The sequence below is a fragment of the Flavobacterium sp. genome (assembly GCF_041911335.1).
Taxonomy (GTDB): domain Bacteria; phylum Bacteroidota; class Bacteroidia; order Flavobacteriales; family Flavobacteriaceae; genus Flavobacterium.
Genome location: NZ_JAYRPD010000029.1, coordinates 1 through 57671, shown reverse-complemented (window position 1 = coordinate 57671; position 57671 = coordinate 1). Strand labels below are relative to the sequence as shown.

Annotated in this window: 45 protein-coding genes and 4 tRNA genes (1 of these 49 running past the window's edge); 9 read left to right on the top strand and 40 right to left on the bottom strand. The window is 34.0% G+C overall.

Annotated elements, in window-relative coordinates; genetic code table 11:
• From ACE3PD_RS03590 to ACE3PD_RS03430, 33 genes are all read right to left on the bottom strand, one after another.
• On the bottom strand, window positions 1-399 hold the beginning of the coding sequence (locus tag ACE3PD_RS03590; RefSeq protein ID WP_374399594.1) for a hypothetical protein. 510 nt of this gene lie to the left of the window's left edge; only the first 399 of its 909 coding nucleotides appear in the window; its start codon is at window positions 397-399; its stop codon lies off the left edge, out of view.
• 1 nt (window position 400) lies between these two features.
• On the bottom strand, window positions 401-1864 hold the full coding sequence (locus ACE3PD_RS03585; protein ID WP_374399593.1) for a TlpA family protein disulfide reductase: 1464 nt from the start codon (window positions 1862-1864) through the stop codon (window positions 401-403).
• A gap of 120 nt (window positions 1865-1984) precedes the next feature.
• The gene (locus ACE3PD_RS03580; RefSeq protein WP_374399591.1) at window positions 1985-2443 is read right to left on the bottom strand and encodes a hypothetical protein; all 459 of its coding nucleotides are present in this window, start codon (window positions 2441-2443) and stop codon (window positions 1985-1987) included.
• Window positions 2444-2484: 41 nt separating this feature from the next.
• On the bottom strand, window positions 2485-2982 hold the full coding sequence (locus tag ACE3PD_RS03575; protein WP_374399589.1) for a GNAT family N-acetyltransferase: 498 nt from the start codon (window positions 2980-2982) through the stop codon (window positions 2485-2487).
• A 46-nt stretch (window positions 2983-3028) separates the two neighbouring features.
• A complete protein-coding gene (locus tag ACE3PD_RS03570) occupies window positions 3029-3337 on the bottom strand; it encodes a DUF3467 domain-containing protein (protein ID WP_073580526.1) in 309 nt (102 codons plus the stop codon).
• 105 nt (window positions 3338-3442) lie between these two features.
• Window positions 3443-7750, bottom strand: a complete 4308-nt coding sequence (gene rpoC / locus ACE3PD_RS03565) for a DNA-directed RNA polymerase subunit beta' (RefSeq protein WP_374399586.1) — start codon at window positions 7748-7750, stop codon at window positions 3443-3445.
• A gap of 270 nt (window positions 7751-8020) precedes the next feature.
• A complete protein-coding gene (gene rpoB / locus ACE3PD_RS03560) occupies window positions 8021-11833 on the bottom strand; it encodes a DNA-directed RNA polymerase subunit beta (RefSeq protein ID WP_374399584.1) in 3813 nt (1270 codons plus the stop codon).
• A gap of 242 nt (window positions 11834-12075) precedes the next feature.
• Window positions 12076-12447 carry a 50S ribosomal protein L7/L12 gene (rplL, locus tag ACE3PD_RS03555; RefSeq protein WP_026724869.1) on the bottom strand — a complete coding sequence of 124 codons (372 nt, stop codon included), beginning with the start codon at window positions 12445-12447 and terminating at the stop codon, window positions 12076-12078.
• A 55-nt stretch (window positions 12448-12502) separates the two neighbouring features.
• Window positions 12503-13000, bottom strand: coding sequence for a 50S ribosomal protein L10 (rplJ, locus tag ACE3PD_RS03550; protein WP_374399582.1), 498 nt, complete (start codon window positions 12998-13000; stop codon window positions 12503-12505).
• Between the two features lie 22 nt (window positions 13001-13022).
• Complete coding sequence (rplA, locus tag ACE3PD_RS03545) at window positions 13023-13712, bottom strand: 50S ribosomal protein L1 (protein ID WP_194093113.1); 690 nt, start codon at window positions 13710-13712, stop codon at window positions 13023-13025.
• A 21-nt stretch (window positions 13713-13733) separates the two neighbouring features.
• A complete protein-coding gene (gene rplK / locus ACE3PD_RS03540) occupies window positions 13734-14171 on the bottom strand; it encodes a 50S ribosomal protein L11 (protein WP_026724872.1) in 438 nt (145 codons plus the stop codon).
• 66 nt (window positions 14172-14237) lie between these two features.
• On the bottom strand, window positions 14238-14789 hold the full coding sequence (gene nusG / locus ACE3PD_RS03535; protein WP_333810328.1) for a transcription termination/antitermination protein NusG: 552 nt from the start codon (window positions 14787-14789) through the stop codon (window positions 14238-14240).
• A 10-nt stretch (window positions 14790-14799) separates the two neighbouring features.
• Window positions 14800-14994 carry a preprotein translocase subunit SecE gene (gene secE / locus ACE3PD_RS03530; protein WP_374399579.1) on the bottom strand — a complete coding sequence of 65 codons (195 nt, stop codon included), beginning with the start codon at window positions 14992-14994 and terminating at the stop codon, window positions 14800-14802.
• Window positions 14995-15009: 15 nt separating this feature from the next.
• Window positions 15010-15081, bottom strand: a tRNA-Trp gene (locus ACE3PD_RS03525).
• A 52-nt stretch (window positions 15082-15133) separates the two neighbouring features.
• Window positions 15134-16321: an elongation factor Tu gene (gene tuf / locus ACE3PD_RS03520; RefSeq protein WP_194093116.1), complete on the bottom strand. Its 1188-nt coding sequence runs from the start codon at window positions 16319-16321 to the stop codon at window positions 15134-15136.
• Between the two features lie 57 nt (window positions 16322-16378).
• A tRNA-Thr gene (locus ACE3PD_RS03515) sits at window positions 16379-16450 on the bottom strand.
• A gap of 70 nt (window positions 16451-16520) precedes the next feature.
• A tRNA-Tyr gene (locus ACE3PD_RS03510) sits at window positions 16521-16602 on the bottom strand.
• Window positions 16603-16634: 32 nt separating this feature from the next.
• Window positions 16635-16708, bottom strand: a tRNA-Thr gene (locus ACE3PD_RS03505).
• Window positions 16709-16800: 92 nt separating this feature from the next.
• Window positions 16801-17103 carry a ribosome hibernation-promoting factor, HPF/YfiA family gene (gene hpf / locus ACE3PD_RS03500; RefSeq protein ID WP_111567657.1) on the bottom strand — a complete coding sequence of 101 codons (303 nt, stop codon included), beginning with the start codon at window positions 17101-17103 and terminating at the stop codon, window positions 16801-16803.
• 33 nt (window positions 17104-17136) lie between these two features.
• Window positions 17137-18027 (bottom strand): tyrosine-type recombinase/integrase, encoded by an 891-nt coding sequence (locus ACE3PD_RS03495; protein ID WP_374399576.1) that lies wholly within the window; start codon window positions 18025-18027, stop codon window positions 17137-17139.
• A 65-nt stretch (window positions 18028-18092) separates the two neighbouring features.
• The gene (gene rpsU, locus ACE3PD_RS03490) at window positions 18093-18287 is read right to left on the bottom strand and encodes a 30S ribosomal protein S21 (protein WP_026724878.1); all 195 of its coding nucleotides are present in this window, start codon (window positions 18285-18287) and stop codon (window positions 18093-18095) included.
• A gap of 148 nt (window positions 18288-18435) precedes the next feature.
• Window positions 18436-19605 carry an acyl-CoA dehydrogenase family protein gene (locus ACE3PD_RS03485; RefSeq protein WP_374399574.1) on the bottom strand — a complete coding sequence of 390 codons (1170 nt, stop codon included), beginning with the start codon at window positions 19603-19605 and terminating at the stop codon, window positions 18436-18438.
• Between the two features lie 38 nt (window positions 19606-19643).
• Window positions 19644-20522, bottom strand: coding sequence for a ComEA family DNA-binding protein (locus ACE3PD_RS03480; protein WP_374399572.1), 879 nt, complete (start codon window positions 20520-20522; stop codon window positions 19644-19646).
• A 10-nt stretch (window positions 20523-20532) separates the two neighbouring features.
• Window positions 20533-20688: a hypothetical protein gene (locus ACE3PD_RS03475; RefSeq protein WP_374399570.1), complete on the bottom strand. Its 156-nt coding sequence runs from the start codon at window positions 20686-20688 to the stop codon at window positions 20533-20535.
• A complete protein-coding gene (locus ACE3PD_RS03470; RefSeq protein WP_374399568.1) occupies window positions 20685-22505 on the bottom strand; it encodes a sodium-dependent transporter in 1821 nt (606 codons plus the stop codon). Before ACE3PD_RS03470 ends, ACE3PD_RS03475 begins: the two co-directional genes overlap by 4 nt.
• A 78-nt stretch (window positions 22506-22583) precedes the next feature.
• Window positions 22584-22805 carry a PspC domain-containing protein gene (locus tag ACE3PD_RS03465; protein ID WP_111567651.1) on the bottom strand — a complete coding sequence of 74 codons (222 nt, stop codon included), beginning with the start codon at window positions 22803-22805 and terminating at the stop codon, window positions 22584-22586.
• A gap of 26 nt (window positions 22806-22831) precedes the next feature.
• Entirely contained in the window at window positions 22832-24100 is a 1269-nt protein-coding gene (locus ACE3PD_RS03460) for a DUF2851 family protein (protein WP_374399565.1), read from the bottom strand.
• A gap of 96 nt (window positions 24101-24196) precedes the next feature.
• On the bottom strand, window positions 24197-25558 hold the full coding sequence (locus ACE3PD_RS03455) for a pyridoxal-phosphate dependent enzyme (RefSeq protein ID WP_374399563.1): 1362 nt from the start codon (window positions 25556-25558) through the stop codon (window positions 24197-24199).
• Window positions 25559-25644: 86 nt separating this feature from the next.
• A complete protein-coding gene (locus ACE3PD_RS03450) occupies window positions 25645-27540 on the bottom strand; it encodes a putative porin (RefSeq protein WP_374399561.1) in 1896 nt (631 codons plus the stop codon).
• A gap of 84 nt (window positions 27541-27624) precedes the next feature.
• Window positions 27625-28623: a hypothetical protein gene (locus ACE3PD_RS03445; protein ID WP_374399559.1), complete on the bottom strand. Its 999-nt coding sequence runs from the start codon at window positions 28621-28623 to the stop codon at window positions 27625-27627.
• A gap of 66 nt (window positions 28624-28689) precedes the next feature.
• Window positions 28690-29601, bottom strand: coding sequence for a hypothetical protein (locus tag ACE3PD_RS03440; RefSeq protein WP_374399557.1), 912 nt, complete (start codon window positions 29599-29601; stop codon window positions 28690-28692).
• 13 nt (window positions 29602-29614) lie between these two features.
• The gene (locus tag ACE3PD_RS03435) at window positions 29615-31033 is read right to left on the bottom strand and encodes a SusD/RagB family nutrient-binding outer membrane lipoprotein (protein WP_374399556.1); all 1419 of its coding nucleotides are present in this window, start codon (window positions 31031-31033) and stop codon (window positions 29615-29617) included.
• Between the two features lie 11 nt (window positions 31034-31044).
• Window positions 31045-34188 carry a SusC/RagA family TonB-linked outer membrane protein gene (locus ACE3PD_RS03430; protein WP_374399554.1) on the bottom strand — a complete coding sequence of 1048 codons (3144 nt, stop codon included), beginning with the start codon at window positions 34186-34188 and terminating at the stop codon, window positions 31045-31047.
• A gap of 198 nt (window positions 34189-34386) precedes the next feature.
• Here ACE3PD_RS03430 and ACE3PD_RS03425 point away from each other — a divergent pair, with 198 nt between their 5' ends.
• Window positions 34387-35046 (top strand): ribonuclease HII, encoded by a 660-nt coding sequence (locus ACE3PD_RS03425; protein WP_374399620.1) that lies wholly within the window; start codon window positions 34387-34389, stop codon window positions 35044-35046.
• Window positions 35047-35297: 251 nt separating this feature from the next.
• On the opposite strand, the gene lipB is transcribed toward ACE3PD_RS03425, so the two are convergent.
• Complete coding sequence (gene lipB, locus ACE3PD_RS03420) at window positions 35298-35993, bottom strand: lipoyl(octanoyl) transferase LipB (protein WP_374399552.1); 696 nt, start codon at window positions 35991-35993, stop codon at window positions 35298-35300.
• A gap of 232 nt (window positions 35994-36225) precedes the next feature.
• Here lipB and lysS point away from each other — a divergent pair, with 232 nt between their 5' ends.
• The 3 genes from lysS (at window position 36226) to ACE3PD_RS03405 (ending at window position 38884) form a co-directional block, all read left to right on the top strand.
• Window positions 36226-37923 (top strand): lysine--tRNA ligase, encoded by a 1698-nt coding sequence (gene lysS / locus ACE3PD_RS03415; protein WP_374399550.1) that lies wholly within the window; start codon window positions 36226-36228, stop codon window positions 37921-37923.
• Window positions 37924-38043: 120 nt separating this feature from the next.
• On the top strand, window positions 38044-38475 hold the full coding sequence (locus ACE3PD_RS03410) for a hypothetical protein (protein ID WP_374399548.1): 432 nt from the start codon (window positions 38044-38046) through the stop codon (window positions 38473-38475).
• Between the two features lie 82 nt (window positions 38476-38557).
• Window positions 38558-38884, top strand: coding sequence for a hypothetical protein (locus ACE3PD_RS03405; RefSeq protein ID WP_374399546.1), 327 nt, complete (start codon window positions 38558-38560; stop codon window positions 38882-38884).
• 29 nt (window positions 38885-38913) lie between these two features.
• On the opposite strand, the gene hemL is transcribed toward ACE3PD_RS03405, so the two are convergent.
• Genes hemL through ACE3PD_RS03385 form a run of 4 tightly spaced genes read right to left on the bottom strand, consistent with a single transcriptional unit; the run spans window position 38914 to window position 43924 of the window.
• Window positions 38914-40200, bottom strand: a complete 1287-nt coding sequence (hemL, locus tag ACE3PD_RS03400) for a glutamate-1-semialdehyde 2,1-aminomutase (RefSeq protein WP_374399544.1) — start codon at window positions 40198-40200, stop codon at window positions 38914-38916.
• The gene (locus tag ACE3PD_RS03395; protein ID WP_374399542.1) at window positions 40200-41087 is read right to left on the bottom strand and encodes a glucosaminidase domain-containing protein; all 888 of its coding nucleotides are present in this window, start codon (window positions 41085-41087) and stop codon (window positions 40200-40202) included. The genes hemL and ACE3PD_RS03395 overlap by 1 nt, the downstream gene beginning before the upstream one ends.
• Window positions 41074-41988 carry a 1-aminocyclopropane-1-carboxylate deaminase/D-cysteine desulfhydrase gene (locus ACE3PD_RS03390; protein WP_374399540.1) on the bottom strand — a complete coding sequence of 305 codons (915 nt, stop codon included), beginning with the start codon at window positions 41986-41988 and terminating at the stop codon, window positions 41074-41076. Before ACE3PD_RS03390 ends, ACE3PD_RS03395 begins: the two co-directional genes overlap by 14 nt.
• A 49-nt stretch (window positions 41989-42037) precedes the next feature.
• Window positions 42038-43924: a T9SS sorting signal type C domain-containing protein gene (locus ACE3PD_RS03385; RefSeq protein WP_374399538.1), complete on the bottom strand. Its 1887-nt coding sequence runs from the start codon at window positions 43922-43924 to the stop codon at window positions 42038-42040.
• 461 nt (window positions 43925-44385) lie between these two features.
• On the opposite strand from ACE3PD_RS03385, the gene ACE3PD_RS03380 reads away from it, so the two are divergent.
• A complete protein-coding gene (locus tag ACE3PD_RS03380; protein WP_374399536.1) occupies window positions 44386-50898 on the top strand; it encodes a GEVED domain-containing protein in 6513 nt (2170 codons plus the stop codon).
• Here the strand turns inward: ACE3PD_RS03380 and ACE3PD_RS03375 are convergent, their stop codons facing one another.
• Entirely contained in the window at window positions 50899-51225 is a 327-nt protein-coding gene (locus ACE3PD_RS03375) for a hypothetical protein (protein WP_374399534.1), read from the bottom strand.
• Window positions 51226-51537: 312 nt separating this feature from the next.
• Here ACE3PD_RS03375 and ACE3PD_RS03370 point away from each other — a divergent pair, with 312 nt between their 5' ends.
• The 4 genes from ACE3PD_RS03370 to ACE3PD_RS03355 all read left to right on the top strand — a co-directional run bounded on the left by ACE3PD_RS03370 (window position 51538) and on the right by ACE3PD_RS03355 (window position 57515).
• Window positions 51538-51717, top strand: coding sequence for a DUF5522 domain-containing protein (locus tag ACE3PD_RS03370; RefSeq protein ID WP_374399532.1), 180 nt, complete (start codon window positions 51538-51540; stop codon window positions 51715-51717).
• 298 nt (window positions 51718-52015) lie between these two features.
• Complete coding sequence (locus ACE3PD_RS03365) at window positions 52016-54001, top strand: urocanate hydratase (protein WP_374399530.1); 1986 nt, start codon at window positions 52016-52018, stop codon at window positions 53999-54001.
• Between the two features lie 63 nt (window positions 54002-54064).
• Window positions 54065-54583 (top strand): DUF4136 domain-containing protein, encoded by a 519-nt coding sequence (locus ACE3PD_RS03360; RefSeq protein ID WP_374399528.1) that lies wholly within the window; start codon window positions 54065-54067, stop codon window positions 54581-54583.
• Window positions 54584-54704: 121 nt separating this feature from the next.
• Entirely contained in the window at window positions 54705-57515 is a 2811-nt protein-coding gene (locus tag ACE3PD_RS03355) for a T9SS type B sorting domain-containing protein (protein WP_374399526.1), read from the top strand.
• A 52-nt stretch (window positions 57516-57567) separates the two neighbouring features.
• Here the strand turns inward: ACE3PD_RS03355 and ACE3PD_RS03350 are convergent, their stop codons facing one another.
• Window positions 57568-57666, bottom strand: a complete 99-nt coding sequence (locus tag ACE3PD_RS03350) for an IS3 family transposase (RefSeq protein WP_374398722.1) — start codon at window positions 57664-57666, stop codon at window positions 57568-57570.
• Between the last annotated feature and the right edge of the window lie 5 nt (window positions 57667-57671).

The following is a 57671-nucleotide window of genomic DNA, read 5'->3' as shown; positions in this document are numbered from 1 at the left end:
ATTTTCAACCCAAATTAAATGATTTTTTAAATACATTTTTTTAAACCAATTTGATAATTTTCCATTTATCAAATCATTATAATAATTTTCATTGGTTGTTAAATAATCAATCTTAAAACCATAATCTTTTACTAGAACCAATAAATCTTTTTTAAAATTATCTAAGTCATTATGAAAATAAGAAAATTCCAAAATTTTAAGATGAATATCTTTTTCATAACCAAATTCCGAATCCATTTTCTTCAATAAGTCATACGTTTTATGATAAATTTTCTTATTTGTTACCTGCTTATAATTAATCGGTTTTATTATTGAATCCCGTAAAAAAATATCTCTTTTAGTTTGAGACATAACTAACAAGCTAAATAATAAAAATGCAAATGATAGATTTATTTTCATCTTATTTCAAAGCACTTAAAATTTCATCATACAAAGCTTGACCTTCAGAGGGCTTTTTTGTTGATGGCAAAACTAATTCACCTTTTGAATTAAATAATAAATATCGTGGAATATATATACCGTCAGGCTCATTTAAAAGCTTCTGAAGTGATTCTTGAATTTTATCAGAAGTAAAAATATGATTCCCTTCTAAATAATTATTCTTAATATTAGGAAGCCATTTGGTAATTTCCTTGTCTTTATCTATTGCTAAATACAACATTTCGATGTTATTTGTTTTCAAAAAAGCAAATAGCTTTTGAGAATGAGAAAACTCTTGAAAACAAGGTGCACAATATGAAGCCCATAAATCAACAAAAATAGCTTTCCCACTAAAGTTATCTTTTATAATAGAAGTTATATCAATACTATTTACTTGTTTATTATACTCAAATTTTCCGTTTAGAAAGTAACCAAAAGCATAAGGTTTATAATCTGGAAGCTTTTTATTCTTTAAATATTTTTCTAAATATTTAGTATAAGGACTTTTGGGGAAGACTTTTTTAAATTGTTTCAAATCATTTTCATTTAACACATCATTTATAAAAAAGAAAGCAAATAAATGTTCCTGATAATGAATTGGGATATAATTGTAGTTATATTTTAACTTCTTATTTACAAAAAGACCTTTATTGTATTGCTTTTCATCAAGACCACTTTCAGCAATAAATCTCGATGATGATTGAATATTGTCTATAAAAGCATAAGTGGTAAAATTTTTAAATTTATCATCAAAAGGATTAAATTCTGACATCAAATTATTTAATAAATCTAAAAATTCACTTTTAGGTAATTTTGTTTTAGTGTACTCCTCCTCAATTCTAAAAACATCTTCAATAATGCTTTTCGAATTATTTACAAGAGTTGATTCTAGATATAGTTTTGAGATTTCATAAATATCTTTTGAGATTTCACCATTTTCATAAAAAGTTTTCAATCTTTCAGATTCTAATTTATATTCTCTTTTTATAATATTTAAAATTTCAGAACCTTTACTTGCGTTAAAAATAATAGGTCTTAATTTTTGAGAAAATTTTTGATATTTATAAATGGTATCAACATTTATAGCCAAGGAAATTGAACTATTTCTACCTTCATAATGAATATGATACTTATTATCTGGATTCTTAGAAATATTTAATACAATCGTTTCGTTTGGCTCATATAAAACATTAATACCTGGATTTGCTTTTGAAAAGGAAAAATAAACATAACCAGGATTACTAGCGTCGAATTTTAATTCGGCTTTATTATTTTTTGTAAAGATTGTATCTGAATGATATAAAAAATAGGCTGCATTATCATTTATCGATTTACTAACAACTATAGGAATAGAATCAGAAACATTTTGAAATTTTAATTGAATTGAAACATTTTGAGAATACGAAATTTGAAGAAAAAGGAAGGCTACTAAAATATATTTCATTTCTATAGGATAATTATACGGTGTTATTTTAGTATAACGATAATAATAAAATCTTATTGCGAAATTTTAAGAAAAATAACGAGCATAAGTAAAATTTAATCATTGTTATAAACGGTTATTTTAATTTTTCCAATTTGAAGCTTCTTTATATCCTTTGTCAAATTTTTCATAAAGCGATCTCAAGGTTTTGTAATTATTTTCATAATATGAAGAATGATTTGCTTCAAGTTTTACCATATTTTTTTTCAATTCATCTTTGTCTCTCTGAAAAAAAGCTAAAGTACCGTAATAATACAACCAAAATTGCTCATCACTCTCAGGGTTTAAATCCTCGGCACATTTTTTCCAATAAAAAATTGCTTTTTCATAATCATTTAAATAACCATAAGCTCTAGCAATATGTAAATAGTCCGCATGTTTATTTCTTGTAGAATCAGATTGAAGTTTAAAAAGTAAATAGCTTGCTACTTCTAAATATTGCCCATTTCTTTCCATTTCCCACCATATAGGTTCTTCTTTAGTTTGAGAAAATGAACCAAGTGAAAAAGTAAATAGTAAAATGTATAGTATAGTTTTCATAAAATTATTCTTAATTTTAATATAACGATAATTATAAAATCTTATTGTAAAATATCTACCTCCATCACATAATCATCCATTACGTAACCATTTCCAATATCAATTACTTCGTCTTTTACTTTTGTAAAACCTAGTTTTGTATAAAAATGTATGGCGTTATTGTATTTGTTTACGTTTAAAAAAATGGCGCATTGGTGGTTTTCAATGGCTTTTTCTTTTACCAATTCAAAAAACAGTCGCCCCAAACCAGTGCCTTGTGTTTGAGGTAATACGTAAATTTTGTGGATTTTTGTTTTATTGGGTTCAGAGTTGATTTCATAGGAAAGAAAACCCACGTACTTTTCCATATCATCTTGCGCTAAATAAAAAATGTGTCCTTTCTGCATCAATTCGTACAAAGCTGTTTCGTTATAAAACTTATCAATCATGAAATCTAATTGTGCTTTGGATAAAATTTCTCCATAGGCAACAGGCCAAATTTTCTTGGTCAGGTCGATAATTACAGGAATATGTTCGGAATTTGCTTTTACTAATTTCATAAGTAATCAACTAAAAAAGTCCCGCAATATACGAGACTTTTGGTTATTATGCTTGCCCTGTTGGCCCAAAATTTAAAGGAATTGGAGGTTGTTCTCCTTCTTCAATTTTTCCGTGAGCACTTTCAAATCGATGAATATTTTCTCCTAATGCTTTCAACAAACGTTTTGCGTGTTGAGGCGTTAAAATAATTCTTGACTTTACTTTTGCTTTTGGTACTCCAGGCATAATCGTTACAAAATCTACTACAAACTCAGAATTAGAATGATTGATAATAGCTAAATTGGAATAAATCCCTTCTGCTGTTTGCTCGTCTAATTCGATGTTAATTTGTCCTTGTTGGTTATTATTTTCCATGATATTTAAAATTGCTATTTTGTTATACAAGAATAAGTATAATTTGGGTAAAAAAAAAGCCTAACAGAAAATCTGTTAGGCTTTGTATTGAAATAATGAAGCTAATTAGTAGTTAAACTCTTCTTTAGCAGCCATTAATTCATTGTATTCTTCTTTAGAACCTACAATAATATTATCGTAATCTCTCATACCAGTACCAGCTGGAATTCTGTGTCCTACAATAACATTTTCTTTCAATCCTTCTAAAGTATCTACTTTACCTGCTACTGCAGCTTCATTTAATACTTTAGTTGTTTCCTGGAACGATGCCGCAGAAATGAATGATTTCGTTTGTAACGATGCTCTTGTAATACCTTGTAATACTGGAGTAGCTGTTGCTGTAATAACATCACGAGCCACAACTAAGTTCTTATCATTACGTTTTAATAACGAATTTTCATCTCTTAATTGACGTGGAGAAACAATTTGACCTGGTTTTAAATTCTCAGAATCACCTGCATCTTCCACTACTTTCATTCCGTATAATTTATCGTTTTCAACGATGAAATCACTTGTATGAGCCAATTGATCTTCTAAGAATAAAGTATCTCCTGGATCCACGATTCTTACTTTACGCATCATCTGACGGATAACTACCTCAAAGTGTTTATCGTTGATTTTTACCCCTTGTAAACGGTACACCTCTTGAATTTCGTTAACCAAGTACTGTTGAACAGCAGATGGTCCTTGAATTCTTAAGATATCCTCTGGAGTAATTGCACCATCAGAAAGTGGAGTTCCCGCTTTTACGAAGTCGTTTTCTTGAACTAAGATTTGGTTCGAAAGTTTTACTAAGTATTTCTTCACTTCACCAAATTTAGACTCGATAGCGATTTCTCGGTTACCTCTCTTAATTTTTCCAAATGTTACAACACCATCAATTTCAGAAACTACTGCAGGGTTTGAAGGATTACGAGCTTCTAACAACTCTGTAATTCTTGGTAAACCTCCTGTAATATCACCTGCTTTAGAAGAACGACGCGGAATTTTAACTAAAATCTTACCTGCTTTAATTTTTTCTCCATCGTTAACCATAAGGTGAGCTCCTACTGGTAAGTTGTATGAACGAATTAACTCGCCATCTTTACCGTAGATGTGTAACGTAGGGATTAATTTTTTATTTCTACCTTCAGAAATTACTTTCTCTTGGAAACCAGTTTGCTCGTCGATTTCAACAATGAACGATTGTCCTTGTTCTAAATCTTCATAACCTACTTTACCTGTAAATTCAGAAATAATCACCCCGTTATATGGATCCCATTTACAGATTGTAGTGCCTTTTTCAACAATGTCACCATCATTTACAAAAATACTTGATCCGTAAGGAATATAGTGTGTATTTAATACAATACCTGTTTTTGGCTCAACTAATTTTAACTCAGTAGAACGAGAAATTACGATATCAACAGCATTTCCTTCAGCATCTTCACCTTTAACTGTTTTTAAATCTTCAATTTCTAATCTACCTGCAAAACGAGTTACAATGCTAGACTCTTCAGAAATTCCTCCAGCAACCCCTCCAACGTGGAACGTACGAAGTGTTAACTGTGTACCTGGCTCACCAATTGATTGCGCTGCAATAACTCCAACTGCTTCACCTTTCTGTGTCATCTTACCTGTTGCCAAGTTTCTACCGTAACATTTAGCACAAATTCCTTTTGTTGCCTCACATGTTAATGGAGAACGAACCTCTACTCTTTCTACTGGAGAAACTTCGATTTTCTTAACAATAGCTTCTGTAATTTCCTCACCAGCATGAACTAAAATTTCATTATCTAATGGGTTAATTACATTTTGTAAAGCCACACGTCCTAAGATTCTTTCCCCTAAAGTTTCAACGATTTCTTCGTTTTTCTTTAAAGCAGAAACTTCAATACCTCTTAATGTACCACAATCTACAGAGTTTACGATAACATCTTGAGATACGTCATGTAAACGACGTGTTAAGTAACCCGCATCGGCTGTTTTAAGAGCGGTATCCGCAAGACCTTTACGAGCACCGTGAGTAGAAATAAAGTACTCAAGGATAGAAAGACCCTCTTTAAAGTTCGATAAAATTGGGTTTTCGATAATTTCACCACCACCAGCAGTTGATTTTTTAGGCTTAGCCATCAAACCACGCATACCAGTTAACTGACGAATCTGCTCTTTAGAACCCCTCGCTCCAGAATCAAGCATCATGTATACCGAGTTGAAACCTTGTTGGTCTTCACGGATATTTTTCATTGCTAACTCTGTTAATTGCGCATTAGCTGAAGTCCAGATATCAATAACTTGGTTGTAACGCTCGTTATTGGTAATAAGACCCATGCTATAGTTCATCGAAATTGCTTCTACTTGCTCACGAGCATCAGCGATTAATTTCTCTTTTTGTTCTGGAATTCTAATATCACCTAATGAGAATGATAAACCTCCACGGAATGCGAACTTATACCCCATATCTTTCATGTTATCTAAGAAAGCTGCAGTTGTAGGAACGTCAGTTACCGCTAAGATTTTACCAATAATATCACGTAATGATTTCTTAGTTAATACCTCATTGATATATCCAGCTGCTTCAGGTACTACTTCGTTAAATAATACTCTACCAGCAGTTGTTTGAATAATTTTATAAACTAATTCACCGTTTTCATTAAAGTCTTTTGCTCTAATTTTCACTCTAGCATTCAACTCTAATTTTCCTTCATTTAAAGCGATATTTACCTCTTCAGCAGAATAGAAAGTTAAACCTTCACCTAAAATTTTATGTTCAGGAGTTGATAAACGCTCTTTAGTCATGTAGTAAAGACCAAGAACCATGTCCTGAGAAGGAACTGTGATAGGCGCACCATTTGCAGGGTTTAAGATATTGTGAGAAGCTAACATTAATAATTGTGCTTCTAAAATAGCCTCTGGCCCTAATGGTAAGTGAACCGCCATCTGGTCACCATCGAAATCGGCATTAAACGCCGTACATGTCAATGGGTGTAACTGAATCGCTTTTCCTTCAATTAATTTAGGTTGGAATGCCTGAATACCTAAACGGTGTAACGTAGGAGCACGGTTAAGTAATACTGGGTGACCTTTGATTACATTTTCAAGGATATCCCACACTACAGGCTCTTTTTTGTCGATAATTTTCTTAGCCGACTTAACTGTTTTTACAATTCCTCTTTCGATTAACTTACGAATAACGAATGGTTTGTAAAGCTCAGCCGCCATATCTTTTGGTAAACCACACTCGTACATTTTCATTTCTGGTCCAACGACAATTACCGAACGAGCAGAATAATCCACACGTTTACCTAATAAGTTTTGACGGAAGCGCCCTTGTTTACCTTTTAATGAATCTGATAACGATTTTAATGGCCTGTTAGATTCTGTTTTAACTGCAGAAGCTTTACGTGTGTTATCAAATAATGAATCTACAGATTCTTGTAACATACGTTTTTCGTTTCTTAAGATTACTTCAGGAGCTTTGATCTCCATTAATCTTTTTAAACGGTTGTTACGGATGATTACTCTTCTGTATAAATCATTTAAATCTGAAGTTGCAAAACGACCTCCATCAAGTGGTACTAACGGACGTAATTCTGGTGGAATAACTGGAATTACTTTTAAAATCATCCACTCAGGACGGTTTTCTCTGTTTAAGTTAGACTCACGGAATGATTCTACAACATTTAAACGTTTTAAGGCTTCTGTCTTACGTTGTTTAGATGTTTCGTTATTAGCAGCGTGACGTAATTCGTATGATAATTCATCTAAATTAGTACGAGCTAATAAATCCATAATACATTCAGCACCCATTTTAGCGATGAATTTATTTGGATCATTATCATCTAAATATTGATTTTCCATTGGAAGTGTATCTAAAATATTTAAATACTCTTCTTCAGTAAGGAAATCTAATTTTTGTAAAGATTCGCCATCAGCATTTTTAGCAATACCTGGTTGAATTACTACATATCTTTCGTAGTAAATAATCATATCTAATTTCTTAGATGGTAATCCTAAAATATATCCGATTTTGTTTGGTAACGAACGGAAATACCAAATGTGAGCTATTGGCACAACAAGGTTGATGTGTCCAACTCTATCTCTACGAACTTTTTTCTCCGTTACTTCTACACCACATCGGTCACAAACGATTCCTTTGTAGCGGATTCTTTTATACTTACCACAAGCACACTCATAATCTTTAACTGGACCGAAAATTCGCTCACAGAAAAGACCATCTCTTTCTGGTTTGTGGGTACGATAGTTGATAGTTTCTGGTTTTAAAACCTCACCTCTTGATTCTGCCAAAATAGATTCTGGAGAAGCTAATCCTATCGTGATTTTGTTAAACCTTTTGATTTGGTTTTTATCTTTATTATTTCTATTATTCATCATAGTTTTTACTATTGATTTATTATTAAAATTTAGATTTATGATTTTCGGCTTGAAAAAAGACTAAATCATTCAGCTACTACCTCGAATTACTTCTCAAAACCTCAAGTCTCTTTCACCTTGAAGTGCTAGTTATACAATTTAGCATCGCATAAAAAATCGGAACGGTTTACGGGTATAAATCTTTAAAAACTTTATTTTGAAAAAGTATTCAGTTTTCAGTCGCAGTTTTCAGATTGAACTGCATACTGCGACTGTAACTGTTTACTATAATTATTCTTCTAATCTGATGTCTAATCCAAGACCTTTCAATTCATGCATTAACACATTGAATGATTCTGGTAATCCTGGTTCTGGCATAGCTTCACCTTTTACGATAGCTTCGTAAGTTTTAGCTCTACCAATTACGTCATCCGATTTAACAGTCAAGATTTCTCTTAGTGTACTTGATGCACCGTATGCTTCAAGTGCCCAAACCTCCATCTCTCCAAAACGCTGACCTCCAAATTGAGCCTTACCTCCTAATGGTTGTTGCGTAATTAACGAGTATGGACCAATAGAACGAGCGTGCATTTTATCATCTACCATGTGTCCTAATTTCAACATGTAAATTACACCTACAGTAGCACGTTGGTGGAAACGCTCTCCAGTTCCTCCATCATACAAGTAAGTATGACCGAATCTTGGAATTCCTGCTTCGTCTGTTAATTCATTAATTTGATCTAAAGTAGCACCATCAAAAATTGGAGTAGCAAACTTCTTACCTAATTTTTGTCCAGCCCAACCAAGAACCGTTTCATAAATCTGACCGATGTTCATACGAGATGGTACCCCAAGTGGATTCAATACGATATCTACTGGCGTTCCGTCTTCTAAGAATGGCATATCTTCATGACGAACGATTTTAGCAACAATACCTTTGTTACCGTGACGTCCTGCCATTTTATCCCCTACTTTTAATTTACGTTTCTTAGCGATGTAAACTTTAGCAAGTTTTAAAATTCCAGAAGGTAATTCATCTCCAACAGTAATTGTAAATTTCTCTCTTCTTAACCAACCTTGTAAATCGTTTAATTTGATTTTGTAGTTGTGAATTAAGTCGTTCACCATTGCATTAGTATGCTCATCTGTTGTCCACTGACCTTTAGTTAAGTGAGCAAAATCTTCCACACCTTGTAACATCTTTTTAGTGAATTTTTTACCTTTTGGTAATACTTCTTCACCTAAATCGTTCATTACACCTTGAGAAGTTTTACCATCGATGATAACAAATAATTTTTCAATTAATTTGTCTTTCAAGTCGTTGTACTTAACTTCGAATTCAGTTTCTAATTTATCAACGTCTTCTTTGTCTTTAGAACGTTTTCTCTTATCTTTTACTGCTTTCGCAAATAATTTTTTATCTAAAACCACACCGTGTAAAGATGGAGACGCTTTTAACGAAGCATCTTTCACATCACCTGCTTTATCACCGAAGATAGCTCTTAAAAGTTTTTCTTCTGGAGTAGGATCTGATTCTCCTTTTGGTGTAATTTTTCCGATTAGAATGTCGCCAGGTTTCACCTCTGCACCAATTCTAATCATACCGTTTTCATCTAAATCTTTAGTAGCTTCTTCAGAAACGTTTGGAATATCATTAGTTAATTCTTCGTTACCTAATTTAGTATCACGAACTTCTAATGTATAATCATCAATATGTAATGATGTAAAAATATCATCACGTACTACTTTTTCAGAAATTACGATTGCATCCTCGAAGTTGTACCCTTTCCATGGCATGAACGCCACTTTTAAGTTTCTTCCGATTGCTAATTCTCCGTTTTGAGTAGCATAACCTTCACATAATACTTGTCCTTTAGCAACTCTATCCCCTTTTCTTACGATAGGTTTAAGGTTAATACAAGTACTTTGGTTGGTTTTTCTATATTTGATTAATTGATATGTTTTCTCATCTGAATCAAAGCTTACCATACGTTCTTCTTCAGTTCTGTCGTATTTGATGGTAATCATGTTAGCATCAACATACTCAACAGTTCCGTTTCCTTCCGCATTGATTAATACTCTTGAATCAGAAGCAACTTGTCTTTCTAAACCAGTACCTACGATTGGAGCTTCAGGACGTAATAATGGAACGGCCTGACGCATCATGTTAGATCCCATCAACGCACGGTTCGCATCATCATGTTCTAAGAAAGGAATCAATGAAGCTGAAATCGAAGCAATCTGATTTGGAGCAACGTCTGTGTAATGAACAGCAGTTGGAGCAACCACAGGGAAATCTCCTTCTTCACGTGCAATAACATTAGTAGCGGTAATTTTACCTTTAGCATCCATTTCAATGTTTGCTTGTGCAATCATTTTACCTTCTTCCTCTTCAGCGCTTAAATAAACTGGAGTAGATTCTAAATCAACCACACCATCCGTTACTTTACGGTAAGGCGTTTCGATGAATCCCATTCCATTTACTTTAGCATAAACCCCTAAAGATGAAATAAGTCCAATGTTTGGTCCCTCAGGAGTTTCAATTGGACAAAGTCTTCCGTAGTGTGTATAGTGAACGTCACGCACCTCAAAACCAGCTCTTTCTCTAGATAAACCTCCAGGTCCAAGTGCAGATAAACGACGTTTGTGCGTAATCTCTGCTAATGGATTTGTTTGATCCATGAACTGAGATAACTGGTTTGTTCCAAAGAATGAGTTAATTACCGATGATAATGTTTTAGCATTGATCAAATCGATAGGTGTAAACACCTCGTTATCACGAACGTTCATTCTCTCACGGATAGTTCTAGCCATACGAGCTAAACCTACTCCGAACTGAGCTGATAATTGCTCACCAACAGTTCTTACACGACGGTTTGATAAGTGGTCGATATCATCAATCTCTGCTTTAGAGTTGATTAATTCGATCAAATATTTAACGATTGTAATAATATCTTCTTTAGTTAAAACTTGTTTTTCCATTGGAATATCAAGATTTAACTTTTTGTTCATTCTGTAACGACCTACTTCACCTAAGTTATAACGTTGGTCAGAGAAGAATAATTTATCTATAATACCGCGAGCCGTTTCCTCATCAGGCGGTTCCGCGTTACGTAATTGTCTGTAAATGTGTTCAACAGCCTCTTTTTCAGAGTTTGTTGGGTCTTTTTGTAACGTATTGTGAATAATTGTATAATCAGCCGCATTATTATCCTCTTTATGTAAAAGGATAGTTTTTACGTCTGCTTCAATTATTTCTTCGATATTATCTTTATCAAGAATCGTATCACGATCTAAGATAATTTCGTTACGCTCAATAGAAACCACTTCACCAGTATCCTCATCCACGAAGTCTTCATGCCATGTATTCAATACACGTGCAGCAAGTCTTCTTCCCGCATATTTCTTGATTCCTGTTTTAGATACTTTAATTTCTTCTGCCAAGTCGAAAATTTCTAAGATATCCTTATCTCTTTCAAATCCGATTGCTCTAAATAAAGTAGTTACAGGTAATTTTTTCTTTCTATCGATATAAGCATACATTACGTTATTGATATCGGTAGCGAATTCAATCCAAGAACCTTTAAAAGGAATAATTCTGGCAGAATATAATTTAGTTCCATTTGCATGGAAAGACTGACCAAAGAATACACCTGGAGATCTGTGTAATTGCGATACAACTACACGCTCAGCACCATTAATTACAAATGTACCACTAGGCGTCATATATGGTATTGTTCCTAAATACACATCTTGAACGATTGTTTCAAAATCCTCGTGTTCAGGGTCAGTACAATATAATTTTAATCTAGCTTTTAGAGGCACACTATAAGTCAAGCCTCTATCAATACACTCTTCGATGGTATATCTAGGTGGATCAATAAAATAATCTAGGAATTCTAATACGAATTGATTTCTCGTATCCGTAATTGGAAAATTTTCCATGAAGGTATTATACAGCCCTTCGTTGCCTCTTTCGTCAGATTTAGTTTCTAATTGAAAAAAATCTTTAAACGATTTCACTTGAATATCTAGAAAATCTGGATATTGTGGAATGTTTTTTGTTGAAGCAAAATTTAATCTTTCAGTCTGATTAGCAATCATCAATGGATAAAATTTTGATTTAAAAAAAGTAATTTTTGTGTAAAAACACTGTTCTAATAATACTTCCTTTTATTTAGTAGCCGATACATCTTTAAAAACAAATCAGGAAAATACTTGTTTTTTTTCTTCGTTATTGGATACTTTTTAGCGCATAAAAATTACAATAATTCAATATACGCAAAATGGTTTAGGTCTTTGAGAACACTCTCAAGACCTAAACCTAGCTTATTTATGAGTATAAATTATTTTAACTCAACTACAGCTCCTGCTTCTTCTAAAGCTTTCTTAAGACCTTCAGCCTCATCTTTAGAAACTCCTTCTTTAACATTTGTTGGAGCAGCATCAACTAAATCTTTAGCTTCTTTAAGACCTAAACCTGTTAATTCTTTAACAGCTTTAACGACTCCTAATTTAGAAGCACCAGCGTCTTTTAATACTACTGTAAATTCTGTTTGCTCAGCAGCAGCACCAGCATCTCCTCCACCTGCAGCAACTACTACAGCTGCAGCAGCAGGCTCGATACCATACTCATCTTTTAATATTGTTGCTAATTCGTTAACTTCTTTAACTGTTAAGTTAACTAATTGTTCTGCGAATTGTTTCAAATCTGCCATTTTTTCTATCGTTTAAAATGTTTTGTAAAAAATATAATTTATTTGTGCGTACTTATTATTCTGCTCCTTCTTCCTTGTTAGGTTGATTTTGAAGAGCTGCAATAACTCTTTGAGCAGGAGATTGTAATAATCCAATAATTTCTGCGATAACTTCATCTTTAGATTTGATAGCTACTAAGCTGTCTAATAAGTTGTCACCGATGTAAATTTCTTGGTTAATATAAGCTCCTTTAAAAATTGGTTTTTCACCTTTCTTACGGAATTCTTTAATGATTTTTGCTGGCCCATTAGCTGTATCAGCAATAAACATAGAAGTATTTCCTTTAAGAACTGATGATAAATCACCAAAGTCGTTATCAGAAGCTTCCATTGCTTTTTCTAACAATGTGTTCTTAACAACTTCTAATTTAATACCAGCTTTAAAACAAGCTCTTCTTAAGTTTGAAGTAGTATCTGCATCTAGTCCTGAAATGTCTGCTAAATAAACAACATTTACATCCGCTAACTGTGCAGTTAAATCTTCAATAGCGATTGATTTTTCTTCTCTAGTCATACTAAAAATTTTTAACTACCAATTATACTGCTTTAGGATCTAAAGCAATAGCAGGACTTTGTGTACTTGATATATGAATAGACTTAATATAAGTACCTTTAGCTGCAGTTGGTTTTAATTTGATTAATGTTTGAACGATTTCGTGTGCATTGTCATAGATTTTATCAGCATCAAAAGATACTCTTCCTATTCCAGCGTGAACGATACCAGTTTTGTCAACTTTGAAGTCGATTTTACCAGCTTTCACTTCTTGCACCGCCTTAGCAACATCCATAGTTACAGTTCCTGTTTTAGGGTTTGGCATTAAACCTCTTGGACCTAAAACACGTCCTAATGGACCTAATTTACCCATAACAGCTGGCATAGTGATGATAACATCAACGTCTGTCCAACCATCTTTGATTTTTTGTAAATAGTCATCTAAACCTACGTGGTCTGCACCAGCAGCTTTAGCTTCAGCTTCTTTATCTGGAGTAACTAATGCTAATACTCTTACATCTTTACCAGTTCCGTGAGGTAATGTTACAACCCCTCTTACCATTTGATTCGCTTTTCTAGGATCTACACCTAACTTAACTGCGATATCAACAGACTCATCAAATTTTGCAGAAGCAACTTCTTTAATTAATGCAGAAGCATCTCTTAAAGTGTAAAGTTTATTCTTCTCAATTTTTGCTGCAGCCTCTTTTTGCTTTTTTGTCAATTTTGCCATTGTCTAATTTCTTTTTAGAGATTAAAAAGGAGCATTTCCTGTTACTGTTATACCCATAGATCTAGCTGTTCCAGCAATCATACTCATCGCTTTTTCAATTTCGAAAGCGTTTAAGTCTGCCATTTTGTCTTCAGCAATAGTTCTAATTTGATCCCAAGTAACATTTGCTACTTTTTTACGGTTAGGTTGCCCTGAACCAGACTTTAATTTTGCTGCTTCTAATAATTGAATTGCAGCAGGTGGCGTTTTAACAACAAAGTCAAAAGACTTGTCTTTATACACAGTAATTTGTACTGGTAAAACTTTGCCAGGTTTATCTTGTGTTCTAGCATTAAATTGCTTACAGAACTCCATGATGTTAACCCCAGCAGCCCCCAAAGCAGGTCCAACCGGTGGCGATGGATTCGCAGCACCTCCCTTAACTTGTAGTTTAACTACTTTACTAACTTCTTTTGCCATTTTTAAAAAAATTTAGCACATCTATCAATTGGAAGCGATTGATGTGATTTATATATGTAACGAAAATTATACTTTTTCAACTTGCATAAAACTCAACTCTAACGGTGTTTTTCTTCCAAAAATCTTCACCATTACTTCAAGTTTACGCTTTTCTTCATTTACTTTTTCAATAGTTCCATTGAAACCATTGAATGGACCATCTACCACTTTTACTGTTTCACCAACAGCATAAGGAATAGCAACATTATCTACTTTTACAGATAACTCATCTACTTTACCTAACATTCTGTTTACTTCAGATTGTCTTAATGGCACAGCATCTCCTCCTTTTGTTTCACCTAAGAAACCAATAACACCAGGAATCGATTTAATAATATGAGGAATCTCTCCTGTTAAGTTAGCTTCAATCATAATATAACCAGGAAAATAAACTTTATCCTTAGCTATTTTTTTTCCATCTCTAACTTGTACCACTTTTTCAGTAGGGACAAGAACTTGAGAAATGTAATCAGCCATACCTAAACGAGCCGCTTCTGTCTCGATGTAAGCCTTAACTTTATTTTCTTGACCACTTACAGCTCTTACTACATACCACTTATTAACATTATTATCAGCCATACTATAAGTATTATTTTAAAATATTAAAAAAACCTTCAAGTGCTTTTACAAATAATTCATCAACACCCCAAGTTAATAGAGCGAAAACAATTGAAAATACAGCTACAATAATTGTCAAACGTTGTACTTCAGACCAAACTGGCCAAGTAACATTCGTTTTCAATTCATGAAATGCTTCAGATATGTAATTAACTACTTTTGTCATTTTAATCTTTATTTGCACGGGCGGAGGGATTCGAACCCCCATCAATGGTTTTGGAGACCACTATACTAGCCCTTGTACTACGCCCGTTTGTTAAAAAACCAGCAGCGAACTGCTGGTTTAGTTATTATTTGACTTATAATTAGTCTAAAATTTCAGTAACCTGACCAGCACCTACTGTTCTACCACCCTCACGGATAGCGAAACGTAAACCTACTGATAAAGCGATAGGGCTTAATAATTGGACATCAATTGTTAAGTTATCACCAGGCATAACCATCTCTACACCAGCTGGTAAAGAAATAGTACCAGTAACGTCAGTTGTACGTACGTAGAACTGTGGACGGTAGTTATTGTGGAATGGAGTGTGACGTCCACCTTCTTCTTTTTTCAAGATATATACCTCAGCTTTGAAGTGAGCGTGTGGTTTAACAGATCCTGGCTTAATGATAACCATTCCTCTTTTGATATCTTCTTTAGCGATACCTCTTAATAATAAACCTACGTTATCTCCAGCCTCACCTCTATCAAGGATTTTACGGAACATCTCAACTCCTGTAATAGTAGAAGTTAATTTATCAGCTCCCATACCGATGATTTCAACTGCATCCCCTGTATTAGCAACTCCTGTTTCGATGCGACCTGTAGCAACAGTTCCACGACCAGTAATTGTAAATACGTCCTCAACTGGCATCAAGAATGGCTTATCAACATCACGAGCCGGTAATTCAATCCAGTTATCAACAGCTTCCATTAAAGCTAAAACTGTATCAACCCATTTTGGCTCACCATTTAAAGCTCCTAAAGCAGAACCTTGAACAACAGGACCATTATCACCATCATACTGATAGAAAGATAATAAATCTCTGATTTCCATTTCTACTAATTCTAATAATTCAGCATCATCAACCATATCCACTTTATTCATGAATACAACCATTCTAGGCACACCTACTTGACGACCTAAAAGGATGTGCTCTCTTGTTTGTGGCATAGGACCATCTGTAGCAGCAACTACTAAGATAGCACCGTCCATCTGAGCAGCACCTGTAACCATGTTCTTAACGTAATCCGCGTGACCTGGACAGTCAACGTGAGCGTAGTGACGGTTAGCTGTAGAATATTCTACGTGAGATGTATTAATAGTAATACCTCTTTCTTTTTCTTCTGGAGCATTATCAATTTGATCAAATGATTTTGCTTCTGATAAACCAGCATCAGCTAATACTTTAGTAATTGCAGCTGTTAATGTAGTTTTACCGTGGTCAACGTGTCCGATAGTTCCAATATTTAAATGGGGCTTCGAACGATCAAAGGTTTCTTTTGCCATGATTTAATAATTTAATCTTAGTTATATATTAGTGTTCAAAAAATAAACTTTTTTAAGAGCCAATGACGGGAATTGAACCCGTGACCTCTTCCTTACCAAGGAAGCACTCTACCCCTGAGCTACACCGGCTTTTGTGTATTCAGAAGTTAGCCATCAGAATTCAGAAAACCAAACTCTTCTCTCTAAATTCAAAATCTCGTGGGGAGAGCAGGATTCGAACCTGCGAAGACGTAGTCAGCGGATTTACAGTCCGCCCTCGTTGGCCGCTTGAGTATCTCCCCAAACCTTTTATATTAAGTCGCTTACAACTTTGAGCCGATGGAGGGACTCGAACCCACGACCTGCTGATTACAAATCAGCTGCTCTAGCCAGCTGAGCTACACCGGCAACTTAAATATAAAAAGTCCGCTATTTCTAACGGACTGCAAATGTATATAATTTATTTTTGAATCAAAACATTTTTTATGTTTTTTTTCTTTTTATGAATGCGCTCTTAATTTTTCTTTTCTTTTTAAGATTACTCGCTCTAGAGAATCAACTGATAAATCCACCCCTTCCTCAAAACTTTTTGCCGTTTTTTTAACTACAAAATCGTCTCCAGGAACATTAATTTTTATCTCTACTGTTTTATTTTCTTTATCACTTGTATTTTCAAGCCTCAAAAAAACTTCAGCCGAAACTATTTTATCATAATACTTTTCCAACTTATCCATTCTCTCTTGAATGAAATCTACCAATTTTCTGTCTACATTAAAATTTACTGCTTGCACATTAACTTTCATAATTCTGTTAATTAAAATGGTTATACAATCGAATTATTTTTTACTTCTTGGATGCGCCTGTTGATATACTTTTTTTAATTCAGCCAAACTACTGTGTGTGTATATCTGAGTGGACGACAAACTAGCGTGACCTAATAACTCTTTTACGGAATTTAAATCGGCTCCATTATTCAACAAATGCGTTGCAAATGAATGCCTAAGAACGTGTGGACTCTTTTTTTCTTTTTTTGAGACAGTACTAAAGTAATCATTTATTAATCGATACACAAACGATTCACTCACTTTATTTCCGGTTTTAGATAAAATTAACATCTCTTTATCCTTAATTACCTCTAAATGATTTCGTTGTTCTTTGTAGTGTTTAAGCAAATTTAAAGTGCAATCCAACATTGGAATAATCCGCTCTTTGTTTCTTTTCCCAACAACACGAATTGTTTTTTGAATTTCGTTTACGCTATTCAACTTTAAATTTATCAACTCAGCCCTACGAATTCCCGTTGTATAAAAAAGCTCAATCACCAATCGATTTCGAATTCCCTCAAAATCATTCGAATAATCATTATCTGAAAAAACATCTTGCAATTCTTTCTCAGAAAACGGAATTTGAACTTTTTTAGCAGTTTTCAATGATTTATGTTTTAGAAGCGGATTGACCGAAATCTGCTTAACTTTTAATAAAAATTTATAAAAGGATTTTAATGCAGAAATTTTTCTGTTTACTGAAGTTGTTGATATATTTTGTTCTATCAAAACTACTATCCAACTTCTGATATTAGAATAAACAACTTCTTCTAAAGAAATTGATTGTTGATTTAAATAATCTTGAAAAGAATTAATATCATCTAGATAAGCACGAACAGTTAAAGGAGAATAGTTTTTCTCTTTAACCAAATAATCCTCATATGCTTGTAGATTTGTAGCCATAAAAAAACCGCTAACAACAAAGTTACACTTTATTTATTAGCGGTTGATATAGTTTATTCAAAAAATTAACTCTCTAATGCGTCTCTTAATCCTTGAATGTAAGATGCTTTTTGGATCTTAGCTCTGTTTACAACAGAAGGTTTAATGAAAGCTTGACGTGCACGTAACTGACGAACAGTTCCTGTTTTATCAAATTTTCTTTTATAGCGCTTTAATGCTCTATCGATATTTTCTCCGTCTTTAATTGGTATAATTAACATAATTTAGACACCTCCTCTCGTTAAGGGTGCAAATGTAGAAATTATTTTTCAATTACAAAACAACTATTTGTCAATCTTTTAAAGAAAAAACTTTATAAAACAAGAACTCCTATCTATTTAGACAGGAGTTCAACGTTATTTGCTTAATTTATTTAACCGCAGGTTTGTAATTCTGATTATCAATTATCATTTTTGATAAAATTTCTTTTAAAATTTCAGAAGTTCCTCCACCAATTGGACCTAAACGACTATCTCTCAACAAACGCGCTAACGGATACTCTTCCATATAGCCATAACCTCCTAACATTTGTAAGCAATCATAAATTGCTTGATCTGCCACTTTTGTTGATTTTAATTTGGCCATTGTAGCTTCCTTAACTACATATTCCCCTTTATTTAATCTTGCTACCGCTGCATAATTGAAGATTTTACAATGCTCAACTTCTGTAGCATGTTCTACCATTGTATGTCTTAGTGCTTGGAATTTATTAATTTGACTTCCAAAAGCCTCACGTTGCGACATATATTCCAAAGTGTAATCAATTGCATACTCAGCTCTTGCGTGAGCATTGATTGCCATAATTAAACGTTCTAAAGCAAAATGTTGCATGATATACGGAAAACCTTTCCCTTCTTCACCCATTAAGTTTTCTAATGGAATCTCCACGTTATCAAATGCAAGCTCTGCCGTATCTGATGCCCTCCAACCCAATTTATCTAATTTAGTTGCTGAAATACCTGCTGTTTTTGCATCAACTAAAAATATACTAATTCCTTTATTACCTAATTCTGGACTAGTTTTAGCAGCTACCACATAATAGTCTGCATAAACTCCATTTGTAATGAAGGTTTTAGAACCATTAATTACAAATTTATCTCCATTTCTTACTGCATTAGTTCGCATTCCCGCAACATCACTTCCTCCGAAAGGCTCCGTAATACACAAAGCACCGATTTTTTTACCAGCAATACTTGGCGCTAAATACTCTTGTTTAATTCTTTCATCACCTTCTGCATTTAAATGTGTCATTGCTAAATAAGCATGCGCCCACATGGCAGCGGCAAAACCAGAAGATTTAATTTTTTGAAGCTCTTCTAAAAAAATAACAGTGTAAAACAAATCTAAATTCATTCCACCATAAGCTTCAGGATAATTCAATCCAAAAAAGCCCATTTCTCCAAATTTTTCCCAAATAAAACGCTCGATAGTTCCTGTTTTTTCCCATTTTTCAATGTGAGGTACTACTTCTTTATGTAAAAAATCTCTAAAACTCTGTCTGAATAATTCGTGCTCTTCTGTAAAATACATTGAATTCATAAATCTATAATTGTGTAGGTTGTTTTTTGATAATATTTTTAAAAATCCAAATATAAGGCGATTATATTTATTTTTTCGTTAGGCATTCCCTTAATTTTTGTTAAATCATCAATATTTTTGATTCCATTATTCATCGTTCTATAAATAACAATTTCTTTTGCCAGAGCATAATTGAAATACGGAAATTTTGCCAATTCTTTTTGAGACAATTCATTTATGGCGATTTTCTTAATTCCGTTTTGAGTCTTAATAGAGAATCGTTTCTCTAAATCCTCTAAAGCTTCTGGGCTAATTCCCCACATAAATTGAAATTGTTCCATACTAACAAAGCATCCAAATTTCTCTTTTTCTTGCAAGATTTTGTCCGCTAATTTTTCACCAATACCATATACCGCAATTAAATCTTCTCGCGATGCCGTATTAATGTCTTTTTGAACAATCTTTTCTTTTTCCTTTGGTAAAAACTTATGAAACTTCTCCGAAGTAACATTCGTTTTATTTTTAACCCAATCTGGAAATTTGAAGTAAGGTCTAATCTTAGAAAGAAATGCATTTGAAACTTGAGTAACCTGTTGAAACTCTTCAGGAGAATTCACAAACTTTCCTTTTTTCCGATAAGCATGTAGACGATCTATTTCCTGAATCGACATCCCTAACTTATACCCTATATAATCGGTGATATAATTTGGATTGAAGGGATAAATGGTGTCTTTTTTTGTAGCCTGAATATTTTTTAAACTATCAATTTCATTTTGCACTAACAACCAAGCTTTATCTTCTGCAGTAGTAGTTTTTGAAATAAAACTATCTTTTAGAAAAAAATAACCTAATTGAACTACAATAATGATAGCAAATAACAAAAAAATCCCACTTCTGTGTTCTCTTGAAAACAGGAAGTAGGATTTTAGTTTATTCATTTTGAAAAAATTAATCGTTTTTTCTTACTGACTCTTCGTCATTTTCTGTAAAAGAATCTGGCTCATTAGCAGGCGGAGTTGTTAAGACCTTATAAAAAAAGAAACCTGTTAAACAAATCACAATTCCTTGTGCCAAAACCATAGTTATTAATGCTGCTGAATTCATAATGTAGCCCTCCCTTCTTTAACACGTTTCTTATAAGCAACGTAAACAATTACTGAAATAAACACAAAAAGCGTTAACAATAACATTCTTCCTATAAACTTATACAAAGTATTGTTTGTGAAATCACCTTTAGCAATTGCATCGCCAGGCTTAATAACATCTCCTACTTTTACAATAGCTTCTTGATTTAGACTTGCATCAAATTTATATTCTTTTGTATCGTTGAATTTTTCAACAAGAACTTGATTTGACACTTTATCGAATTTTTTTCTTTCGTTTTCAAATTCAAATTTTACATAATCAGATTTCACATCAACAACTTTTCCAGAGACAGTCCCCGACCCTTCAAAATTCTCTGCAAAATAATTCTCTGCAAACCACTCTTTATTATGTGTATCATTATTTTGAACTTGATTAACCCAATCAGGAATACTTGAGACCAAAACTGCACCTAATAATAAAGGCGTAATAATTAAAATTACATATTTATAAAATTGAGGCAACTTAATGTCAGCTCCTTTATTGATTTCTTCCCAACCTCTATTGATTCCAAAAACATATGAAAACAACACAGTTTCTAAGAAAGCAAATACAACTAAACTGACGGTTCCAGCCCAATAATCATATTGATCAAAAACTCCTTGATTGTAGAAAATAACCGTAGGTAATCCCATAATCAAAGCTAATGCTCCAAACGACCAAGCTCCTTTATTTTTAGACCAACCAAATTCATCTGACATAAAGCCCATCCATGGAGTTCCCATAGCTAATGAAGATGTGATTCCTGCAAAGAATAAAAGTCCAAACCAAAATACTCCTGCCAAAATAGCTATCACACCACCCCATTGTTGGAATAAATAAGGCATTGTTTGGAAAGCCATACCAAAACCAGCATTTTGAATAACCCAATCTAATCCTAAGTATCCAGCAGCAATCGGAATAACAATTAAAGAACCTAAGACTACTTCAACGAATTCATTCATAAATCCTGCAGAAACAGCATTTAAAGCTACATCATCTCTTTCTTTTAGGTAAGCTGCATAACAGTGAATAGTTCCCATACCAACAGAAAGCGTGAAGAAAATTTGACCTGCCGCAGCTAACCAAACTTTAGGATTAGCTAAAGAGTCAAATTGTGGTGTCCACAAGAAATTTAATCCATCCCAAGCATTTGCATTTGGAAAAATATCCGATGCTCCACTTGTTCCTAAAGTAACACCTCTAACAGCTAAAATAACACCAAATAAAATTAATAATGGCATTCCAATTTTAGCTACTTTTTCAATTCCGCCTAATCCTTTTGATAATATCCAAGTATTTAATAGCAAACAAATAATGTAAAAAATAACTGCTTCATAAGGGATTCCAGTAGTTGAATGAGCAATGTCTACATATGAATTAAAAAACCCAGCAACATCAGCCTGACTCATTCCATCAAATGTACCAACAATCGAATGATACACATAAGACATTGTCCAAGATTCAATGTAACAATAATAAGCCGCAACAGCGATATTGGTAAAAATTCCAAATACTCCAATATATTTCCAAATACGGCCTTTAGCCATTGTATCTAAAATATAAGGTGTACTGTGATTACCAAATTTTCCACCAAAACGACCTGTTGACCATTCAATCAATAATAATGGAATACCCATTAATAAAAAACAAACTAAATAAGGAATAATAAAAGCTCCCCCGCCATTTTGAACTGCCTGTACTGGAAATCTTAAAAAGTTTCCAAGTCCAACAGCGTTTCCAGCCATAGCCAAGATAAGCCCTACGCGTGAACCCCACGATTCTACTTTTGCTGTCATATAATTTTATTGGTTGTTAAAGCCTCAAAGATAAGAAAAGTATCTAAAATTCAAATAAAACTTACACTTAATGAAATTTTACAAGTCAAAAACTGAACTTCTTTTAGTTTTTATCATGTCTTTTAACTTTAAAAGAAAAGCTAAAGTAAGATACAATCCAAAACCTAAACCTACCGTTATAAAAGAAATGTAGATAAAAAACAAACGCACATTTGTTGCCCTCATACCTAATCTATCAGCGAGACGTGTAGCAACAAAAAAACCATGTTTTTCAAAAAAATGTAATAGGTTTTGAACCATTTCTAATATTTTTTTCAAAAATACGATTAATTTTTTAGAATGAAATGTCCGAGGGCACAATCTAAGCACTTTTTATAATCGCAATAATTCTTTTTTAACTGCAATAAAGCTTGAGATTCATAGACATTTTTAGAACGTATTCCAAAAGCTTCAAACTTTTCAATAATCACATTTTGTTCTGAAGGAATGGAAATTGCTAAATCAATTAATTCCTGTGTAATTTCTTTTTGCTGGCTTCTGGCATAAGCAAATCGAAGCGGAATAATTGTATTTATTACCAATAAATCGATAAATGATTTAGAAAGTTTTTTCATCTTTTTCGAACTTTCTTTATCGAAATTATAATGTGTTTCCCAATATTCACTGACACCCACATTAAAAACCTGATACAACTCGTTTATAGAAGTACCATTAGTAACCAAAGAAAAAAGATTCTTTCGATAAAAATACAAACTAGCAAATTGCGCCAATCGAATCGTAGGAAAATTATCAGGACGATGCTTGAAAAACTCAACCGAGCCAGTTACTTTTTCATGTAATTGATATTTTTGAACTAAGTAATTATAGGATTTTTGCAACTCTTTGGCATAATTATCTTGAAAATCTCGTGAAAGCAAATTCGCTTGACCTAACAACAAAGATTCTAATGATTCCAAAGAATAAGATTCTTTTCGAACAATAGAAAACAGAATCGATTTAGCAATTTTATAAAACAATTCCCCATTCGAATTTAAACCAAAATTTTTAGCTAAAAGACAAAACAAAACCGCTTCCCAATCTTGATTAGAAGTTTCCGCTAATTCAAAAACCAATTGAGATTTTCTTTCTAAACGCTCAAAAAATAAACGCTCTTGCCAATTTTTAAAGATAAATTCATCTACATTTTGAATTTCATTTTCACAATAAATCCAAGACTTTTGACTGATTAAAGATTGATATTTATGCAAATCCGAAAGGGCAACATATTCCTTAAGTTCTAACGTTGGTATTTCAGAATTGTCTTTTCTAAAAATAGGCATATCGTATTCCCAAACGACATGTAAAATCACCGAATCATAATTCGAATCTTTCTCATGATTGTGTACATACCAATCTGATGACTTGAGATGAATTTCAACATTTCCAGCCCATTTTTGATTTCCGATAATTAGTTGTGCATTGAAAAAATCAGGTCCGGCAAGTTGCAAATATTGACCTGAATTGAGAATCTGAATCGACTCTCCTTTTGTAGTTTTTAAATTGGCAATATCAAATTTCTTGAATTGCCACACATGGTGCAAAAAATCTTCTTTCATTCTGAATGGCATATATAATTGAAAAACAAAAGTATAAAAAAACAAAAAACCTGCAAAATTATTTTTACAGGTTTAAATTCTTCAAAATGAAAACTATTATTTTATTGAACCAATAATATCATATTTCGTAATAATGTGATGTTTTCCATTTCCTAAATCAATTAAAACCGCTTGGTTTTCTTTATTGATTAATTTAGAAACTTCTTCAACTGGCGTTCCAATTTTTACAATTGGAAATGGTTTCCCCATCACTTCTCGGATTGGTCGTTCCGCAGTGTTTTTATCGGTGATATAACTTTGGAATAAATCCGATTCATCAACTGAACCTACAAATCCATTAACATCAACTACTGGAATTTGAGAGATTTTGTATTTTCTCATTCTTTCGATTGCGTGTGAAACTAATTCTTCAGTACGAACAATTACTAATGGTTTATCGATATGTTCTTTGATTAAATCTTCTGCTTTTGTAATTTCTTCTTCTAAGAAACCTCTTTCGCGCATCCAATCATCGTTAAACATCTTTCCAACATAACGGCTTCCAGAATCGTGAAATAAGACCACAACTACATCTTCTGGACCAAAGTGCTCTTTTAACTGCAATAAACCCTTTACAGCGGCTCCAGCAGAGTTTCCAACAAAAATTCCTTCTTCTAAAGCTATTTTTCTTGTATAAACAGCTGCATCTTTATCAGTAACTTTCGTAAATCCGTCGATTAATGAAAAGTCAACATTCTTTGGTAAAATATCTTCTCCAATTCCTTCAGTAATGTAAGAGTAGATTTCGTTTTCGTCAAAAATTCCTGTTTCATGGTATTTTTTGAAAACCGAACCATAGGTATCAATTCCCCAAATTTTGATGTTTGGATTTTTTTCTTTTAAATATTTTGCAGTTCCAGAAATCGTTCCACCTGTTCCAACACCTACTACGAAATGAGTAATTTTCCCTTCAGTTTGTTCCCAAATTTCTGGACCCGTTTGTTCGTAATGTGCGATAGCGTTGCTTGGATTATCGTATTGATTTACGTACCAAGAATTAGGAATTTCTTCACCCAATCTTTTGGAAACTGAATAATATGAACGAGGATCTGTTGGTTCTACATCCGTTGGACAAACGATTACTTTTGCACCAACAGCACGAAGAATGTCAGATTTTTCTTTTGACTGTTTGTCAGAAATCACAAAAATACATTTGTAACCTTTCACGATTGCAGCTAGAGCTAAACCCATTCCCGTATTACCTGAAGTTCCTTCGATGATAGTTCCTCCTGGTTTTAATCTTCCATCTGCTTCTGCATCTTCAATCATCTTTACTGCCATTCTATCCTTCACAGAATTTCCTGGATTGAAAGTTTCTACTTTAGCCAATACTAATGCATCCACTTCAGCAGTTACTTTATTTAATTTCACTAATGGTGTGTTACCAATAGTTTCTAATATATTTTTTGCGTACTTCATTTGTGATATTTGTAATATTTTGCAAAGATAGTGTGAATTTTACAAATAAAGCAAACACACTAAAAATGGGAAATTTAAATAAAATTCTATTTAAAGAAATTCCATTCTAAACCAAATCGAACCATAAAATCACGATACGGATAATTTGGCGCCGAATAGAAATTATATCCTGTCATTGCCGAATTAAAATGTTCCGCTTTTAAGTAAATACGGGCTTGTTTAATTCTTGCATTTACAAAGAAATCAAACATTGGAAAATTTCCTATTTTCTTCTCGTTTTGCACATAAAACTCACCAATTAGAGGATTATAATCGTTTGCAAAATATTCAGTAAAATATTGAAAAGTAACTCCAGTTTGTAAAAGCATCGCCTTTTTGAAAACATGATCAGAGAAATATAATGTACTTCTAGTAGTCAATTCAGGTACATTTACAATTTCTGAAGATTGATCAACTTTCTGATATAAAAGAGTAACATCTAAACCAAACTTCCAAAACTTAACCTCTTTATTAGCGTTTATAGACAAATAATTAATTGTTTTATCGTATTGAACAGGTTTAACAGTAAGTTTTGTTATATCATTTGTAGTATTATCAAAATATAAATGATCGTTCAACACTTTGTATTGAACTGATGCATTTAACCATTTTGTCAAAGCAGAAAAAGAAAACTGATTAAGTTTTTCATTCTTGAAATTGTTAGCCCAATTGTAATCTACATAACCACTTTGATACAAATAGAAATTCAAATTTGGTAAACTGTTCAGTTTTTGATACTGAAATTCAAATTTATAATCGGAGTTAATAGTGTATTTTGCTGTAGCTTCAATATTTGAAATGGATTGATTTGTAATTGCTTGGGATATTTCTAATTTGGCAATCAATTTCTTTGCAAAATACGTGTAATTTCCTCCAACCATATTAATTCGGTCCGAAATGGAATTTGGCACAAGAATATTTCCCGAATTATCATACACAACACTATTGTAATAATAGTTATAATTAGTGTCATCAATAAAAAATTCTAAATCACCAAATTTTTTTGTTTTATAACCAACACCTACTTTATTATACATATTGTTATAACGCGTCTTATTATTTATATTATTTGAAAAAGACGCTCCAAAACGATTGCTAATTGTGGGCTGAGTAAACTCGAAAAACTTGTATTGATAATTAAATTGATGGGTGAAAATTAAACTATTGGGATTGTTTTTATTCAATTTAAAAGAATGGTCAAGAAAGATACGATTCCCCTTTAATAGAGAAGTTGCATCTTTAAAATAAACATCTAAACGATCACGCTCATTATAAGGATCTTCACTTGATTCAAACAAATCAGTATTAATAATACCACCATTTTCTTGATTCGAAATATCTTGAGCGGTGAAATGAGCATTTAAAAAATACCGCTTATCTTTTGTAAAATAACTAGTCGTAAATCTAAAATTTCCAGTACTCGAGATATTGTTTATGTATTTACCATTAGAACGCAATCCTTTGTAAGCAATTGAAAAATTGAGATTAGGTTTAGTATTAATAGTTAAAAAAGCATCTAAAGACTGTCCCTGCTCCATAACAGTTTTATAGTATAATTCTGTAAAAGGCGTTGGAACAGAATAATATTTAATATCACGTGCTTCTAAAAAATTAAAATGTTTAGCCGTAAAACCAAAAGATGGTAAAATACTTTTATGCACTAAACCGAAATTAAGAGTATTATAAGTATGTCCTTCATTGGCAAAAGGCAACAACCCAAAAATATCTTTTCTTAAGTAATTGTATTTATACTCATTCTTTAAAGACATTGAAGTGTCAGCAAAAGTAGTATCTTTCTCTAAGGTATAAATTTTATAGAGTTTAATAGAAGGCTTTATTTCTTTGCCTTGTTGTAGTCCCTTTTCTAAATCACCCTCATCAACAACTTGTGAAAAAACAAAAGAAGAAAGAAACAAAAATAAAATGGATAAATAAATTTTCATTACAATAAAATATTAGCAAATGTAATGAGAAAAAGGGGAATAAAAAAAGCCCCATAAAGGGGCTTTTAAAACAAATATTATTTATTAGTTAAAAAAATTACGTGTTTGAATATTTTTAACTGGCTTAGTAATATTTACTCTTGGAGCAGCTGCTCTACCAGAAGCAACAAACTGACCGTTTTTAGAGAAAGTAAAAATTCCATTTTCTACAGTTAATGTAGCAACATAAATAAACTCTTGATCATAGTTTGGAGTATTTCCAAAATCAGAATCTACAGCATCAGCAGCATCTTGAACAAAAGTTCCAGCAAAAGGTGAGTTGTATCTAGAGTAATTAATAGTCATTGGAATATTAAAAGTTGGGATACCAACTGAAGCTAGTGTTGCGTCGTCATATACATTCATATATATAGTATAAACACCATCTTCAACATCTCCTAAACTTACAGTAAACTCTTCTGGGCAAGCACTTGTTGCAGCAGCATATCCTGTAATATCATCACCGTTTTCGTCTAATACATAAACGTCAACATCGTAACCTATATCACATAATCCAAAAGGATAACCCGGAATATTTCTGTCCCAAGCAAACTCTAAAGTTAAATCACCATAGTCAGTGATATTGAAAGACAAGTTAGTATTAGCAACTTTGATGTTAGCATCAAATTCACTACCAACTTTTAATACAAAAGTTTCAGTAGCTTCATCTTCGCTATCTCCAATGATTTTAACAGTACCAATTCCAGAAGAACTCCAAGCTGGAATATAAACTTGGTGGTCATATTCAAAATCTACATCTTCTGTAGCAGTACCAGAAACTAAAGAAACTGTTACATAAGTATCAACTGGTTGCGGAGTAACTAAATTAACAGCAAATTCAATGGTTTTATCATATCCTCCCTCGTTGAAAGTACTCACAGAGTTAACATTCAAATATGGAGATACTGCTGATACAGATGCACTTCCATCATTTACTTCAATAACAGAATCATCTGTTGCATCATCATTACTACATGAAGTAAAAAAAGTACTTCCAGCAAATAATGCGATTAAAGCAAAAATATTTAATTTATTTTTTTTCATAAAAAATCTGTATTAACTCAATTAAACAAATTTTAATTTGTTTAATTGAGTAGTTAAATAATTAGATTATAGTGGCGTTAAAGTTGTTACAAAAGGTCTTTCAACTGTATTACCCGAAAAGAAAATTGAATAATGAACAGTAATAACACCAGTAACAGGGTTTACATTACTCAATGCTTTTTGAGCTGCACTTTGTCTTACTTCATTAGTAAAAGCGCTAGCTAAATTTTGAGTATCTAAACCAATAACGTTACAAACATCACTAAAAGTATAACCAGCTCTAGTACCTGCAGGTAATTGAATAGTATTTGCAGATCCAGGTGCTTGACCAGCACAATAGTAAGGTCCTACATATGAAGAAACATATAAACCATCAGCAATTTGAGTTACTAAATCATTAGCAAAAGTATAAACAGCTCCTGTTTCAGTTCTAACAGTTCTGTTAGAGTAATTACCCGCTAAGAAAGAACCACATGAAACATTTACTTTTGTAGACTTAACATTTAAATGCTCAGTTCTACCGTCAGTTAATTTTGCAACGTACGTTAATAACCAGTAATCACCAATTTCTAATGTAGCATCATCAGCAGGTAATGGCTGTCCTTCAAAAACAACTCCTGATATTAATTCATTATAGTTAAAACTGAAAGTTAAAGATTCATGTTGATTTTCAACAGGAAAATTAACAGATTTAAGCAATACATTGTTTGACTTTAATAAAGTACTACCATCTAAACGAAAATATTGTTTATAAACATCAACAGTTTCGACTTTTTCTCTACCTTGAAACACAGACAAACTTGCTGATAAAGCATCAGTAGGAGCACTACCCTGAGCATAAGTAATTGCAAGTGTCTCAACACTTAACAAACCTCCTACATTTTTATCTCCTGTAAGAGTATCATTGTCATCATCAACACATGAAAACATTCCAAGTGCTAAAAATGAAAATAAAGATAATTTTAATATTTTTTTCATAATCATTTTTTTTTTAGTTCATCCACCAAACATCTGACAACATAGTATCTCCATTACTTAATGTAGCACTAGCAGCTGCATAGTTTACTTGATTGTAATTTTGAGAGTCTGTTGAAAAATAGAATCTACTAGGAATTTGAGCAATTGCAGCATTAGCAACTGGAGATAAAGCTGGATATCCAGTACGTCTCCATTCTGTCCAAGCTTCAATACCTTGACCATATAATGCTATCCACATTTGAGTACCAATTTTTTCTCTAGCCTCAGATTGAGTTGAAAAATCAACACTAGCATTAGAAGTATAAACTGAAGCTGAACCTAAACCATTGAACTGGAAGTTAGCCTCAATAGCGTTTACATAATGTACTTTAGCTTGAGTAACACCACCTGGTATAATACCTTCATTAGCAGCTTCAGCCAAATATAATTGAACTTGAGCATAAGATAAGAAAACTCCAGGTAAAGTTGGGTCTAAATACTTATTTCCAGGAGATGAGAATCCATTATAATTTCCAGGATTTTCAATACCAGGGGTATTACCAACATATTGACCAGCATTATTTGTTTGAGCGTAAATAGGTAATCTAGGATCACTTAATGCATTCATAGTAGACACTAAAACAGAACTTACTTTGTACTCATTTCTGTTTCCATAAACGATTGTTTCGTAAATTGGGTTTGCATCAGGTTGTGAAGCTGTATAAGCTAACTCAGCAGAATCACTATTTGAAGACATCAATAAACCAGAAGCTACTAAACTTTGAACGTCAGCAGAAACATTTCTCTTTTTAGAAATTCTCATTAAAGCTTTAAGTTTCAATGAAGCAGCAAACTTTCTCCATTTAGTAACATCACCACCATAAACTAAATCTGCAGAAGAAGTAAAGTCACCAGTACCAGAAGCAAATAATACTTCAGCTCTATCTAATAAATCTAAAATACCATCATAAACCTCTTCTTGAGAATCATGTTTTGGTTTAACATTTCCAGGAACAACAGCTTCAGAAAAAGGAACTGGCCCATAAACATCAGTTAATATTTGAAATGCATTAGCTTGTAAAACTAAAGAAACACCTTGTAAATTAGTATTTCCAGCCTCACCAGCTAAATCATAAGCTGATTTAGACTCCGCAATTACACCTGCATATAAGTTAGTCCAAACAGCATTCATAAGAGCTCTTCTAGGAATGTATTTTTCCTCATCATTGTACTGAACTTTTGACCAATGTTGAGCCCAACATAATCCCATATCACCACCAACCTGCGCATTATACATAGTATTTTGCGTAGCAGTAATAGCAGTTGACAATAGCAAGTTTGGATCAGTTGAAGAAGGACTGTTTGGAGAGGTATTAATCTCTTCAAAATCCTTATCACAACTAACAGCAACAAATGCCATTGATGCAATAAATAAATAAATTATTCTTTTCATATTTAATTTTATTAAAATTTAACATTAATATTAAATCCGTAAGTTCTTGCTGATGGTAATTGACCAAATTCTTGACCTTGCTCACCATTAGCATTACTGAATGCAGATTCTGGATCGATATGAGGTGCTTTTTTGTATAATAAAGCTAAGTTTCTACCTACTACTGATACTTTGAAATCTTGAATAAAAGTTCCTTTTAACCAATTTTTAGGTAAAGAATATCCAAAAACAATTTGACGTAATTTTACGTAACTAGCATCAAAAACACCACTTTCAGTAAAGTTAGAATAGTTATAAGCGTATTGGTTGAATGTTTTGGCATCAACGACAACATTATTTGGAACATATCCTCCAGCTCCGTCAGAAACAACACCATTACCTACAACACCTGTCTCACGACCAATTAAAGTTTCCTCTAAAGTACCCGCATATCTACCCCACATATATGTCATTGAGAAGATATCTCCACCAATTTTAGCATCAACTAAAGTGCTTAAATCAAAGTTTTTGTATTTGAATGTAAAATTAGCACCTCCAGTCCAATCTGGTGTAATATTTCCTAATACAGCTAATTCAGAATTATTAACTTTTGGTAATCCGTTTTCATAAATAATATCACCAGATTCAGTTCTTGCATAAGGGAAACCTACAATTGCTCCATATGCTTGACCAGGAATTGCCTGTAACTCCATACCCCATTGACCACCAAGAGTATAAGAATCAGCACCACCTAAACTAGTAACTTCGTTTCTATTTTTTGCAAAGTTTAAATCAATATCAAAAGAGAAATTATCTGTTTTAATAGGAGTTAAACCTAACTGTAACTCAATTCCTTTGTTAGTCATTTCACCAGCATTTTCCCAAGAAGATGTAAATCCTGAAGCTGCTTCAACCTGTAGTGGTAAAATCAAATCAGTAGATGTTTGAGAATAATAAGTTGCTGCTAAACGAACTCTATTTCCATAAGCATTAACATCTACTCCAAACTCAGTACCTATAGTTGACTCAGGCTTGATATTTGGATTCCATTGTGTATTAGGCACAGAAGATTGAGTTCCAAAGTTATTATTTGCTAATGTAAATGTTCTGTTTGTAGAATACTCACCTAATGGACCAGTACCTCCAACTTTAGACCAACCTGCTCTTAATTTAACATAGTTAACTTTAGCATTTTGAAGACCTAAAACTTCAGATAAAATAAAAGATCCTGATACCGCTGGATAGAAGAATGAATTATTTTTTACTGGTAAAACACTTGACCAATCATTTCTTCCTGAGAAATCTAAGAAAGCATAATTTTTATATGATAATTGACCAAAACCAAGTACACTATTAATTCTTTGATCAAAAGAATCACTATCAATAGATGGAGTAGTTCCAGATTTAACATTTGATAAAGTAAACAATCCAGGTAACTCTAAACCTCCTGTTAATTCTCCAACAACTGTATTTCTAACTCTTTTTAAAGTATTCATACCTCCGTTTAAAGATAATTTTAAATCAGAAGTTAAATCAGTTTGATACGTTAAAATTGCTTCCGCATTGATTTCTGAATATCTTCTAGCTATTTCAGCATAGTATCCATCTTTGTATTCATTAGAACCTACATCCGCTCTAAGTGTTTCTCTTTGAGAGTAGTGATCTAAACTTAATTTACCATTGATAGATAATTTATCATTGAATTTGTAATTTAAATAAGTAGACCCAGTTACTCTGTCTTGATCAAAAGTATTTCTATTAGTTTCCAATACCCAGTAAGGGTTATTTTGGAAAACGTTATTCCAGTTTAATGGAGTTCCTTCTGCTGCTGTTCCTACAGGAGCTAATGGCAAGTTTCTCCAATTTTTTAAATCCGTAAAGTTAACGTTTCTAGCAGACCAAATGAACTGTTGAACAACGTTAGATGAGCTATAACCTACAGGAGGCAAGTTATTACTTTTGTTGTTAAAGAAAGTTACATTTGCACCTGCAGTTAATTTTTCACCTAATTTCATGTTTCCGTTGAAACCAACGTTGAATTTTTTGAAATCAGTAAAAGGAATCATACCTTTTTCATCAGAATTACCAATAGATAATCTGAAGTTGTTATTTTCTCCACCGCTAATTAATGTAATACTGTTAGACTGAGCTACACCTGTATCATAGAAATTTTTCACGTTATTAGGATGAGAAATCCATGGAGTTGGCATACCTCCATATTTATAAGAATCCCATTGTACAAAAGATAAACCTCTGTCTAAAGCAGGACCCCAACTTTCATCAACTCCGTCATTATACCCTCCTCCAGCACCATCAACGAATTGAAAGAAATCAGAAGTAGCCCCTTGACCATAAGAGTTTTGATAATTTGGTAATAATAATGGATTAGAGAAAGTAATGTTTGAGTTGAAAGAAACTTCAAATTTGTCTTTCTTTTTACCTGATTTAGTAGTAATTAAGATAACCCCTTTACTAGCACGGATACCGTATAAAGCAGCAGCAGTAGGCCCTTTTAACACAGTAATTGACTCAATATCATCAGGATTAATACTCGCTGCACCATTAGGTAAATCTCTACCTCCACCTGAACCAGCATTACCATAGTTTGTGTTATCAAATGGAACACCATCAATAACAAACAAAGCTTGGTTGTTACCCGTAATAGAAGAAGCCCCTCTTAATACAATTCTTGAAGAAGAACCTACAGCTCCAGAAGAGTTAGTAACTTGAACCCCTGCGATTTTACCAGAAAGAGCATTAACGATGTTAGACTCTCTAGCTTCTGTAATAGAAGATCCTTTTACAGACTGAACTGCATACGTTACCGCTTTTTCTTCTTTTTTAATACCAAAAGACGTAACAATTACTTCTTTACCTTCAACAACATCGTCTTTTAAAGACACATTGTAAGAACTTGCAGCAGCAATAGTAATTCTAACAGCTTTTTTTCCTGTGTAAGAAATTACCAAAACTTCTCCTTGTTTTGCTTTGATAGTATAATTACCATCAAAATCTGTAGTTGTACCACGAGTTGTTCCTTCAACAACTACGTTAGCACCAGCGATAGGGCCTAGTTCGTCAGAAACCACACCCGTAACAGTTTTCTCTTGCGCGAACGAAAACTGCATTGTAAACGCTACTAAAAGCGTAAAAATCCATTTGAACTTCGATCTCATATTAAATTTATTTGAGTTAGTTATTCCGCAAACTTCTTAATTATTTCTTAAATAAACAAATAATACTTCGGAATATTACTAATTTATTTTTGTTAAAGTTTTAGTTTTAAAAAAACATTTTACGGAAGATTCTCTTATCAAAGATGAAAATTTCGTAAAAAGGTTGCGTAGAAAATTATATTTTTGTCAAAAAAAAGAATGTTAAGTAAAAGTTACAGTAATTTAATATTAGAATGCGGAACAGATGAAGCAGGAAGAGGTTGTTTAGCTGGCCCCGTAACAGCAGCTGCCATTTTACTCCCTAACAACTTTGAACTTAATCTCCTTAACGACTCCAAACAACTCTCAGAGAAAATCAGAGAAAAACTAAAACCTATAATTGAAGAGAAAGCAACTTCCTTTGCCGTTACTCATATTTTTCCAAATGAAATTGATGAAATAAACATATTAAATGCTTCAATGAAAGCAATGCAAGAATCTGTTTTAAAATTAAATCAAAGACCAGAGCACATAATAGTAGATGGAAATCGTCCTCTGAATGGAAAATTAGGCATGAAACAAAAAACAGGAAGGATTTTTAATAATGAAGAAATTGAACTTTTAAAATCAATACCAAACACAAGTATTATTAAAGGTGATAGTAAATATTTAAGTATTGCCACTGCATCTGTTTTAGCAAAAACTTATCGGGATGAATACATGAATAAGATTCACGAAGAATTTCCAATGTATAATTGGAAGAAAAACAAAGGCTATCCAACCAAAGACCATAGAGAAGCTATAAAAAAATACGGTCCCTGTAAATACCATCGCATGAGTTTTAGACTATTACCAGAACAGCTGAGTTTGGAGTTTTAGAATTTACACAGAGGTACACGGAGATTTTTTTACTCTGTTTGTTTTGAATAGAGCTACACAGAGCGTTTTACTTTTTTAAATTTCCACCAAACTAAAATACTTTTAACTTGATTTACAATAAATACAGAGAAAACATTCTATCTTATAGAATACTCAATTAATTTAAACATACTTGCATATATAAGATAAGTATGATATATATATTAGACATATACGGGATATGTATGGGATATGTACGGGATAAAACTTACTTAAACTATTTCTGCTTCAAACAAATTTTGAAAATGTTTTAGGATTTTTTCTTTTACTTCTTGCTCATCTACTTCTCTTCTTAATTCTACGTGCATGGAGGTAACGGCTTTTCCTTTGATGCCACATGGAATGATGTTGTCAAAGTAGCCTAAATCGGCATTTACGTTTAGAGCGAAGCCGTGCATGGTTACCCAACGTGATGCTCGCACTCCCATAGCGCAAATTTTTCTTGCAAATGGCGTTCCTACATCAAACCAAACTCCGGTTTCGCCTTCGCTACGAGTTGCGTGTAAACCATATTCAGCTAGTGTTAGAATAATGGCCTCCTCTAAGAATCGCAAGTATTTGTGAATATCTGTGAAAAAGTTTTCTAAATCTAAGATGGGATAACCTACGATTTGTCCAGGCCCGTGGTAGGTGATGTCGCCTCCTCTATTAATTTTGTAAAAAGTAGCTCCTTTTGCTTCTAGTTGTTTTTCGGAAAGTAATAAATTTGAGATGTCACCACTTTTTCCTAAGGTATAAACATGTGGATGTTCTACATAGAGTAGGAAGTTGGGAGTGGGAAGTTGGGAGTTGAATTGTCTATTTTGAACTTTGATGTCCACAATTTCTTTGAATAATTCTTCTTGATAATCCCAAGTGTCTTTATAATCTTTATTTCCTAAATCTTGAAGTTGGACTTTATTGTTCATAGTAAACGAAATTGTGTTTTGAAAAGTGAAGCAAAGATACGAATTGTTTTTTGATGATGGGTGATGGAAGTTGGAAGATGGAAGTTGGGAGATGGAAGTTGGGAGATGGAAGTTGGGAGATGGAAGTTGGGAGATGGAAGTTGGATGATGGAAGTTGGTAGTGAAACTTGAAACCTGAAACTTTTGAACTTGAAACAAAATAAATTATCTTTGCACGCTTAAATACAATACTATGCAACTTTCGGAACAAGAAATCATTAGAAGAGACAAATTAAACGCTTTACGCGAACTTGGAATTAACCCTTATCCAGCGGATTTATTTCCGGTGAATCACACTTCAAAGCAAGTGAAGGAAAATTTTGAAGAAGGCAAGAAGGTAATTTTGGCTGGACGTTTGATGAGTGTTCGTGATCAAGGAAAAGCTTCGTTTGCTGAATTACAAGACAGCGAAGGAAGAATTCAGTTGTATTTTAATCGTGATGTGCTTTGCGAAGGTGAAGACAAAACACTTTACAACCAAGTTTTCAAAAAATTAACCGATTTAGGTGACTTTATTGGAATTGAAGGAGAATTATTCATGACGAAAGTGGGCGCCATGTGTGTTCGTGTGGATGATTTTAAAATGTTGAGCAAAACATTAAAACCGCTTCCGTTACCAAAAACAGACGAAGAAGGTCATGTGTTTGATGCCTTTACTGATCCAGAATTGCGTTACCGTATGCGTTACGTGGATTTAGTGGTTAATCCTCATGTGAAAGAAGTTTTTATGAAGAGAACCAAATTGTTCACTGCTATGAGAACGTTTTTCAATGAAGCGGGTTACATGGAAGTAGAAACTCCGGTTTTACAATCGATTCCTGGTGGAGCGGCAGCACGTCCGTTTATTACGCATCATAATAGTTTAGATATTCCATTGTACATGCGAATTGCTAACGAATTATATTTGAAAAGATTGATCGTTGGTGGATTTGATGGTGTTTACGAATTTTCGAAAAACTTCCGTAACGAAGGAATGGACAGAACGCACAATCCAGAATTTACTGCAATGGAAATTTATGTAGCCTACAAAGACTACAACTGGATGATGGAAATGACTGAAAATTTATTAGAATATTGTGCTTTACAAGTAAATGGAACTACAGAAGCTACTTTTGGAGAACACAAAGTAAACTTCAAAGCTCCTTATGCAAGAGTAACGATGACCGATGCCATCAAACAATTCACTGGATTTGACATTACTGGAAAATCGGAAGATGAATTGCGCGAAGCTGCAAAATCTATGGGAATTGAAGTAAACGACACCATGGGTAAAGGAAAATTAATTGATGAAATTTTTGGTGAGAAATGTGAAGGCAACTTTATTCAACCAACTTTTATTACCGATTATCCAAAAGAAATGTCGCCATTATGTAAATCGCACCGCGATAATCCAGACTTAACAGAGCGTTTTGAGTTGATGGTTTGTGGAAAAGAAATTGCCAATGCGTATTCGGAATTAAATGATCCAATTGACCAAAGAGAGCGTTTTGAAGCTCAAATGGCTTTAGCCGCAAAAGGTGATGACGAAGCGAACGGAATTATTGACGAAGATTTCTTAAGAGCTTTAGAATATGGAATGCCACCAACATCTGGTTTAGGAATTGGAATGGATCGTTTGATTATGTTCTTAACGAATAATCAATCGATTCAAGAAGTGTTGTTTTTCCCGCAAATGCGTCCTGAGAAAAAAGGTCCAGAATTAACAGAAGACGAAAAACATATTATCGAAATTTTAAAAGCTAACGAAGGAATTTCTATTGGTGATTTAAAAACTAAATCAGAATTAAGCGGTAAAAAATGGGATGCTGCTAGTAAGGGATTAAGTAAACACGGCTTGATGCGTGTTATTGTAGATGGCGAAAACAAAATTGCTGAGTACTTAGGAAAATAACTTCAAACAACTAAATTTCAAAGCGAAACTTTTTATAGAGTTTCACTTTTTTTTATTCTCTAATTAAACCTTTTTATTTCCTGAATGTCTTATCATCAAAACAATTAAAAAAACGAAAAGATGAAAAAATTAATTTTAGCAATTGCTTTAGTGATGACAACATTAACCTTTGCACAAGACAGAAAACAGGGAAGAGAAAAATTAACTCCTGAACAGCAAAGCGAACTTCATGTTAAGAAGATGACTCTCGATTTAGATTTGGATGCACAACAACAAAAAGAAGTAAAAACCATTTTTTTAGAGCAAGCGAAAAAAAGAGAAGCCAAAATGGCCGAAATGAAAGCTAAAAGAGAAAAAGGTGAAAAACCATCTGCTGACGAAAGATTTGAAATGAAAAATGAGATGTTAGACAATCAAATTGAAATGAAAGCCAAAATGAAAAAAATCTTAAAGCCAGAGCAATTTAAAAAATGGGAAGAAAACCACGATGAAAAAGCAGCACAAGCAAAAGAAAAAATGCAAAAAAGAGTAAAAGAGCGCAGAGGTAATTAATTATTTTTGACAAAATGTTTTGTTTTAATCTCAAATTTAATTTAGATTTGACAAACCAAAAAAAAATCAACTGTATTTAATTATGAAAAAAATAGTCTTTTCTCTAGTATTATTCTTTGCGTTTAGCGCTTTATCTTTTGCTCAAGATCAAAAATCAAACGATCCTAAAATGGCAGCAAAGTTAGAATTAAATGAATTGGTAAAAGTGATTCCTTTGGAGAGCAATTTAGAAAATGGCTTATATGATTTATTAGTTTACAAACACGTAAATTTAGCCAAAGCTACTTCTGATAAGGAAAGAAATGAAGTTTATTCAATAATGAAAAGTAAAATTGACGGATCTCTTTCTCCTGAGCAGTTAAGAAAACTTAAAAGCAATAAAGCTCTTTATGAGAATCTAATTAAATAAAAAATGTCCCGATTATCGGGACATTTTTATTATAACTCTCTTGCTGTTTCTGCTATTGCATTAATTGTAAAATCTAAATCTTCATACGTTAGTGCATCTGTTATGAACCAAGTTTCATAAGCCGATGGTGCAATATAAACTCCGCGTTTTAATAATCCGTGGAAGAACTTTTTAAATGTATCGTTATCACCATTTTTAGCGGTTGCAAAATCATAAACAGGTTTGTCGTCAAAATGTACGGAAATCATCGAACCCACTCTATTAATCGTAAAAACAACGCCTTCTTCTGTTAATACTTGACGAATTCCCTTTTCTAAGTAGGCTGTTTTTTCATCTAATCGCTTAAAAATAGCAGCATCAGCATTCAATGCTTTTAGCATTTCAAGTCCGGCAGCCATGGCTAATGGATTTCCTGATAAAGTTCCAGCTTGATATACTGGACCAAGTGGTGCTAAATAATTCATGATTTCTTCTCTGGCAGCGAAAGCACCTACTGGTAATCCTCCACCAATAACTTTTCCGAAGCAAACAATATCCGCTTGAATTCCGAATAATTCTTGAGCTCCTCCTTTTGCTAGGCGGAATCCCGTCATTACTTCATCAAAAATAAGTAAAGCTCCGTTTTCTGTACAAACAGCTCTTAGTGCTTCTAAAAACCCTTTTGCTGGCGGAATACATCCCATGTTTCCTGCTACAGGTTCTATAATAATGGCTGCAATTTCATTTTTATTTGCTTCAAACAAGGCTTTTACATTTTCAATATCGTTATAAGCTGCTAATAAAGTATCCTTTGCAGTACCCTGTGTTACCCCAGGAGAATTTGGCACACCAAACGTACTCAAACCACTTCCTGCTGCAATTAAAAAAGAATCGGAATGTCCGTGGTAACATCCTGAGAATTTGATAATTTTATCACGTTTTGTATAGCCTCTTGCCAAACGAATCGCACTCATACAAGCTTCTGTACCTGAATTTACAAAACGAATTTTATCGATATTTGGCACCATAGAAACTGCTAATTGAGCAATTTGAGTTTCCAACTCTGTTGGCATTCCAAACGAAGTACCTTTTTTTGCTTTTTCGATAACGGCATTCACTACTGGTTCGTAAGCATGCCCTAAAATCATAGGTCCCCATGAATTGATATAATCTATTAATCGGTTCCCATCTTCATCATATAAATAGGCTCCTTTTGCTTCTTTTGCAAAAATAGGCGTTCCTCCTACTCCTTTAAATGCTCTCACAGGTGAATTTACTCCACCCGGAATTACTTTGTTAGCTTCTACAAATAGTTCGCTACTTCTTTTATATAACATTATTTTATTTTGATTTGTTGCCCGATTGAAATGGCATTGTCAGACATATTGTTTAATTTCTTTAAATCATCTACTGTAAGTTTGAATCTTTTTGACAAAGAATACAAAGTATCACCTTGTTGAATGGTATAATAATCTCCGCCTTGCGCTACAATAACTTCTTTTTTAACTGGTTTGAAATCGCGACTCAAGACTTCGTTATCGTATTTGTACAATTCGAAACGCTCTATTAAGCCAATTAATTTCTCTGGGTATTTTACGTCGGTTGCATAACCTGCCGCTTTTAATCCTTTTGCCCAAGATTCATAATCGCCTTTATCTAATTTGAATAAACTAGAATATCTTGGTCGTGAAGTTAAAAACAACGAATGATCGCGATACGATTCTGATGGATGTTCGTATTTTCTAAAACACTCTTGTTCGGAATCGTCATCGTGTTTTACACTTTCCCCTGTCCACTCTTTATGGCATTTTATTCCGAAGTGATTATTGGCGCTTAAAGCTAATTTTCCTTTTCCAGCACCTGATTCTAGAATACCTTGTGCCAAGGTAATACTTGCAGGAATTCCGTGAGCTTTCATATTGTTTTGAGCAATTTCTTTAAAATTATCTACATAAAACTGAATTTCTTCGGCATACGTTTTTACATTTGAAGTTGCTTCTAAGCTAACTTCTGAATCGGTTTTAGCTTTTGAATCTGATGTTGCTGATTTAGTTGATGAAGTAGTTACAACAGTTTTTTTAGCTGTCGTTGTTTTTGTTTGCGCTACTGGCTGTTTTTTAGTGGTAACTTTAGGCTTTGACGTTGTTCTCACCACAGGGCGCGAACTGGTACAACTTACTACTAAAAGTGCTAGTAAAAAAAGGGCTAACTTAGTCTTCATCATATCGTATTATTTCATTATTCTTACTTTGTAAAGCAAAATTCATGCCTTTAATTCCTTGTAAACCACCGGTGTGAATCATTAGAATTTTAGCATTGGGCGGAAAATATTCTTTCTGTATCAAATCCAAAACTCCAAAAACCATCTTACCCGTGTAAACAGGATCCAATGGGATAAACGTTTGACTGTAAAACGAATTTAAAAACTGAATCAATTCGTCATTTACTTTACCATATCCTCCAAAGTGATAGGCGTCATTAATATTCCAATTGGTTTTCACTACAAAATTACGAATTACATCAGATAAAAAAGCACCTTTTAAGGAAGAAAATCCAATTATTTGCTGTTTTTCGGTTGAAGAATTAATCAAACCTGAAATTGTTCCACCTGTACCAACCGCACAAGCAACATGAGTAAAATAGGCTTTATCCGTATCTGTTAAAATCTCTTCACACCCTTTAATTGCTAATTCATTAGTTCCTCCTTCGGGTATCATATAAAAGTTTCCAAACAATTCGTGAAGATGATTTGCAAACGCTTTTTCTTCTTTTTCGCGATAAGCTGTTCTACTTACGAAGTAAAATTGCATGCCTAATTCTTGTGCTTTGGCTAATGTAGGATTTTCTGCTATTTTACTTTCAAGTTCTTCACCGCGAATAATTCCGATGGTTTTAAATCCAAATTCTGCGCCTGCTCCTGCAACCGCTAAAATATGATTGGAAAAAGCCCCACCAAAAGTTAACAATGTAGTATGTCCTAATCGTTTTGCTTCTTGGATATTGTATTTCAACTTTCGGAATTTATTACCTGAAATTATGGGATGCAGTAAATCTTCTCTTTTAATGTAGAGTTCAATTCCGTTTGGAAAAACCATTTCGATTTTCTGATTTTGACTTTTTTCCATAAAAAAAGCAGCTTGAATAAGCTGCTTTCAAATATACTACAATATGTGTTTATTTTTTATAAATAGATACTTTTTTACTTACAATAATATTATCTGCAGTAGTTGCTTTTACAACGTAAACACCATCACTTAAAGCTCCTGTAGCAAATTGATAAGAATCATTATTACCTAAATTTTCTTTATTTAAAATTAATTTACCTGTAATATCATATAATGTAATTGATTTAATATCTTTTTTATATGTATTTAAAATGGTTAACATTCCTTGTTCATTATTTTGAACAACAGCAAACATATTATTCGCCTCATCAGGAGTTGTTAAAGTACCTCCCGTATTTTTAAATGTAATTTCAAATCTTGTTTTATTATCCCCTGCAGGTAAAGTCATATCAAAAACTCCATTCTTAATATCATAATAAATATCCGTTAATTTATCATGAATAAACACTTGGTCAGATAAATCAAACCCATATAAATATTCTGACACCCTAACTTGAAAACGTGTTTGTGAATCACATCTAAACCCGATTGGATAACCTTTATCAATATCAAAAGAAGTTAATGAAGTTCTAAATTCATTAGTTGTTCCCTCTAAAACTTGATAAAAACTAATTGGATTAGCAGCATTAACTCCTGGAGTATCAGCTCCTTTTTCAAAACCATCAGAATAGCCATTTGCAAATCCTAATCTATTAAAAAGATAACCTCCATCATTTATGAATGCAACCAAAGCTATTTGTGGTGCGTAATAATTCACACGTTGTGTGGTGTAGTCTGTACCCGCAACATTAGGAATTTCATCATAAAACAAATCACTATCAATAGAAGAACTTTCAGTTGTGCTTCTTGCTAAAGGAGTTGCATCTACATCTGTTTCTCGTCTAAAAACGCGATATGAATTTCGCATTGTAGCTGTACCTGCTCCATCACCTCTAACCATAAAACCTTGACCAATAGGCGTAAATCTTAAGTGTAAATTTGCTGTTCCTGCAGGAACTAAATTAACATTATAAGTACCATCTCCATTATAATTCCAAAAATCTGCTGGAGTATAGCCCGAACCTGGAGTGTATGTTCCATATCCACCTTCATATTGATTTAAGTAATGTGAATTAACAGCAACTTGTTCCCAAAAATATGCTGTACCATCAATTGAAGTATTGTTTAACCCAACATCGTCAGCCGTTCCCCACAACAAATCAGGACCTGGAGCATCAGCTCTCAAATACATATTCAAATCAACCGCACTAGGATAAGGATTTCCTACTAACGTAAAATTACCATTAGAAACTGGAACCGAAATCGTACCGTCATTTGGTTTTCCTCTAAAATCGTAACGTTGTCTGCTTCCTGAATTGTTTTGCACATTTTCTGCAGCTTGTGCAATAGTTGCATCGGTACCTGAAGTTCCTTTCATGGTAAACCCTTCACCTGCGTTGATTGCTGTAGCAGCTCCCACATAAGCCCATTGCGCATAAGCATTAGACGTTATGAATTTCCAAATCCAGTAAGGCGCTATTGCCAGAGGATTGGTAGTACCATTATAATTGTTAGTTGCCAAAATAGTTGCAGGAACACTAGTTGTCAATCCCGTTGGACGGTTTAACATGGTAATTCCGAAAGCTTCATTTCCGATTGCCGCCGTAGCATTTCCGACTGGCGAACACCAATAATTGTACTGAAAATTATTTACCGTACCTTCTTGAAAAACAGATAACTTACCAGCACCCGTATTGGCACCAGCACCAGTGGTACCTTGTAATAGTTGCGAATTATTTCTAAGAAAGAAATTTCCATTATTTTGTAAATTTACATCTTGTTTTACGTACATGAACTGATCGTTAACAAATACGTAACTATTTGGGCTAACATACATTTGAGAGAATGCTGTTAACGACCCCAAAAAGCCTATAGCGGACAGTATAATTCTTTTCATAATCCTGAAATTTAAAACATTACCCGACAAATATAAGTATTTCCTTTTTATTATCCTTAAAAAAAAAACAACATTTAAACGATAAAAAGACTCATTTCGTCCCATTTTTTTTCACTTTACCTGCATTTCATTCCTTTTACCTTACTTTTTTAAGAAAATTTTAAAAAATTATGTAAAAAAATAAAATTAATTCTGTAAGAAAAATCAACACCTCTTTTTTACTTAAAAAACAGCATTTCATCGATTTTTTTATACACTTTATCGATTTTTTTACTATTTTTACCAACAATACAAGGTTTTCACAAAACTACCTTTTAAATGTGATGTAAAATATTCTATTTTATTGATATATTTGTTTTTTTATAGTCTAAAATTAGCATTTCATTCATTTACGAGGAAATTCAAATCTTGGATTTAAAAATGATAAAAAAATCAAAACAAAGAATACAAACCCCCTATTTATGAAACAGAATTACAATCTACTAACTAGTTCTACTGCATTTCCCCATGCATGGAATACCTTTTTTCAGAAAAGTAAAACAAAAACCGCTAGCTTACTAGTTGTGCTTTTTACGCTATTGGGATTTTCTGATGCGTTTGGGCAGGTTGTTTTTACAGATAACACGCCTGGAGGTTCAGAAACATTTACCGTACCAGCTGGTGTTACTTCAATTACAGTTGGTATTTGGGGAGCTGGAGGCGGAGGCGGAGGTTCTAATTCTAACAATGATGGTGGTTCTGGCGGAGGCGGAGGCGGAGCAAGCACAAGAGTTATAGCTGTAACTCCTGGTGATGTCTTTACTTATACAGTAGGAACCGGTGGTATTGGAGGTGTAGCAGCTGCAGGGACAGGCGCAGGTGGTACTGCAACTACTTTTGTTAGAGCTGCTTTAGGCATAAATATGGTTGCAAATGGTGGTACAGGCGGACAAGGAAACAGAGGATTTGCAGGGACAGGTGGAACTGCCTCTGGCGGAACAACAAATGATAATGGCCTTAGTGGGACTGTAGGAGACAATTCTGGACAAGCCGGTGGTAACTCTGGAACAGTTTTAACTATTTTTGGAGCAGGTGGATCAGCACTTATAAATAACCCTGGTAATCCAGGAACTATACCAGGCGGCGGCGGCGGCGGCGGCGAAAGAGGTGGTGGAGTAGATAGAGCTGGTGGCGCTGGTGCAGATGGTCAAGTAAGAATTAGCTATCTATTAATACCTAATGATGTATGCTCAGGAGCTATTAGTATAACTTCAAATACTACATGTACACCTACTACAGGTTCAACTTTAGGTGCCACTGACAACAATGAAACTGGAGATTGTACAGATGGAACTGAAGAAGCTGTGTGGTATAGCTTTGTAGCAGTAGCCAGCACACATGTGATAACAGTTGATGGTGCACTAGGCATAGATCCTGTGTTAGGCGTTATTTCCGCTTGTGGCTCTGCAACAATACCAACTGGTGGTGCTTGTATTGACGCAACAGGTAATGATGGAATAGAAACAAGAACATTAACCGGTTTAACTATCGGTAATACCTATTATATTCAAGTTTACGATTACTGGGGTGTAAATACTAATAACGCTTTTACCATTTGCGTAACTCACACTTCTCCTCCAACAATTACTTCTTTTACACCATCAAGTGCTTGTGCTAGTTCTTCACAAACAGTCGTTATTACAGGAACCAATTTTACAGGAGCAACCGCAGTTACTATTGGAGGAACAGCTGCTGCTTCGTATGTAGTTAATTCTGCAACACAAATTACTGCAACAATAGGAACAGGAACAACAGGAGCAGTACGAGTTACGACACCAGGAGGAACTGCTACATCGGCAGCTACTTTTACAGTAAACCCTTTGCCTGCAGCAATTGGTGGCGGCGCTACAACGGTTTGTACAGGAGTTTCAACTCCTGCCTTTACTAATGCAACACCAGGTGGTACTTGGTCGGTAATACCAGCGGGAGGAACTGCAAGTATAACAGCTGGTGGTATTTTAACAGGAACCACCGCAGGAAATGTGAGAGTTAGATACACACTACCTTCAGGATGTTTTATAGAAACAGCTAACATAGCTGTACAACAAACCCCAGGTGCAATAACTGGAGGAGCGGCAACGGTTTGCGTTGGATCATCTACTCCTGCATTTACAAATCCTAATGGAGGTGGAACTTGGTCTGTACTTAATGGAACTGGTGCTGCAACAATAACTTCACCAGGCGGTGTTTTAACAGGAACAACAGCTGGTACAGTTACGGTAAGATATACCATTGGTTCTTGTACACCAGCCACTTATAATTTAACGGTAAACCCTACCCCTACAGCAATTGGCGGTGGAGCGGCAACCGTTTGTGTTGGCGGTACAACACCAGCCTTTACAAATGCAACTGCTGGAGGAACTTGGTCAACAAGTAATGCAAATGCTACCATAAATGCTTCTGGAGTATTAACAGGAGTCACTTCGGGCACTGTTAGAGTTATATATACTTTACCAACAGGATGTTTTGTAGAAACAGCTTTAATAACCATTAATAGTTTACCTACTACTGTAGCCACCCCAACTCCAACAAACGGAGCAACAGGTGTTTGTTATGCAGGATCAGGAGCAGTTACAAGTATCTCTTGGGGTGCTGTAGCTGGTGCCACCTCTTATGATGTATATTTTGGTGCAGGAAGTGTTCCTGCAACAGTTACTGCAAACGTAGCAACTAATACCTACAATACAGGAGCTTTAGCAGCTAACACAACCTATTATTGGCGAATTGTTGCTAAAAATGCCTGTGGAGACGCTCCTACTTCTGCTACTTTTATTTTTACAACTGCAACTGCAACTTGTGTTTGTATCCCAACAGCAACTACAGATAATGGTACAGGAATTACAAATGTAATTTTCAATACTATAAATAATTCTACAAGTGGGACATCAGCTTACAGCGATTTCACCTCTATTTCAACCTCATTAATGGGATCATCTACTTACCCATTAACAGTTAGAGTTAATACTGCAGGTAACTATACTGTTTATGTAAGAGCATGGATTGATTGGAATTCAAATGGCGCGTTTGAAGCAGGTGAACAATACAATTTAGGTAGCGCAACAAATGTAAATAATGGCGCTACATCTGCAAGCCCATTTAACATATTAGTTCCTAACACTCCTGGTACATACCGTATGAGAGTGAGAGCAACTTACAATGTTACACCAACTGAGTGTGGCAATCAAAACTATAGTGAAGCAGAAGATTATACGATTAACGTTTTCTCTCCTACACCTTGTGTTGCACCAACAACTCAACCAACAGCTTTGACATTAATACCTAGTGGCAATTTTATTTCAGGTTATTTCTCTCCTGCTGTACCAACAGCTAACAGTTATTTAATTGTTATGAATACTACCAATGTGGCTCCAACACCTGTAAATGGAACAAATTATGTCATAGGAAACACCATTGGAGCAGGAAATACAGTAGTAGGTATTGGAAGCGGTACTACTTTTGTGGCCTCTGGTTTAACGCCATCTACTAACTATTATTTCTTTGTATATGCATTGAATAATTTATGTACAGGAGGTCCTTTGTACAATACTACTTCTCCATTAAATGGAACTTCATCAACTACAACAGCAAACCCATCGTACTGTTCACCTTCACCTTCTGTTGGTGCTGGCTTCGAATCTTTAACTTATTTTACCAATATTAGTTTTGTAGGAACTTTAAATGATGTTTCTAATAATTCAACCTATTCTAGTGCTCCTAGAGGTTACCAAGATTTTACCACTTTACCTAATGTAGCTAGACAAGCACAAGGGCAAGGGGTAAATATTTCAACCCAAACAACCAATCGTGGCTACATGAAAGCATGGGTAGATTGGAACAAAGATGGAGACTTCTTAGATGCAGGAGAAAAAGTATATGATGTTGGAGGTATTGCTTCCTATTCAACTACTTTTGGATTTGTAATTCCTACTTTACAAGCAGTTGGAAATTACCGAATTAGAATTAGAATTAGTAAAGATGATAGTAGTAATGCATGTATAAATTGGGGTTTCTGTGACCCAGATGCTATTAGTAATTTTGACGCTTGCCAGAACATTAATTACTATGGTGAAACAGAAGACTACATTTTCACAGTAGTAGCTAGTTGTTCTGCAGTAATCACTGCGGTAACTGATGGAGGAAATTGTGGATCAGGTAATGTAGTTTTAGGAGCAACAGGTTCTGGTGCACCAACACAATATCGCTGGTATACCACCGAATTTGGAGGAACTCCTGTAGCAACAACAGCAACTGGAAGCTGGACAACACCATTTTTAGCTGCTACAACAACGTATTGGGTAACTGCTTTTAATGGATGTGAATCACTAGTAAGAACTAAAGTAGTAGCAACTATTAGTCCACTAGCCAACTTAACATTTACTCCTTCCGTACCTGAAGTTTGTGGTGAAAATAATGTATTATCATTAACTGCTTCTGGAGACAAACAACTATCTTATTTAGTTAACGAACCTTTCAATTCAGGTTTAGGAGTTATGATTAATGACAATATTGTAAGTAATGGAGGTGTAACTGACGGATTAACACAATGGCAAAATAGACCAAGTACATTTGTACCTGCACAACAAGTATGGTTCCCTGCAATTGCATCTGGCTTAAATGGAAATAATTTTGCAATGGCAACTTCTGATGTTGGTCTAGTCACAACACACAATGCTATAATGTCACCTGTAATTAATTCTACTAACTATTTAAATTTAACAATGTCATTTGACATTTATTATTCCAGATATTATGTTGATGGCACTGATTTAGCATTAGATTATGTAACGGTTGATGTATCTACAGATGGTGGTGTTGCTTGGACAGAGTTAACGCGTTACACTGCAGACATTGGTTATGGCACACGTTTTGTAAACAAAACATTTAACTTAAACGGTCACATCAATCAAAGTAATTTAAGAGTACGTGTTCGTTACTATGGTCAATGGTGTGATGGTCTAGCAATTGACAATTTCAAAGTTTATGGAGATGTACCATTAAATACTTCATTTGATTGGACAAGTGTTACACCTGTAGCGGCTTTCCAAGATTTTGCTTGCACAACTCCTTATGTTACTGGAACCCCAATCACTACAGTTTACATTAGACCTACACTTACACAATTAGAACAAGTAACTTATGATTTTACTGCTACTGCAACCTTATCTAATGGGTGTTCGGTAAGTCAAAATATTTCAATTCAAAATAAATCAAAAGTTTGGAAAGGTGGAACAAATGGGGATTGGAATAATCCAAACAACTGGTCTCCAGTAGGAGTTCCTGATGCCTCTACTTGTGTTATTATCCCTCCAGCTGCTAATACTTCTAATGTATTAGGAACCAATTATAATGGATTTGGAAAAACATTACAAGTTGTAAACGGTGGTAATTTAACCATTCATCCTTCTAACACTCTAACCATTACAGATTTTGTAGAAGTTAGAGGTGCAACGAGTACTTTTAACATTGAAAACACAGGAAGTTTAATTCAAGTGAACAATGTGGCTAATAGCGGTATCATTTCTATGAAACGTAATGTAAACATAAGACAATTAGATTATGTTTACTGGTCATCACCTGTTGCTAATTTTGCTTCTAGTGCCGTTTCACCATTAACACCAACAGGATTCATTTACAAATGGGCTCCAACACTTGGAGGAACTGTGAATAATCACGGTAATTGGGTTGGTGGCAATGAAGCTATGGTTAACGGTAGAGGTTATATCGTTAGAGGACCAAGTACTTACACATCAACCTTACAAAACTTTACTGCTAATTTTGTTGGAGTACCAAACAATGGAAACATTACAATACCTGTAAGTAGGGGAACCTATAATGGAGGAACTTATAATACATTAGTATCTACAACTTTAGGAACAGCAGACGATGACAACTGGAATTTGTTAGGAAATCCTTATCCGTCTGCAATTAGTGCAAATACTTTCTTAGCAACCAATACAAATTTGGCTGGGTTTATAAAATTCTGGACTCACGGAACACTTCCATCAGCAGCAATTTCTGACCCATTCTATAACAACTATGTTCAAAATTATACGGTTGCAGATTATGTTACATATAATGCAACAGGAGCAAATCCTCCTATAGGAAATGGTAATATTGCAGCAGGACAAGGTTTCTTTGTATTAATGAATCATACTTCAGCTGCTACGACAGAAAATGTAGTTTTCAATAACAGCATGAGAAGAAATGACTATAGAAATGATAATTTCTTTAGAAATTCAAATACAACTAATTCTGAAAATGAAGAAAAACATAGAATTTGGTTAAATTTAATTAGTCCTTCTACCACTTCAAGCACGGCTTTAATTGGTTATGTTTATGGTGCAACTAATCAACTAGACCGTATGTATGATGCCCCTGCTTTAGATGTAAAAACAAATTTTGAATTGTATTCCTTCTCAAATACAGATAAATTAAACATTCAAGGAAAGTCATTACCATTTACCGATACAGATCAAATTCCATTAGGTATCTCAATTGCTCAAAATGGAACACATACTTTAGGAATTTCAACAGTTGATGGATTATTTGAATCTGCTTCACAAGGAATATATCTTGAAGATAGAAATTTAGGCATTACTCACGATTTAAGAGTAGCTCCTTACAGCTTTACTGCTACTACTGGTAGATTTGAAAATCGTTTTGTATTGAAGTTCAACAATGAAACGTTAGGTAACGAAGACTTTATTACAAATACTGTAACAGTATACACTAACGAAAGTATTAATATTAGTGCTCCAAACCAAGTTATTAAATCGGTACGCGTACATGATTTACTTGGCCGCGTTTTAGGAACGTTTAACAATGTGAATAGCAATACATTCTCATCTAAAAACATTGCTAAAACACAAAGTCCTTTATTAGTAGAAGTAACATTATCAAACGGAACTGTTGTTAGTAAAAAAGCGATTTACTAATTACAAATACTTTAAAAAACTCCAAAAAGACCTTTGCTTTAAATAGTAAAGGTCTTTTTCATTTGCATAAGCTTCTCGTTCAAATGAAATATTATAATAAGCCACTCTCCTATTTTTATATCTTACCAATCGAACTAAAAATTCAATTCCATACCAAATAAAAAATAAGACAATCAAAAGCTCTAATTGTTGTCGAATATGAATTCTTTCATGGTTTAATAAGACCGTATGTGCTTTATCTTTTTTATCCGATAAAAACACAAACGGAAAAAAGGTAAAACCTCTAAATCCTTTCGGAATTAAATATTTAAAAACTAGTACAATCATTTCATGCAAAGTTGCTAAATTTCTTCTTTACTTTATTATTTAGCCAAAGGAAAGAAGAAATCTTGGTTAAAAATATTTATTTTTGTAGAAGTTAAAATAACTACGTTAGGTGTAGGTATAAACTGTAATAAAAAATTTCGTTTCTACAGTTCTCGATACATTTTGCAAATGCAAATCTACGGCTTTGCATTTGCAAAATACTCGAAGTGACGCAATTGGAATTACTTTAAAAAATGAAAATAACAAAATTTATGTTGAAAACTAATTATACCCAACTAGTAAAAATAACGATTTTTAAGTCGATTTGTCGATATGAATAACGATATCAATCCGAATAATTTAAAAGAAGGGGAAGATTTTTATTATACTCCTGAAGGATACAAGTGTTTTACAGAAAAGTATCATTTAAAAAGAGGGTATTGTTGTAAAAGCGGATGCAGACATTGCCCTTATGGTTTTGATAAAAAAACTGGAACGAATAAGAAGAAGTAGGAGACTGGGTGATGGGGAGACGAGGTGATGGGGAGACGAGGTGATGGGGAGATTGGGTGACGGGGTGATGGAGTTGATTTATTTTTATAAAATAACAGAATGGACATACAATTATACAAATACCGAATCAAAATTCACAAGTCTTATCATAGGGCTGATATTCGTTATCCTTAGTTTTGTTAATTAAGTTTAACAAACAAATTATTCAGAACAATCTCGACTTCGCTCGATTTGACAAGAGACTACCATACTCGATTTGACAATATTTTATAATACACAACAAACTATATACTAAAAAATGACATTTCAAGAACAAATATTACAAGGCATTCCATCGGTATTACCCAATCCAAAACCGTATGAAGCGGATATTAATCATGCTCCAAAACGAAAAGAAATTCTTTCAGACGAGGAGAAAAAATTAGCTTTAAAAAATGCACTTCGCTATTTTGATGCAAAACATCATGCCGAATTAATTCCAGAATTTAAAGCGGAATTAGAAACTTACGGAAGAATTTACATGTATCGTTTGCGTCCAGATTACAAAATGTATGCTCGACCAATTCATGAATATCCGGGAAAATCTGAACAAGCAAAAGCGATTATGCTAATGATTCAAAACAATTTGGATTATGCGGTTGCACAGCATCCTCATGAATTAATTACCTATGGCGGAAATGGTGCGGTTTTTCAAAATTGGGCACAATATCTCTTAACCATGAAATATTTGGCCGAAATGACGGACGAACAAACGTTAGTCATGTATTCGGGTCATCCAATGGGATTATTTCCATCGCATAAAGAAGCTCCAAGAGTTGTGGTTACAAACGGAATGGTTATCCCAAATTATTCCAAACCAGACGATTGGGAAAAAATGAATGCTTTAGGCGTTTCTCAATACGGACAAATGACTGCTGGAAGTTATATGTATATTGGTCCGCAAGGAATTGTACACGGAACAACAATCACCGTTTTAAATGGTTTTAGAAAAATTAAAAAATCACCAAAAGGCGGATTATTTGTAACTTCTGGATTAGGAGGAATGAGTGGCGCTCAACCAAAAGCTGGAAATATTGCAGGTTGCGTTACCGTTTGTGCCGAAGTAAATCCGAAAATTACCCATATTCGTCATTCTCAAGGTTGGATAAACGAAATTGTAGAAGATATTACCTTATTAGTTGCTAGAGTTCGAAAAGCATTAGAAAATCAAGAAGTGGTTTCCATTGCTTACTTAGGAAACGTAGTAGATGTTTGGGAACGCTTTGATCAAGAAAATTTACATATCGATTTAGGCTCTGACCAAACTTCATTACATAATCCTTGGGCTGGAGGCTACTACCCTATCGGTTTTACTTTTGAAGAATCGAATGAAATGATGGCAAATGAACCTGAACGTTTCAAAGAAGAAGTTCAAAAAACCTTACGTCGTCATGCGGCAGCGATTAATAAACACACAGCAAAAGGAACGTATTTCTTTGATTACGGAAATGCCTTTTTGTTAGAAGCTTCTCGTGCTGGAGCCGATGTTATGAATGACCATCCAACATTAGGTCGTGAATTCAAATATCCAAGTTACGTTCAAGATATTATGGGCCCCATGTGTTTCGATTATGGTTTTGGACCATTCCGTTGGGTTTGTGCTTCAGGAAATCCAGAAGATTTAGCAAAAACGGATAAAATTGCTTGCGATGTTTTGGAAGAAATGATGAAAAATTCACCGTCAGCAATCCAACAACAAATGGCAGATAACATTCAATGGATTAAAGGTGCGCAAGAAAACAAATTAGTTGTAGGTTCACAAGCTCGTATTTTATATGCTGATGCCGAAGGACGAATTAAAATTGCAGAAGCCTTCAATCAAGCGATTGCTCGTGGTGAAATTGGATATGTAATTTTAGGTCGCGACCATCATGATGTTTCCGGAACCGATTCTCCTTACAGAGAAACTTCCAACATTTATGACGGCTCTAGATTTACCGCTGACATGGCGATTCATAATGTAATTGGAGATAGTTTCCGAGGTGCTACTTGGGTTTCTATTCACAATGGAGGCGGTGTTGGCTGGGGAGAAGTAATTAATGGCGGATTTGGTATGGTTCTTGATGGAAGTAAAGAAGCATCAAGACGCTTAGAGTCAATGCTTTTCTGGGATGTCAACAACGGAATTTCAAGAAGAAGTTGGGCAAGAAATGAAGGTGCTATTTTTGCAATAAAAAGAGCTATGGAGACGCAACCTTTATTAAAAGTTACCATCCCTAATTTAGTAGATGAATCTTTATTGTAGTTTCAGGTTTCAAGTTTCAAGTTGAGCTTCTATTCCTGAAATCAAAACTTAAAACTAAATATTATGAAAACATTAAAATTACTTTCAATTCTATTTATAGTTACTTTGGCTTCCTGCAGTTCTGTAAATGTCAATGCTGACTATGATAAAAATGCTTCATTTAGCAATTACAAAACGTATGCTTACATGAAGAATAACTTAGACAATATTGCCATTTCGGACTTTGATAAAAAAAGAATCTTAAATGCGATTGATGAAGTTATGGCCACTAAAGGTTTTACGAAGTCGGAAAATCCAGATATTATTGTAAATATCTTCACTAAAGAACGTGAACGTGTAGAAGTTTATCAAAATTATGGATTTGGCTGGGGTTGGGGACCTTATTGGGGCATGGGAATGAATCGCCCTGCAGTAACAACCACACCAGAAGGAACCCTTTTTCTAGATTTTGTAGATACAAAAACAAAGGAATTAGTTTGGCAAGGACAAGGAACAGGTTATCTTACCCAAAATAGAGATAAGAAAGAGGCTGTAATAAAAGAATTTGTAGTTAAAATTTTAGATCAGTATCCTCCGAAATAAAAATATTAAAAGGCGTAACTATATAGTTACGTCTTTTTTATTAAATAATTTTTTTTTACACTATTTAGAACCTTTATTTTGTAGATTTGTAGTCGCTTTTCAAATAAAGTTTATTATTCAAATGGCTCTAAAAAAAATCATACTTATACTAATATTAGTATTTTCTAATTTAGGATATTCGACTTCTTCTAAAATTGAAAACCATGTTAGTCATGCAGTTATTGCCCCATTAATAACGTCATTTACACCTGCTTCAGGTCCAAAAGGAACTAGAGTTACAATTACAGGATCTGGATTTTCAGCCACTTCTCAAGTTAATTTTAATGGTTTTAATGCTATTACAGTTTACATAAACTCAACTACATTACAAGCAATAGTACCTTTGATTGCAAGCGGAGAAAACCAGACAATCACTGTAATTGATAGTGGTGTTTCAACCAATGCAGCAACTTTCTTTACTTTGAACACCACATTAGGTACGTGTGCTTCTTTTACAGATTTAATTATATCAGAAGTATATGATTCTGGAACTGGGAATGTGTGGTATATGGAATTATACAATCCAACAAATACCCCAATAATTTTAAATGCTCCAGGAAGTATTTACAAACTAGAACGCTATGGGTCTATTGGAAACCCATCGCCTACTAGAACCATTGATTTAACCGGAACTGTCCCTCCTAACAGTGTTTATACCTTAAAACTTGGAAATGCATCACCAAATACGTGTAATGCAATTACATACAATTTCACAGAAACTGGTGCGGGTATTAATGAAGATGACGAAATTAGACTAACCAAAAACGGACTCCCTATTGATGTTGTTTATTGTCCAGATGAAACAGGATATACCATAAAAAGAAATTCTAATGCAAGTGGACCTTCCAACATTTACGATGCAACAGAATGGACTACTTTATTATCAGAAACTTGTACGGATTTAGGCCTATTTACTGTTTCAAATAATTTACCAACAATTAACAGCCATCCAATTGATGTAACTGGTTGTCCTTCAACAGCAACTTTTGCAGTTGCCGCATCTGCAACTGGTATATTAACTTACCAATGGTATTATAACAACGGAACAAACACAAACTGGACATTACTAACTTCAGTTTTTCCTGGAGTTACGCTTTCAGGAACAGCATCTCCTTCTTTAAGTTTGAGTGGTAACCTCACAACATTAAACGGTTATCAATTCTATTGTGCAGTTTCATTAAATGCGTCATGTACTATAATTTCTAATGCAGCAACATTAGCTATTTCATCAACCACAACACCTACATTCAATCAAATTTCACCAATTTGTCCTGGCCAATCCTTTACATTACCCTCAGCCTCAAATAATAGCACTGCTATTAATGGAACTTGGTCGCCAGCGATAAATACTACGACAACTACGACATATACATTCACACCAACTGCAGGGCAATGTGCTACTACAACAACTATGACTGTGGTAGTAAATCCAAGTACAACACCCACATTTACTCCAATAGCACCTATTTGTTCTGGCCAAACTTTTACATTACCAACAACATCAACTAATAGCACTGCAATTATTGGAACTTGGTCACCTGCTATAAATAATACTGCAACTACAACATACACTTTTACTCCAACTGCAGGACAATGTGCTACAACAACAACCATGACGATTGTAATAAATCCGAGTGTCACTTTAAGTTTAACTTCCGTAGCAGGAACTGACAATCAAACCGTTTGTACGGGAAATGCCCTTATTCCTATTGCCTACACGTTTGGGGGTAGTGCTACAGGTGCTACCGTTACTGGACTTCCTGCTGGAATAACGGCTTCGACTTCTGGGAATGTGCTCACTATTACTGGAACTCCTACGGCAGCCTTCACGTATGCTGTAACAACCGATGGAGGTTGTGGGAGCATAACACTTAACGGTACAGTAGCCCTAGGCAGTCCGGCGAATTTAAATTTATATTGCGATAGTGCCAATTCTACTCCTACAGCTTTAGCTTTTGATTTCAGTAATGTAGGTCAGACCAATTTCACTTACAGCTACACTATTGATGGAGGCGCTCCTATCACTGGAACTCACATTTCGCCATCCAATTTTACAGTATCTGGCTTAACACCGGGACAAGTCGTAGTTTTTACTATTACAGCTAATGGTGTAGGATGTGTACCACCCGAAACCGTAAGTTGCACCACCTCATGTCCGAGTCCAACTTTAACTGATGGCGCAATTTGTGTGGATGAATTTGGAGTTCCATTCCAATCCTACACATTAGATTCAGGTTTAGATAATGCTATTTATGATTTTGTATGGTATTTTAATGGAGTCGCGATTCCAAATTCAAACAATGCTACTTATACTGCAAATGCAGTAGGTACATATGGTGTAATTGCTACAAATAGTGTTACGAATTGTGTTTCTTCAGATGTTACCACTATGGTAACTGCAAATGTCACTTCAGTAACACCAGTTGCAAGTATGGCTGTAACCCAAAGTGCTTATTTTAGTGGAAATGCCACTTTAATAGTGAATGTAACAGGAGGAAGCGGAACACTAATGTATTCTTTAGACGAAGGAACATTACAATCGTCAAATGTGTTTACAAATGTAAGTTCTGGACCCCATACCATAACCGTAATTGACACACAAGGATGTACTTATTTAACTTATACATTATTGGTAATTGACTATCCACAATACTTCACTCCAAATGGAGATGGCATCAACGATACTTGGTACATTGCTGGTTTACAAAATACGGATGTAATTAATATTTTTGACCGATATGGCAAATTAATCAAACAGTTAAAAGGAGAAGAATTTTGGGATGGTACTTATAACCAAGAACTACTTCCATCAACAGATTATTGGTTTACAGTAGACTATTTGGAAAATGGTGCTAAAAAACAATTTAAAGCGCATTTCGCCATGAAACGATAATTAAAAAAGAGTTAGTTTTAGACTGCACCCAAAAGTTTAGACAAATTTATAATTAATTTTGATAATAGTGAGCTCGATATTTAATCGGGCTCATTTTGTTTAGATTTGATTTAATTCTTTCGTTATTGTAATAGTTTATATATTGTTTTATTTCAT

Excerpts from the sequence above, each read along its gene's own strand:
- ACE3PD_RS03475 (WP_374399570.1), bottom strand. The coding sequence starts at position 20,688 with ATGAATTCAGCAGCATTAATAACTATGGTTTTGGCACAAGGAATTGTG.
- rplK (WP_026724872.1), bottom strand. The coding sequence starts at position 14,171 with ATGGCAAAAGAAGTTAGTAAAGTAGTTAAACTACAAGTTAAGGGAGGT.
- ACE3PD_RS03570 (WP_073580526.1), bottom strand. The coding sequence starts at position 3,337 with ATGGAAAATAATAACCAACAAGGACAAATTAACATCGAATTAGACGAG.
- ACE3PD_RS03485 (WP_374399574.1), bottom strand. The coding sequence starts at position 19,605 with ATGAATTCAATGTATTTTACAGAAGAGCACGAATTATTCAGACAGAGT.
- secE (WP_374399579.1), bottom strand. The coding sequence starts at position 14,994 with ATGACAAAAGTAGTTAATTACATATCTGAAGCATTTCATGAATTGAAA.
- ACE3PD_RS03355 (WP_374399526.1), top strand. The coding sequence starts at position 54,705 with ATGGCTCTAAAAAAAATCATACTTATACTAATATTAGTATTTTCTAAT.
- ACE3PD_RS03580 (WP_374399591.1), bottom strand. The coding sequence starts at position 2,443 with ATGAAAACTATACTATACATTTTACTATTTACTTTTTCACTTGGTTCA.
- ACE3PD_RS03365 (WP_374399530.1), top strand. The coding sequence starts at position 52,016 with ATGACATTTCAAGAACAAATATTACAAGGCATTCCATCGGTATTACCC.
- ACE3PD_RS03395 (WP_374399542.1), bottom strand. The coding sequence starts at position 41,087 with ATGATGAAGACTAAGTTAGCCCTTTTTTTACTAGCACTTTTAGTAGTA.
- nusG (WP_333810328.1), bottom strand. The coding sequence starts at position 14,789 with ATGGCTGATAATAATGTTAATAAGTGGTATGTAGTAAGAGCTGTAAGT.
- rpsU (WP_026724878.1), bottom strand. The coding sequence starts at position 18,287 with ATGTTAATTATACCAATTAAAGACGGAGAAAATATCGATAGAGCATTA.
- ACE3PD_RS03380 (WP_374399536.1), top strand. The coding sequence starts at position 44,386 with ATGAAACAGAATTACAATCTACTAACTAGTTCTACTGCATTTCCCCAT.
- ACE3PD_RS03445 (WP_374399559.1), bottom strand. The coding sequence starts at position 28,623 with ATGAAAAAAAATAAATTAAATATTTTTGCTTTAATCGCATTATTTGCT.
- lysS (WP_374399550.1), top strand. The coding sequence starts at position 36,226 with ATGCAACTTTCGGAACAAGAAATCATTAGAAGAGACAAATTAAACGCT.
- hemL (WP_374399544.1), bottom strand. The coding sequence starts at position 40,200 with ATGTTATATAAAAGAAGTAGCGAACTATTTGTAGAAGCTAACAAAGTA.
- ACE3PD_RS03370 (WP_374399532.1), top strand. The coding sequence starts at position 51,538 with ATGAATAACGATATCAATCCGAATAATTTAAAAGAAGGGGAAGATTTT.
- rplL (WP_026724869.1), bottom strand. The coding sequence starts at position 12,447 with ATGGCAGATTTGAAACAATTCGCAGAACAATTAGTTAACTTAACAGTT.
- ACE3PD_RS03390 (WP_374399540.1), bottom strand. The coding sequence starts at position 41,988 with ATGGAAAAAAGTCAAAATCAGAAAATCGAAATGGTTTTTCCAAACGGA.
- rplA (WP_194093113.1), bottom strand. The coding sequence starts at position 13,712 with ATGGCAAAATTGACAAAAAAGCAAAAAGAGGCTGCAGCAAAAATTGAG.
- ACE3PD_RS03405 (WP_374399546.1), top strand. The coding sequence starts at position 38,558 with ATGAAAAAAATAGTCTTTTCTCTAGTATTATTCTTTGCGTTTAGCGCT.
- ACE3PD_RS03465 (WP_111567651.1), bottom strand. The coding sequence starts at position 22,805 with ATGGTTCAAAACCTATTACATTTTTTTGAAAAACATGGTTTTTTTGTT.
- ACE3PD_RS03460 (WP_374399565.1), bottom strand. The coding sequence starts at position 24,100 with ATGAAAGAAGATTTTTTGCACCATGTGTGGCAATTCAAGAAATTTGAT.
- ACE3PD_RS03480 (WP_374399572.1), bottom strand. The coding sequence starts at position 20,522 with ATGAATAAACTAAAATCCTACTTCCTGTTTTCAAGAGAACACAGAAGT.
- ACE3PD_RS03430 (WP_374399554.1), bottom strand. The coding sequence starts at position 34,188 with ATGAGATCGAAGTTCAAATGGATTTTTACGCTTTTAGTAGCGTTTACA.
- rpoB (WP_374399584.1), bottom strand. The coding sequence starts at position 11,833 with ATGATTGCTAATCAGACTGAAAGATTAAATTTTGCTTCAACAAAAAAC.
- hpf (WP_111567657.1), bottom strand. The coding sequence starts at position 17,103 with ATGAAAGTTAATGTGCAAGCAGTAAATTTTAATGTAGACAGAAAATTG.
- ACE3PD_RS03410 (WP_374399548.1), top strand. The coding sequence starts at position 38,044 with ATGAAAAAATTAATTTTAGCAATTGCTTTAGTGATGACAACATTAACC.
- ACE3PD_RS03360 (WP_374399528.1), top strand. The coding sequence starts at position 54,065 with ATGAAAACATTAAAATTACTTTCAATTCTATTTATAGTTACTTTGGCT.
- ACE3PD_RS03375 (WP_374399534.1), bottom strand. The coding sequence starts at position 51,225 with ATGATTGTACTAGTTTTTAAATATTTAATTCCGAAAGGATTTAGAGGT.
- rpoC (WP_374399586.1), bottom strand. The coding sequence starts at position 7,750 with ATGATGAATAATAGAAATAATAAAGATAAAAACCAAATCAAAAGGTTT.
- ACE3PD_RS03435 (WP_374399556.1), bottom strand. The coding sequence starts at position 31,033 with ATGAAAAGAATAATTTATTTATTTATTGCATCAATGGCATTTGTTGCT.
- rplJ (WP_374399582.1), bottom strand. The coding sequence starts at position 13,000 with ATGACTAGAGAAGAAAAATCAATCGCTATTGAAGATTTAACTGCACAG.
- ACE3PD_RS03585 (WP_374399593.1), bottom strand. The coding sequence starts at position 1,864 with ATGAAATATATTTTAGTAGCCTTCCTTTTTCTTCAAATTTCGTATTCT.
- ACE3PD_RS03575 (WP_374399589.1), bottom strand. The coding sequence starts at position 2,982 with ATGAAATTAGTAAAAGCAAATTCCGAACATATTCCTGTAATTATCGAC.
- ACE3PD_RS03450 (WP_374399561.1), bottom strand. The coding sequence starts at position 27,540 with ATGAAAATTTATTTATCCATTTTATTTTTGTTTCTTTCTTCTTTTGTT.
- ACE3PD_RS03425 (WP_374399620.1), top strand. The coding sequence starts at position 34,387 with ATGTTAAGTAAAAGTTACAGTAATTTAATATTAGAATGCGGAACAGAT.
- ACE3PD_RS03495 (WP_374399576.1), bottom strand. The coding sequence starts at position 18,027 with ATGGCTACAAATCTACAAGCATATGAGGATTATTTGGTTAAAGAGAAA.
- ACE3PD_RS03440 (WP_374399557.1), bottom strand. The coding sequence starts at position 29,601 with ATGAAAAAAATATTAAAATTATCTTTATTTTCATTTTTAGCACTTGGA.
- tuf (WP_194093116.1), bottom strand. The coding sequence starts at position 16,321 with ATGGCAAAAGAAACCTTTGATCGTTCGAAGCCCCATTTAAATATTGGA.
- ACE3PD_RS03470 (WP_374399568.1), bottom strand. The coding sequence starts at position 22,505 with ATGACAGCAAAAGTAGAATCGTGGGGTTCACGCGTAGGGCTTATCTTG.
- ACE3PD_RS03455 (WP_374399563.1), bottom strand. The coding sequence starts at position 25,558 with ATGAAGTACGCAAAAAATATATTAGAAACTATTGGTAACACACCATTA.
- ACE3PD_RS03385 (WP_374399538.1), bottom strand. The coding sequence starts at position 43,924 with ATGAAAAGAATTATACTGTCCGCTATAGGCTTTTTGGGGTCGTTAACA.
- lipB (WP_374399552.1), bottom strand. The coding sequence starts at position 35,993 with ATGAACAATAAAGTCCAACTTCAAGATTTAGGAAATAAAGATTATAAA.